The sequence below is a fragment of the Pseudomonas sp. KCJK8993 genome (assembly GCF_046230915.1).
In the GTDB taxonomy this organism is placed as follows: Bacteria; Pseudomonadota; Gammaproteobacteria; order Pseudomonadales; family Pseudomonadaceae; genus Aquipseudomonas; species Aquipseudomonas piscis.
In genome coordinates this window covers 1-46,079 of sequence record NZ_JBJJLO010000045.1, presented here as the reverse complement: position 1 = coordinate 46,079, position 46,079 = coordinate 1, and the positions used below count along the sequence as shown (strand labels likewise).

Below are 46,079 nucleotides of genomic sequence, written 5' to 3'. Positions count from 1 at the left end.
TGAGCCGGGGAAGGCGAGGGATTTGAGGCAGAGCGCGGGTTTACAGGGCTTTGGCTGGAGAAGTTTTTTTTTCAGGCGGGCAAAAAAAACCGTGAATCGGTCAAAAAATAACCAAATTTACTAGATGTTGTGTTTTCAAAGGCAATTTCCAGGTTTTTGACACAACTCAAAACGTGGTGCTTGGTCCTGTCGAAGTGCCTTGCGGATCTCCCGGGTAAGGGCAAGTCGCCATCAATTCGCGTCATTGGTAGCGACTTTCGAGCAGGTGTCATCGTTGTGGCGGACGGCGATATACCTTCCGGAAAAAGAGGTATGCGATTGCCGGGGTCGCACGTCGTGGAACGATCCCTGTGGTGGAGCCCCAGGGCGTGGTGGACATCTTTGCCGCAAGAGGGATTTCTTGCGGCCGGCGGTCATCGAGGCCTGGGCGGCGGGGCGGCTATCAGCCGTTGGAGCAACCGTTGCCCATTACGCGGTATTGGAGAATATGTCGCAGACCTTTGGAGTCTTCATATTCCATGCGTGCCGGTACAACTTCACATACTTCTGGAACTTCGCTCATGGAAATAACTTTGGCGATATCCAGGTCCGTGGAGTAAGTGTATTCCTCTACTGCTACTTGCTGGCTTGCGGCATCAGTCGGGATCTCGTCAGCCATCGCTGTAGCGCACAGACTGCTGAGGGCCAGAACTAATAAAGCTTTCATTTGCGTTTTACCTTTCTAAGGTCGTGTGGGGTCACGCAGCCTTTTTGGGGCTGCGTGTGGAACTTGAGTAGAAGTTTGATTAACTGCCTTCGTGGGGGCTGCAACTTGGTTAATCAGTTTGCCTGTTGGGCGAGGCAGATTTTAGGCGGGGGGCGGGGCGCCATATAGGCGTACTTTTGATAAACACTTTTGACAGTTTTTGTAACAATCGCCGAAACAGCCCTTTCCAAGGGCTCCATGAATATTTTTAGAGCGCCTCGATGTGCTTGTAAGGCCTGTTCTTGAAGGGTTTCGCTAGACCCCAGGGTATTTCGCAGGGGGTTGTTACTACCATCGTCGAATGGTTCTATAGGCGTCCCCCGGCTACAACGGGGCCATACAAAAACAACTATGTCACCGAGGTAAGAAAGATGAGTGCGGCTTCTGTGTATCCCGTTCGTCCCGAGGTTCTGGCCAAGACGCTGACTGACGAGGCGACCTACAAGGCCATGTACCAGCAGTCGGTCGTGAACCCGGACGGTTTCTGGCGCGAGCAGGGTAAGCGTCTCGACTGGATCAAGCCTTTTACCACGGTGAAGCAGACCTCCTTCGACGATCATCATGTCGATATCAAGTGGTTCGCCGATGGCACCCTGAACGTCTCCTACAACTGCCTTGACCGCCATCTTGCCGAGCGTGGCGATCAGGTAGCGATCATCTGGGAGGGCGACGACCCTTCCGAGAGCCGCAATATCACTTACCGCGAACTGCATGAAGAAGTCTGCAAGTTCGCCAACGCCTTGCGTGGCCAGGATGTGCACCGTGGCGACGTGGTGACTATCTATATGCCGATGATCCCCGAGGCGGTGGTGGCCATGCTGGCCTGTACCCGTATCGGCGCGATCCACTCGGTGGTATTCGGCGGCTTCTCGCCGGAGGCCCTGGCCGGTCGCATCATCGACTGCCGTTCGAAAGTGGTGATCACCGCCGACGAAGGCATCCGTGCCGGCAAGAAGATCCCGCTCAAGGCCAATGTCGACGACGCCCTGACCAACCCGGAAACCAACAGCATCCAGAAGGTCATCGTGTGCAAGCGCACCGGTGGCGACATCAAGTGGAACCAGCATCGCGACATCTGGTACGAGGACCTGATGAAGGTTGCCGGCAGTGTTTGCGCGCCGAAGGAAATGGGGGCCGAAGAGGCCTTGTTCATCCTCTATACCTCAGGCTCCACCGGCAAGCCCAAGGGTGTGCAGCACACCACCGGTGGTTACCTGCTGTATGCATCGCTGACCCATGAGCGGGTCTTCGACTACCGTCCGGGCGAAGTCTACTGGTGCACCGCTGACGTGGGCTGGGTCACTGGCCACACCTATATCGTCTACGGGCCGCTGGCCAACGGCGCTACCACCGTGTTGTTCGAAGGCGTACCCAACTATCCGGACGTGACCCGGGTGGCGAAGATCGTCGACAAGCACAAGGTCAACATCCTCTACACCGCTCCGACCGCGATCCGCGCCATGATGGCCTCGGGCACCGCGGCTTGCGAAGGCGCCGATGGCAGCAGCCTGCGCCTGCTGGGTTCGGTGGGCGAGCCGATCAACCCGGAAGCCTGGGACTGGTACTACAAGAATGTCGGCCAGTCCCGTTGCCCGATCGTCGACACCTGGTGGCAGACCGAGACCGGTGCGACCCTGATGAGCCCGCTGCCCGGCGCCCATGCGCTGAAGCCGGGTTCCGCGGCGCGGCCATTCTTCGGCGTGGTGCCGGCCCTGGTGGACAACCTGGGGAACATCATCGAAGGCGCCGCCGAGGGCAACCTGGTGATCCTCGATTCCTGGCCGGGCCAGGCGCGGACCCTGTACCGCGACCATGACCGGTTCGTCGATACCTACTTCAAGACCTTCCGTGGCATGTATTTCACTGGTGACGGTGCGCGTCGCGACGAGGACGGCTACTACTGGATCACCGGGCGCGTGGACGATGTGCTCAACGTCTCCGGGCACCGCATGGGCACCGCGGAGATCGAGAGCGCGATGGTCGCTCATCCGAAAGTCGCCGAAGCGGCGGTGGTGGGCGTGCCTCACGACATCAAGGGCCAGGGCATTTATGTCTATGTGACCCTCAATGGCGGTGAGGAGCCGAGCGAAGCCCTGCGCGCCGAGCTGAAGAACTGGGTGCGCAAGGAGATCGGCCCGATCGCCTCGCCGGATGTCATCCAGTGGGCGCCAGGCCTGCCCAAGACCCGCTCCGGCAAGATCATGCGGCGGATCCTGCGCAAGATTGCGACTGCGGAGTACGAGGGCCTGGGTGATATCTCCACCCTGGCCGACCCGAGCGTGGTGCAGCACCTGATCGACACCCACAAGACCATGAACGTCGCCTGAGACGCCTTCTGGTTCGATGAGCCCCGTCCGGCGATGCCGGGCGGGGCTTTTTCATGGCCCGGATAAACCCTCTGGAGGAGGGCGAAGCCTCTGTGCTGGCGCTTTTCGCGCAGTTGCCCGGTCGGCTCGGGGACGAATAAATATCGGTTTGCCCGGTAGACGTATCTGAATGTTACCGGATTGGACGAAGGTGTAACCCTGCGCCCAATTTCGGGGCGATGGGAAACGTCTGGCCCCGTTTCAGGACCTTTTATACCCATATTAAAAATAAGGTATTACGCTGCGCTTGCCGGAATAGAAGGCTTTGCGAATAATAGGCCCGCAATTTGCAACGTAGATCGGTTCACTGTCTTTTGCTCTTGCATAATCCTGAAGAGCTGTCAATATGCCGCCCCGGCGTTCTCGGTGCTTCTGTAATTTGTTGTCGCATTGAGGAAATATCGGCTTCCGGCCTGTCGTTAGAATGCCGGTCACTCGCTCGTCGTTACCTGTATGTGAGTCCCTTTCCGGGCTTTCCAGGACGCAGCGCCGCTATTGAGGGTTCACCCATTCGCATATTGGGCTGTTGCTCACTCTGCCGTTTTCGCCCTTTACCGATGGAGTTCTAAGAATGAAGAAACTCGTGCTTCTTGGCGCCCTGGCACTGTCCGTGCTGTCCCTGCCAACCGTCGCCGACGAAAAGCCCCTGAAAATTGGTATCGAAGCGGCTTACCCTCCATTCGCCTCCAAGGCTCCGGATGGCAGCATCGTCGGTTTCGACTACGACATCGGCAATGCCCTGTGCGAGCAGATGAAGGTCAAGTGCGTGTGGGTCGAGCAAGAGTTCGATGGCCTGATCCCGGCACTGAAGGTGCGCAAGATCGACGCGATCCTGTCTTCCATGTCGATCACCGACGATCGCCGCAAGTCCGTGGACTTTACCAACAAGTACTACAACACACCTGCGCGCCTGGTGATGAAGGCCGGGACCCAGGTCAGCGACGGCATGGCCGAGCTCAAGGGCAAGAATATCGGCGTGCAGCGCGGCTCGATCCACGAGCGCTTCGCTCGTGAGGTCCTGGCTCCCCTGGGCGCCCAGATCAAGCCATACGGCTCGCAGAACGAAATCTACCTGGATGTAGCGGCCGGTCGCCTCGACGGTACCGTGGCGGACGCTACCCTGTTGAATGACGGTTTCCTGAAGACCGATGCCGGCCAGGGCTTTGCCTTCGTCGGTCCGGCCTTCACCGACGTCAAGTACTTCGGCGACGGCGTAGGGATCGCCGTGCGCAAGGGCGACAAGGCCGATCTGGAGAAGATCAACGCCGCCATCGCCGCCATTCGCGAGAATGGCAAATACAAGGAAATCCAGGACAAGTACTTCGACTTCGATATCTACGGCAAGTAATCCGTCGAATCTGTCAGTCCGAGATGGCGCAAGCAGCAGAATCTCTGAAGTTTGCGCCATTTTTTCATCCCAATTTTCGAGGACCTGAATCATGTTGAAAGGCTACGGGGCTGTCATCCTCGATGGCGCTTGGCTGACGCTTCAGCTCGCCTTGTCGTCCATGGCCCTGGCCATCGTTCTAGGTCTGATCGGGGTCGCGCTGCGCCTCTCGCCAGTACGCTGGCTGGCCTGGCTGGGCGACCTGTACTCCACGGTGATCCGTGGCATTCCCGATCTGGTACTGATCCTGCTGATCTTCTACGGCGGCCAGGACCTGCTCAATCGCGTGGCACCGCTGCTGGGCTACGACGACTACATCGACCTCAACCCGCTGGCCGCCGGTATCGGTACCCTGGGTTTCATCTTCGGAGCCTACCTGTCGGAAACCTTCCGTGGCGCCTTCATGGCGATTCCGAGGGGGCAGGCGGAGGCCGGCATGGCCTACGGCATGAGCAGCGCGCAAGTGTTCTTCCGGGTGCTGGTGCCGCAGATGATCCGCCTGGCGATTCCCGGCTTCACCAACAACTGGCTGGTGCTGACCAAGGCCACCGCGCTGATTTCCGTGGTGGGCTTGCAAGACATGATGTTCAAGGCCAAGCAGGCGGCGGATGCCACCCGCGAGCCTTTCACCTTCTTCCTTGCGGTGGCGGCCATGTACCTGGTGATTACCAGTGTCTCGTTGCTGGCGCTGCGTCACCTTGAGAAGCGCTACTCGGTAGGCGTAAGGGCGGCTGATCTATGATCTTCGACTACAACGTCATCTATGATGCCTTGCCGCTGTATTTCAGCGGCCTGCTGACCACCTTGAAACTGCTGGCGCTGTCGCTGTTCTTCGGCTTGCTGGTGGCGCTGCCCCTGGGGCTGATGCGCGTATCCAAGCAGCCGCTGGTGAACATGACCGCCTGGCTCTACACCTACGTGATCCGTGGCACCCCGATGCTGGTGCAACTGTTCCTGATCTACTACGGCCTGGCCCAGTTCGAGGTCGTGCGTGAAAGCTTCCTCTGGCCCTGGCTGTCCAGCGCGACCTTCTGTGCCTGCCTGGCCTTCGCCATCAACACCAGCGCCTACACCGCCGAGATCATCGCTGGCAGCCTCAAGGCCACGCCCAATGGCGAGATCGAGGCGGCCAAGGCCATGGGCATGTCGCGCTACAAGATGTATCGCCGCATCCTCCTGCCGTCGGCCCTGCGCCGTGCGCTGCCGCAGTACAGCAACGAAGTGATCATGATGCTGCAGACCACCAGCCTGGCCTCCATCGTCACCCTGATCGACATCACTGGCGCGGCCCGTACCGTCAACGCGCAGTACTACCTGCCGTTCGAGGCCTACATCACCGCCGGCGTCTTCTACCTGTGCCTGACCTTCATCCTGGTGCGCCTGTTCAAGCTGGCCGAAGGCCGCTGGCTGCGCTACCTGGCGCCGCGGAAGCACTGATATGGAACGTATCGATCATCCATTGCCCTGGAGCCACCTGGGCAGCGAGCGCAGCATCTCGGTATTCCGTTTCGGCAGCGGGGAGCGCAAGGCCTATATCCAGGCCAGCCTGCACGCAGACGAACTGCCTGGCATGCGGACCGCCTGGGAACTGAAGAAACGCCTGGCCGAGCTGGAAGCCCAGGGCGCCCTCAAGGGGGTCATCGAGCTGGTGCCAGTGGCCAATCCCCTGGGGCTTGGGCAGTTGCTGCAAGGCAATCACCAGGGGCGTTTCGAAGCCGGCAGTGGCAAGAACTTCAATCGCGATTTTGTCGAGCTCAGCGTGCCGGTGGCCCAGCGCCTGCAAGGGCGCCTGGGTGACGATGCCCACGCCAACGTGCAACTGATCCGCCAGGCCATGAGTGAGGTGCTGGCCGAGTTGCCGCCCGCCGCCAGCCAGTTGCAGGGCATGCAGCGGGTGTTGCTGGCGCATGCCTGTAGCGCCGATGTGGTGCTGGATTTGCATTGCGATACCGAGGCGGCGCTGCACATGTATGCCTTGCCGCAGCATTGGCCGCAATGGCGTTCCCTGGCGGCTCACCTGGATGTGCGGGTCGGCCTGCTGGCGGAAGATTCTGGTGGCAGTTCGTTCGACGAAGCCTGTTCACTGCCCTGGTTGCGCTTGTCGCGGCAGTTCCCCGAGGCACAGATTCCCCTGGCCTGCCTGGCGACCACGCTTGAACTGGGTGGCCAGGCCGATACTGGCCGGCCCCAGGCCGAGGCGCATGCCGAAGGCATCCTGGCGTTCCTTGCCGAGCAGGGGCTGATTGCCGGGCAGTGGCCGGCGCCAGAGCGTGAAGCTTGCGAGGGCATGCCCTTCGAAGGCACTGAATTGTTGTATGCGCCGCATCCTGGCGTGGTGAGCTTCCTGCGTCCGGCCGGTAGTTGGGTGGAAGTGGGCGAGCCGCTTTTTGAAGTGATTGATCCTCTATCCGATCGGGTCAGCACGGTGTGTGCTGGCACCAGCGGCGTGCTGTTCGCCGTTGAGCGGCTGCGTTATGCCCAACCCGGTTTCTGGCTGGCCAAGGTGGCGGGGCGCGAAGCGCTGCGTCACGGGCGCTTGCTCAACGACTGACTGTTTTTGTGAGAACCGACCGCATGTACAAACTTGAAGTCCAAGACCTGCATAAGCGCTATGGCAGCCATGAAGTGCTCAAGGGCGTGTCCCTGAAGGCCGCGGCCGGCGATGTGATCAGCATCATCGGCTCCAGTGGCTCGGGCAAGAGTACCTTCCTGCGTTGCATCAACCTGCTGGAGCAGCCCCATGCCGGGAAGATCCTGCTGAACAATGAAGAGCTGAAGCTGGTGGCCAACAAGGACGGTGCCCTCAAGGCCGCCGATCCCAAGCAGTTGCAGCGCATGCGCTCGCGCCTGTCGATGGTGTTCCAGCACTTCAACCTGTGGTCGCACATGACCGCCATCGAAAACATCATGGAAGCCCCGGTGCATGTGCTGGGCGTGCCCAAGGCCGAAGCCCGCGAGAAGGCCGAGCACTACCTGGCCAAGGTCGGCGTGGCGCATCGCAAGGATGCCTACCCGGGGCATATGTCCGGCGGTGAGCAGCAGCGCGTGGCGATCGCCCGGGCCTTGGCCATGGAGCCTGAGGTGATGCTGTTCGACGAGCCGACCTCGGCCCTGGACCCGGAGCTGGTGGGCGACGTGCTGAAGGTCATGCAGTCCCTGGCCCAGGAAGGCCGGACCATGGTGGTGGTGACTCACGAGATGGGCTTTGCCCGCGAGGTGTCCAACCAGCTGGTGTTCCTGCACAAGGGCCTGGTGGAAGAAAGCGGCAATCCACGGGAAGTGCTGGTGAATCCGCAATCAGAACGTTTGCAACAATTCCTCTCCGGCAGCCTCAAGTAATCGCTGCCGTTATGCACCAAATTAGGTCATGCTGAGCGCCCTGCGCCAGATGGTCTAACTTGGTGCTGCCGCCTTTGGCTTCTCCTACTGTTTTTCGTTTCGGATCGCCCGCCATGACTGCCCATCGAATTGGTTTCCTGATTTGGCCCAGCACTAAAGCCTTGACGCTGGCGCTGGCCGAGGAGGCCTTGCGCGTCGCCCAGCGGGTCCATCCGGAAGTGGTCTATGAGTTGGCTTTCCTCCAGGCCGAGCCTGCCGTGGAAGGTACCTGGCAACTGCCGGGCGAGCCTTGGGCGGGCAAGCTGGAGGGGTGCCAGAAACTGTTCCTGCTGGCCGATGAACCTCCGGCGCCGGTGGGTTCGGCGCTGGGCGCCGCGCTCAAGCAACTGGTGCGCGCCGGTTGTGTGGTCGGCGGGTTGTCGGCCGGGGTCTATCCGTTGGCCCAGCTGGGGTTGCTGGATGGCTACCGGGCAGCGGTGCACTGGCGCTGGCAGGACGATTTCGCCGAGCGTTTTCCCAAGGTCATCGCCACCAGCCACCTGTTCGACTGGGATCGCGATCGGCTGACCGCCTGTGGCGGCATGTCGGTGCTGGACCTGCTGCTGGCGGTATTGGCCCGGGATCACGGTGCGGAGCTGGCTGGCGCGGTGTCCGAGGAACTGGTGGTCGAGCGCATCCGCGAAGGTGGCGAACGCCAGCGTATTCCGTTGCAGAACCGCCTGGGCTCCAGCCATCCGAAGCTGACCCAGGCGGTGTTGCTGATGGAAGCCAATATCGAGGAACCGTTGACCACCGACGAAATCGCCCAGCATGTCTGCGTGTCCCGGCGCCAGCTGGAGCGGATCTTCAAGCAGTACCTGAACCGCGTGCCGAGCCAGTACTACCTGGAACTGCGCCTGAACAAAGCGCGGCAGATGCTGATGCAGACCAGCAAATCGATCATCCAGATCGGCCTGTCCTGCGGCTTCTCCTCCGGCCCGCATTTCTCCAGCGCCTATCGCAACTTCTTTGGCGCCACCCCGCGGGAAGACCGTAACCAGCGGCGCAGCAGCAGCCCGTTCGAGCTCTCTTCCGTACCCGCCGAGCGCGGCTGACCCCATTCTTTTTTGTACTCGCAAGCAGCGGTTCGAAGCCTTGGGCGACCGCTGCCGAAGGCGGCGTGCGGCTTGGCATCGGCCGCCAAGGCCATTTGGGTCTTCGTTGCCGCTTTCATCGGCGCTGCGTGCCTGGTCGCAGCCTGCGGCAGCGGCTCAAGAGTGGGTGTGGGCGGGGCTGCCGGCCAGGCGGATAATTAGCCCGGCAAACCTGCCGTTCAGGCGCCCCGCAGTTTAAACTGCGCCTTTGCGACGCAATTTGTCGCATTGCCATAAACCCGCGAAAAACCGGGGTTGGCGCTATAAGAAGTTGTCGCTTGGCGACAAGGCCGGGCAGAAAACTGTCCTTACAATCCCTCCATCGCTCGCCAGTTCCAGGCGGGTGTTCCTCTTCAGGAGACTCCGATGTCCGTTGAGCAAGCCCCGGTGCAACGCGCCGATTTCGACCAGGTGATGGTTCCCAACTACGCACCTGCGGCTTTCATTCCTGTGCGCGGCGCGGGGTCTCGAGTCTGGGACCAGGCTGGCCGGGAACTGATCGACTTCGCCGGCGGCATCGCGGTCAACGTGCTGGGGCATGCCCATCCGGCCCTGGTGGGAGCCCTGACCGAGCAGGCGAACAAGCTGTGGCATGTTTCCAACGTCTTCACCAACGAGCCGGCCCTGCGCCTGGCCCACAAGCTGATCGACGCCACCTTCGCCGAGCGCGCATTCTTCTGTAACTCCGGTGCGGAAGCCAACGAGGCCGCCTTCAAGCTGGCCCGTCGCGTGGCCCATGATCGTTTCGGCGCCGAGAAGTACGAAATCATCGCGGCGCTCAACAGCTTCCACGGCCGCACCCTGTTCACCGTCAATGTCGGTGGCCAGGCCAAGTACTCCGATGGCTTCGGTCCGAAGATCACCGGCATCACCCATGTGCCGTACAACGACCTGGCCGCGCTGAAAGCCGCGATCTCCGACAAGACCTGCGCGGTGGTGCTGGAGCCGGTCCAGGGCGAGGGCGGGGTGTTGCCGGCCGAGCTGGCCTACCTGCAAGGTGCCCGCGAGTTGTGCGACCAGCACAACGCGCTGCTGGTGTTCGACGAGGTGCAGACCGGCATGGGGCGCTGCGGCGAGCTGTTCGCCTACCAGCACTACGGCGTGACGCCGGACATCCTCACCAGCGCCAAGAGCCTGGGCGGTGGCTTCCCGATCGCGGCGATGCTGACCACCGAAGAGCTGGCCAAGCACCTGGTGGTCGGCACCCACGGCACCACCTACGGCGGTAACCCGTTGGCTTGTGCCGTGGCCGGTGCGGTCATGGACGTGATCAACACCCCTGAAGTGCTCAATGGCGTCAAGGCCAAGCATGATCGCTTCAAGACCCGCCTGTCGCAGATCGGCGCCAAGTACGGCCTGTTCACGCAAATCCGCGGCCTGGGCCTGCTGCTCGGCTGCGTACTCAGCGATGCCTGGAAAGGCAAGGCCAAGGACGTGTTCAACGCGGCCGAGAAAGAAGGCTTGATGATCCTGCAGGCCGGTCCGGACGTGGTGCGTTTCGCCCCGAGCCTGGTGGTCGAGGATGCGGATATCGACCAGGGCCTGGACCGCTTCGAGCGCGCCGTGGCGAAACTGACCCAAGCCTGATCCAGGCGGTGGGACTTCTCGGCGCCGGTGCTTTTCCCGGCGTCGAGCACTAATTCCTGTGCCGGGCTATCCCGGCATTTTTTTCCCTGAGTCGGACGGTTTCCGACCCTGTTCTAGAGTAAGGAGTGACACCATGCTGGTGATGCGCCCCGCGCAAATGGCCGATCTGGGCGAGGTACAGCGTCTGGCTGCAGACAGCCCGATTGGTGTCACCTCCTTGCCGGATGATGTGGATCGCCTGCGCGACAAGATCGCCGCGAGCGAGGCTTCGTTCGCCGCGGAGGTGAGCTTCAACGGCGAAGAGAGCTACTTCTTCGTCCTCGAGGACACCGCGAGCGGCAAGCTGGTGGGCTGCTCGGCCATCGTTGCCTCGGCGGGCTACTCCGAGCCGTTCTACAGCTTTCGCAACGAAACCTTCGTCCATGCGTCCCGCGAGCTGAAGATCCACAACAAGATTCATGTCCTGTCCCAGTGCCACGACCTCACCGGCAACAGCCTGCTGACCAGTTTCTATGTGGTCCGCGACCTGGTGGGCACGCCCTGGGCCGAGCTCAATTCCCGTGGCCGCCTGCTGTTCGTGGCTGGCCATCCGGAGCGTTTCGCCGATTCGGTGGTGACCGAGATCGTCGGTTATAGCGACGAGAATGGCGATTCGCCGTTCTGGGACGCCATCGGCCGCAACTTCTTCGACCTCAACTATGCCGAGGCCGAACGCCTGTGCGGCCTCAAGAGCCGGACCTTCCTGGCCGAGCTGATGCCGCACTACCCGATCTACGTGCCGCTGTTGCCGGACGCCGCCCAGGAAGCCATGGGCCAGGTGCATCCGCGGGCGCAGATCACCTTCGACATCCTGATGCGCGAAGGTTTCGAGACCGATCACTACATCGATATTTTCGACGGCGGCCCGACCCTGCATGCGCGGGTTTCCGGGATCCGCTCGATCGCCCAGAGCCGCGTGGTGCCGGTGAAGATCGGCGAGGCGCTCAAGGGCGGCGGTCGCCAGTACCTGGTCGCCAATGGCCAGTTGCAGGACTACCGCGCGGTGCTGCTGGAGCTGGACTACGCCCCCGGCAAGCCGGTGACCCTGGATCTGCAAGCAGCCGAGGCCCTGGGTGTCGGCGAAGGTGCCAGCGTGCGCCTGGTGGCGGTTTAACGGCGGCCTCCAGACCCTGGAAGGCCTGTCTGCAAAGCAGCGAGTTTCGCGGATGCCGTCAAAGGCGTCCGTCTGAGGAGATAGCATGATCGTTCGTCCCGTACGCAGCAGCGATTTACCCGCGCTGATCGACCTGGCCCGCAGCACTGGCACCGGCCTCACCACCTTGCCGGCCAACGAAGAGCGCCTGACCCATCGGGTCGGCTGGGCGGAAAAGACCTTTCGCGGTGAAGCCGAGCGTGGCGATGCGGACTACCTGTTCGTGCTGGAAGACGACAACGGCCGCGTGGTGGGGATTTCCGCCATCGCCGGTGCGGTCGGCCTGCGTGAGCCCTGGTACAACTTCCGGGTCGGCCTGACCGTCAGCGCCTCCCAGGAGCTGAACATCTACCGCGAGATCCCGACGCTGTTCCTGGCCAACGACCTGACTGGCAACTCCGAACTGTGCTCGTTGTTCCTGCATGCCGACTATCGCAGCGGTCTCAACGGCCGCATGTTGGCCAAGGCGCGGATGCTGTTCATCGCCGAGTTCCCGCAGCTGTTCGGCAACAAGATCATCGCCGAGATGCGTGGCATGTCCGACGAGCAGGGGCGTTCGCCATTCTGGGAAAGCCTGGGCCGGCACTTCTTCAAGATGGAATTCAGCCAGGCGGACTACCTCACCGGTGTCGGTAACAAGGCCTTCATCGCCGAACTGATGCCCAAGTTCCCGCTCTACACCTGCTTTCTTTCCGAGGACGCGCGCAACGTCATCGCCAAGGTCCACACCGACACCGAGCCGGCCCTGGCCATGCTCAAGAGCGAGGGTTTCAGCTACCAGGGTTATGTCGACATCTTCGATGCCGGCCCGGCGGTGGAGTGCGAGACCAGCAAGATCCGCGCGGTGCGCGACAGCCAGGCGCTGGTATTGGCCATCGGCACCCCGGGCGACGATGCCACGCCATTCCTGATCCACAACCGCAAGCGTGAGGAGTGCCGTATCACCGCGGCGCCGGCGCGCTTCGCCTCGGGCACCCTGGTGGTCGATCCGCTGACCGCCAAGCGCCTGCAACTCAACGCCGGCGACCAGGTCCGCGCGGTTCCGCTGTCTGCTTCTCGGGAGTCGAAATAATGAGCACGCTGTACATCGCCGGCCAATGGCTGGCCGGCCAGGGTGAAGCCTTCACCTCGGTCAATCCGGTGACCCAGGAGGTCATCTGGTCCGGCAACGGTGCAACACCTGCGCAGGTGGACAGCGCAGTACAAGCTGCACGCCAGGCATTCCCGGCCTGGGCCAAGCGTTCCCTGGAGGAGCGCATCGGCGTGCTCGAAGCCTTCGCTGCCGGCCTCAAGGCCCGTGCCGACGAACTGGCCCGCTGCATTGGCGAGGAAACCGGCAAGCCGTTGTGGGAAGCGACCACGGAAGTGACCAGCATGGTCAACAAGATCGCCATCTCGGTGCAGAGCTACCGTGAACGCACCGGCGAGAAGAGCGGCCCGCTGGGCGACGCCACTGCCGTGCTGCGGCACAAGCCCCATGGCGTGGTGGCGGTGTTCGGCCCCTACAACTTCCCTGGTCACCTGCCCAATGGCCACATAGTGCCGGCGCTGCTGGCGGGTAACAGCGTGCTGTTCAAGCCCAGCGAGCTGACGCCCAAGGTCGCCGAGCTGACGGTCCAGTGCTGGATCGAGGCCGGCCTGCCGGCGGGCGTGCTCAACCTGTTGCAGGGCGCCCGGGAAACCGGAATCGCCTTGGCCGCCAACCCGGGGATCGATGGCCTGTTCTTCACCGGTTCCAGCCGTACCGGCAACCACCTGCACCAGCAGTTCGCCGGTCGCCCGGACAAGATCCTGGCCCTGGAGATGGGCGGGAACAACCCGCTGGTGGTGGACCAGGTCGCGGACCTGGATGCGGCGGTGTACACCATCATCCAGTCCGCCTTCATCTCGGCTGGCCAGCGCTGCACCTGTGCCCGTCGCCTGCTGGTGCCGACCGGCGCCTGGGGCGACTCTCTGCTGGCGCGCCTGGTGGCGGTCAGCTCGAGCATCGAGGTGGGTGCCTTCGACCAGCAACCGGCGCCGTTCATGGGCTCGGTGATCTCCCTGGGCGCCGCCCAGTCACTGCTGGATGCCCAGCGCCAGTTGTTGGCCAATGGCGCCGTGGCCTTGCTGGAGATGACCCAACCCCAGGCCCAGGCCGCACTGCTGACCCCGGGGATCCTGGATGTCACCGCGGTGGCCGAGCGACCTGACGAGGAGCTGTTCGGGCCGTTGTTGCAGGTGATCCGCTACGCTGATTTCGATGGCGCCATCGCCGAGGCCAACAACACCCAGTACGGCCTGGCGGCCGGCTTGCTGTCGGATTCCGAAGAGCGCTACCAGCAGTTCTGGCTGCAGAGCCGGGCCGGGATCGTCAACTGGAACAAGCAGTTGACCGGCGCCGCCAGCAGCGCGCCATTCGGTGGCGTGGGAGCCTCGGGCAACCATCGGGCCAGCGCCTATTACGCGGCGGACTACTGCGCGTATCCGGTCGCGTCCCTGGAGACTCCGAGCCTGGCCTTGCCGGGAGCGCTGACCCCGGGCGTGCGCCTGGATTGATGAGATGCCGTGGTGCGCCCCTGGTGCTCCACGGCAGCGGCTGCAAACAGCGGTGGGGCGTCGATGAGGCCGCTGCCGCAGGCTGCGAACGTCTTTTGAAACGGGCGTCGGCGGCCTCAAGACCTGTACTGATATCGATGCCTATAACAAGCAGATTCGTGGAGCCTCGCTGATGAAATCCTATGAAGTCAATTTTGACGGTCTAGTGGGGCCGACCCATAACTACGGCGGTTTGTCCTACGGCAACGTCGCCTCCCAGAGCAACAGCCAGCAGGGCTCCAATCCCAAGGAAGCGGCGCTGCAGGGCCTGGCGAAGATGAAGGCGCTGATGGACATGGGTTTCCAGCAGGGTGTGCTCGCCCCGCAGGAGCGTCCGGACGTGGCCGCGCTGCGCAGCCTGGGTTTTGCCGGGAGCGATGCGCAGGTCATCCAGCAGGCGGCCAAGCAGGCCATGCCGTTGCTGGTCGCCAGTTGCTCGGCTTCGAGCATGTGGGTGGCCAACGCCGCCACCGTGAGCCCGAGCGCCGACACCGCCGACGGCCGCGTGCACTTCACCGCCGCCAACCTCAACTGCAAGTACCACCGCAGCATCGAGCACCCGACCACCAGCCGGGTGCTGAGGGCGATGTTCGCCGACCAGAAGCGCTTCGCCCACCACGCCGCCCTGCCGGCAGTGGCGCAGTTCGGTGACGAAGGCGCGGCCAACCACACGCGCTTCTGCCGTGACTACGGCCAGGCTGGCGTCGAGTTCTTCGTCTTCGGTCGCAGTGCCTTCGACAATCGCTACCCGACGCCACAGAAGTACCCGGCGCGCCAGACCCTGGAAGCGTCCCAGGCCGTGGCCCGGCTGCATGGCCTGGACGAGGACGGAGTGGTCTACGCCCAGCAGAACCCGGCGGTGATCGACCAGGGCGTGTTCCATAACGACGTGATCGCCGTGGGCAACGGCGAGGTGCTGTTCTACCACGAGGACGCCTTCCTCGAGACCGGCAAGCTGCTGGTCGAACTGCAGGCCAAGCTGGGCAAGCGTGGCGGTAACTTCCAGGCGGTCTGCGTGCCGCGCTCCCAGGTGACGGTGGAGGACGCAGTGCGTTCCTACCTGTTCAACAGCCAGCTGTTGTCTCGTGCCGATGGCAGCATGCTGCTGATCGTGCCGGAAGAGTGCCGTAACAACGAGCGGGTCTGGCAATACCTGCAAAACCTCACCAGCTCCGGTGGCGTGATCCGTGAAGTGAAGGTCTTCGATCTCAAGCAAAGCATGCAGAACGGCGGTGGCCCGGCATGCCTGCGCTTGCGCGTGGCGCTCAACGAGTCCGAGCTGGCGGCGGTCAACCCTGGCGTGATCATGACCGCGCCGCTGTACGAGACCCTGACCCAGTGGGTCGGCAAGCATTACCGCGATCGTCTCACCGAAGCCGACCTGGCGGACCCGCAGTTGCTGGTCGAGTGTCGCACGGCATTGGATGAGCTGACGCAAATCCTTAGACTGGGCGCGGTTTATCCTTTCCAGATCAATTGACGGCCCGCACCCGGACGATCCGGGTGCGGTGCTTCACCCCAGACGAGAACCGACCCATGAGCGATACCCTGCAACTGATCCTTGAAGATGCCGAAGGCGCCCAACAGGAAACCTCCTGCACCCGTTTTGCGGTGCTGTGGCAAGGCAAGGAAGTGTGGATCCAGCAGGACGGCCGTGGCCAGTTGCTGATTGGCGTGGATGTGGAGGAGGGCGACGAGGAGTACGCCAGCCTGCTGTTGCGCCCTCTGGCGACCAACCTGGTCAGCCTGCAGTTGGAAATGGAGCCGGCCGACGCTGGCGACGACGATCACGTGCACGGCCCTGGCTGCGGCCACGCCCATTAAGGAACGCGTTTTATGCTCGCCCTCGGCAAACTGCTTGAACTGACCCTCGCCGGCCGTGAACCGGCAGAGAAGACTCAACTGACTGTCGACGGCGTGCGCATGCGCTGGCTAAGCGAGGGGGCGCTGGAAGTGCGCCCGCCCGAGGCGCGCGACAACGGCCTGGATCTGTTGTTGTCCGCCGGGATCCATGGCAACGAGACCGCTCCCATCGAGTTGCTCGACCGCCTGTTGCATGACATCGCCCGGGGCGACCTGAAACCCCGCACCCGTCTCCTGTTCCTGTTCGGCAACCCCGAGGCCATGCGCCGCGGCGAGCGTTTCGTCGAACAGGACGTCAATCGCCTGTTCAATGGCCGGCATGAGCAGAGCAGTGGGCATGAGGCCCTGCGCGCCTGTGAGCTGGAGCGCCTGGCGGCGAGCTTCTTCAGCCTGCCGGGGCGCGAGCGCTTGCACTACGACTTGCACACGGCCATTCGCGGTTCGAAGATCGAGCAGTTCGCCCTGTATCCGTGGAAGGACGGGCGCCAGCATTCACGCCGCCAGCTGGAGCGCCTGCGGGCCTGCGGCATGGAGGCGGTGCTGTTGCAGAACAAGCCTTCCATCGTGTTCAGCGCTTACACCTACGATCAACTGGGGGCCGAATCCTTCACCCTGGAGCTGGGCAAGGCCCGGCCGTTCGGGCAGAACCAGGGGGTCAACGTCGAGCGCCTGGAAACTCGCCTCAAGCAACTGATCGAGGGCAGCGAGCCACCTGCGGAGCAGGACAGCCTTGAAGGGTTGAAGTTGTTCAGTGTCTCTCGGGAAGTGATCAAGCACAGCGACAGCTTTCAACTGCACTTGCCGGCGGACGTGGAGAACTTTTCCGAGCTGGAGATGGGTTACCTGCTGGCCGAGGACATCGCCCAGACCCGCTGGGTCATCGAGGAGAAGGGGGCGCGGATCATTTTCCCCAATCCCAAGGTCAAGAATGGCCTGCGTGCCGGGATCCTGATCGTACCGGCCACGGCCGATGGCCTGGGCTGATACTGCTAGTCAGCAGGGTTGACCGCCATCGCGGGCAACCCTGTTGCAGCCCTTACACCGCGACTGCGCGTTGTTCGTTACGGCGCAGGGCGCGAGTCTTGTTCAGGGTGTCGGCGCAGGTGATGGCCGCCTCCCGCCCCTTGACCACGAAGTGTTCGAAGAAGAACTTCTGGTGTTCTTCCCCCGCATGGAAATGATGGGGGGTCAGCACCACCGAGAACACCGGCACTTCGGTTTCCAATTGCACCTGCATCAGCCCGTTGATCACCGCCTGGCCGACGAAGTCGTGACGGTAGATGCCACCGTCCACCACCAGGCCGGCAGCGACGATCCCGGTATAGCGACCGGACTTGGCCAGCAGCTTGGCTTGCAACGGGATTTCGAAGGCGCCGCCGACCTCGAAGCAGTCGATATCGCTTTCCTGATAGCCCTGGGCGAGCATTTCGTTGATGAAGCCCTGGCGGCTCTGGTCGACGATCTCCTTGTGCCAGCAGGCCTGGACGAAGGCGACGCGTTCGTTGGGGTGGTGTTTGCTTTTGCTATCGATAGCAGAGAGTTGCATCTGTTCTGACTCCTGTTTGTATGAAAAACAGGGCATGCATGAATCGAATGGGATTCAAGGGTGCGCGCAAGACCCGCGTGGTTCTCCCACGACGGTTCGGCAGCGGCCCTTCGGCGCTAATCCCGTTCTCTCTTCATCCGGACTATGACCGTCGGCCCCGGGATCACACCGGGTCTGCTGACCTTGTCATCACCTGCAGGCAAGCTGCCGATGGTGCCAAGCGCTCGCGGGCTATGCACATTGCGCGCAATTACCGCCGGTGGGGAATTGCACCCCGCCCTGAGAACGTTTGCCCGTGGCGTTGGCCCGGGCGGTGGATTTTTAACACAGTCTGCCCAGGAAAACATCGTACCTTTTGGTTCTTGTCGGATTTTTCGTGCTCAGGATCAGTTTTTTCTAAAGTTGTTGCTTGATTATTCGGGGGTGAGACGGCAGTAATTCATGTCCGAAAGGGAATTCCCTGTCTTAACCGGGCCTGAGGGTCCAGCAGCGAGGCCAGATGTGATGAGCGTGATCGATCTTCGTAGTGACACCGTGACCCAGCCGACTCCCGGCATGCTCGATGCCATGGCCAGCGCCCGCACCGGGGACGACGTGTACGGCGAGGATCCGACGGTCAACCAGTTGGAAGCCGAGCTGGCCCGGCGCCTGGGGTTCGCCGCGGCGCTGTTCGTGCCCTCCGGCACCATGAGCAACCTGTTGGCGTTGATGGCCCACTGCGACCGTGGCGACGAATACATCGTCGGGCAGCAGGCCCATACCTACAAATACGAGGGCGGCGGCGCGGCGGTGCTGGGCTCGATCCAGCCGCAGCCGCTGGAGGTCCAGGCCGATGGTTCGCTGGACCTGGGCCAGGTGGCGGCGGCGATCAAACCCGACGATTTCCATTTCGCCCGCACCCGCCTGCTGGCCCTGGAAAACACCATGCAAGGCAAGGTGCTGCCGCTGGCCTACCTGGCCCAGGCACGCGCCTTCAGTCGCGAGCACGGCCTGGCCCTGCACCTGGACGGGGCCAGGCTGTACAACGCGGCCGTGCAACTGGGCGTCGATGCACGGCTGATCAGCGAACACTTCGACTCGGTGTCGGTGTGCCTGTCCAAGGGCCTGGGGGCACCGGTGGGCTCGGTGTTGTGCGGTTCCAGCGAGCTGATCGGCAAGGCCCGGCGCCTGCGCAAGATGGTCGGTGGCGGCATGCGCCAGGCCGGTGGATTAGCGGCCGCTGGCCTGTACGCCCTGGATCATCAGGTGCAGCGCCTGGCGGACGACCATGCCAACGCCCGTTTGCTGGCCGAAGGTTTGCGCGAGGTGGGCTACAGCGTCGAGCCGGTACAAACCAACATGGTCTATGTGCAACTGGGCGAGCGAGCCGCAGCCCTCAAGGCCTTTGCCGGTGAGCGGGGCGTGCGTTTGAGCGCCGCGCCGCGGATGCGCCTGGTGACCCACCTGGACGTCGATCGCGGGCAAATCGACCAAGTGGTGGGCACCTTTGCCGAGTTTTCCCGTAAGTGACAGTGTTCTCCGTCCAATTGACTGTTTGTATCGTACAAACACGCTGTACCAAGTGATTAACGCCGATATAATGCGGCCCTTTGCCGTCGTTTCGTCTGTTGACGTTGCGCACAGGCCTTTGGCCGCAGTCTCCGTGGAAGAACCTAATGAAAAGCGCAGAAATCCGTGAAGCCTTCCTCCGCTTCTTCGAAGAGCAGGGCCACACCCGTGTAGCCTCCAGCTCCTTGATCCCAGGCAACGACCCAACCCTGCTGTTCACCAACGCGGGGATGAACCAGTTCAAGGACTGCTTCCTGGGCCAGGAAAAGCGCGCGTACACCCGCGCTGTCAGCAGCCAGAAGTGCGTCCGCGCCGGTGGCAAGCACAACGACCTGGAAAACGTCGGTTACACCGCCCGTCACCACACCTTCTTCGAGATGCTGGGCAACTTCAGCTTCGGCGACTATTTCAAGCGTGACGCCATCACCTTCGCCTGGACCTTCCTGACTTCCGAGAAGTGGCTGAACCTGCCGAAGGAAAAGCTCTGGGTCACCGTCTACGCCACCGACGACGAGGCCTACGACATCTGGACCAAGGAAGTCGGGGTGCCGGCCGAGCGCATGGTGCGCATCGGTGACAACAAGGGCGCACCCTACGCCTCCGACAACTTCTGGACCATGGGCGACACCGGTCCTTGCGGCCCTTGCACCGAGATCTTCTACGATCACGGCGCCGATATCTGGGGCGGCCCACCCGGCTCGCCGGAAGAAGACGGCGACCGCTACATCGAGATCTGGAACAACGTCTTCATGCAGTTCAACCGCACCGCCGACGGCGTGCTGCACCCGCTGCCAGCGCCGTCGGTGGATACCGGCATGGGCCTGGAGCGTGTCAGTGCCGTATTGCAGCACGTGCATTCGAACTACGAGATCGACCTGTTCCAGAACCTGCTGGCCGCCGCGGCCAAGGCGATCGGTTGCAGCAACGACGGCCAGGCCTCGCTGAAAGTGGTGGCCGACCACATCCGCTCCTGCGGTTTCCTGATTGCCGATGGCGTACTGCCGTCCAACGAAGGTCGCGGCTATGTGCTGCGCCGGATCATTCGCCGCGCTTGCCGCCACGGCAACAAGCTGGGCGCCAAGGGCAGCTTCTTCTACCAGATCGTCGCCGCGCTGGTGGCCGAGATGGGCGAAGCCTTCCCTGAGCTCAAGAGCCAGCAGGCGCATATCGAGCGCGTGCTCAAGGTTGAAGAAGAACAGTTCGCCAAGACCCTGGAGCAGGGCCTGCGCATCCTCGAGCAGGACCTGGCCGAACTCAAGGGCAGCGTGGTTCCGGGCGATGTGGTGTTCAAGCTCTATGACACCTACGGCTTCCCCATGGACCTGACCGGTGACATCGCCCGCGAGCGCAACCTGACCCTGGACGAGGAAGGTTTCGAGCGCGAGATGGAAGCCCAGCGCGTGCGCGCTCGTTCCGCCAGCTCTTTCGGCATGGACTACAACAGCCTGGTCAAGGTCGATGTGGCTACCGAGTTCACCGGTTATCAGGCCACCAGCGGTGCGGCCAAAGTGGTCGCTCTCTATAAGGATGGGCAATCGGTCGACGTGCTGGGCGAAGGCGAGGAGGGCGTGGTGATCCTCGACCAGACGCCGTTCTATGCCGAATCCGGCGGCCAGGTTGGCGACTGCGGGTTCCTGACGGCTGGCAATGCGCGTTTCGATGTACGCGACACCACCAAGACCGGTGGTGCCTTCCTGCATCACGGCGTGTTGGCCCAGGGTAGCCTGAGCGTTGGCGCCTCGGTTGAAGCGCAGGTCGACGCCGACGTGCGTCATGCCACTTCGCTGAACCACTCGGCTACCCACTTGCTGCACGCGGCCTTGCGTCAGGTGTTGGGCGAGCATGTGCAGCAGAAAGGCTCGCTGGTGGACAGCCAGCGCCTGCGCTTCGACTTCAGTCACTTCGAAGCGATCAAGCCAGAGCAGATCAAGGCGCTGGAAGACATCGTCAACGCCGAGATCCGCAAGAACACCGCGGTGGAAACCGAAGAAACCGATATCGACACCGCCAAGAAGAAGGGCGCCATGGCGCTGTTCGGCGAGAAGTATGGCGATAGCGTGCGTGTGCTGAGCATGGGCGGCGACTTCTCGGTCGAGTTGTGCGGTGGTATCCACGCCAACCGCACCGGCGACATCGGCCTGTTGAAGATCACCAGCGAAGGTGGCGTGGCCTCCGGCGTGCGGCGTATCGAGGCAGTCACCGGCGCTGCGGCCCTGGCCTACCTCAATGCCGGGGAAGAGCAGCTCAAGGAAGCGGCGGTCCTGGTCAAGGGCAGCCGTGACAACCTGATCGACAAGCTGTCGGCGGTGCTGGAGCGCAACCGTCTGCTGGAGAAACAACTCGAGCAGCTGCAAGCCAAGGCCGCCGCTGCGGCCGGTGATGACCTGTCGGCCCAGGCCCAGGACGTCAAGGGCGTGAAGGTGCTGGCTGCACGTCTCGATGGCCAGGACGGCAAGGCGCTGCTGGCGCTGGTGGATCAGTTGAAAAACAAACTCGGTCGCGCAGTGATCCTGCTCGGCAGTGTCCATGAGGAAAAGGTCGTGCTGGTTGCTGGCGTAACCAAGGACCTGACTGGCCAACTCAAAGCCGGTGATTTGATGAAGCAGGCCGCTGCGGCAGTGGGCGGTAAGGGCGGTGGTCGTCCAGACATGGCACAAGGTGGCGGCGTCGACGCTGCTGCGCTGGATGCCGCGCTGGCCCTGACCGTGCCCTTTGTCGAGCAAGGCATTTAAGGCGCCGACCGGACCCGCCGTCTAGTGGCGGGTCCTTGCGCTGCGCAGTTTGATTGTTTAACGGGCGCCCCTTGACGGGCTGAGGCGGCTTAGAAAATGGCTTTGATCGTACAGAAATTTGGCGGCACTTCGGTCGGCTCTATCGAGCGGATCGAGCAGGTTGCCGACAAGGTGAAGAAGTTCCGCGAAGCTGGCGACGACCTGGTGATCGTGTTGTCGGCTATGAGTGGCGAAACCAACCGCCTGATCGATCTGGCCAAGCAGATCAGTGGCGAAGCCCCACCGGTTCCCCGTGAGCTGGATGTGATCGTGTCCACCGGTGAGCAGGTGACTATCGCCTTGCTGGCCATGGCGCTGATCAAGCGTGGTATCCCGGCGGTGTCCTATACCGGCAACCAGGTACGCATCCTGACCGACAGCGCGCACACCAAGGCGCGGATCCTGCAGATCGATGACCAGAAGATCCGCACCGACCTCAAGGCCGGTCGTGTGGTCGTGGTGGCCGGTTTCCAGGGGGTCGACGAGCACGGCAATATCACTACCCTGGGGCGTGGCGGTTCCGACACTACCGGTGTGGCCCTGGCGGCGGCCTTGAAGGCCGACGAGTGCCAGATCTATACCGATGTGGATGGCGTCTACACCACCGATCCGCGCGTGGTGGCCAGGGCTCAGCGCCTGGACAAGATCACCTTCGAAGAAATGCTGGAAATGGCCAGCCTGGGTTCCAAGGTGTTGCAGATCCGTGCGGTCGAGTTCGCCGGCAAGTACAACGTTCCGCTGCGCGTGTTGCACAGCTTCCAGGAGGGTCCGGGCACCCTCATTACTATTGATGAAGAGGAATCCATGGAACAGCCGATCATTTCCGGCATCGCTTTTAACCGCGATGAAGCCAAGCTGACTATCCGTGGCGTGCCAGACAATCCTGGCGTGGCCTTCAAGATTCTTGGCCCTATCAGCGCAGCGAACATCGAAGTCGACATGATCGTGCAGAACGTTTCGCACGATAACACCACCGATTTCACCTTCACTGTGCACCGCAACGACTACCTGGCTGCCCAGAACGTGCTGGAAAATACCGCGCGTGAAATCGGTGCCCGGGAAGTGGTTGGCGATACCGATATCGCCAAGGTCTCCATCGTCGGTGTCGGCATGCGTTCCCATGCGGGCGTAGCCAGCCGGATGTTCGAGGCGCTGGCCAAGGAGAGCATCAATATCCAGATGATCTCCACTTCCGAGATCAAGGTTTCGGTCGTGATCGAAGAGAAATACCTGGAGCTGGCGGTACGTGCCCTGCACACCGCCTTCGAGCTCGACGCGCCAGCCCGACAGGGCGAGTGACGCGTGTTTGAAAGGGGCGCGGTCTGACCGCGCCCTTTGTGTTTTTGATCGGCGTGGAAGAAAGCTGTTCTTTCGTCCACGCTAGTCAATACTTAGGCGTGTAGGACTACTGCCGACCCGGTTGTAGGCCAACACCCTTTTTTTTGCAGACTGTAGTCCCTGAAATGTAATGCGTGAGGAGAAAGGTATGTTGATTCTGACTCGTCGGTGCGCAGAAAGCTTGATCATCGGTGATGGCGAAATCACCGTGACGGTGCTCGGCGTCAAAGGTAATCAAGTGCGTATTGGTGTCAACGCCCCCAAAGAAGTGGCGGTCCACCGTGAGGAAATCTACCTGCGGATCAAGAAAGAGAAGGACGAAGAACCAAGCCATTAATTTTTCTCGTTTTTTTTGTTTGCAAACGGGGAGAAAGGTGGTTAATATACGCCCCGTGTTGCGGAGAGCTGGCCGAGTGGCCGAAGGCGCTCCCCTGCTAAGGGAGTACACCTCAAAAGGGTGTCGGGGGTTCGAATCCCCCGTTCTCCGCCATTATTTGCTTAGTACGTTGTAATCTGGCTTTTTCTGTAACTTATTGAATTTACTAGAAAAAGTGCTTAACAAGATGATTCGACGGGCTATAATGCGGCGCAACAAATGCACTCGTAGCTCAGCTGGATAGAGTACTCGGCTACGAACCGAGCGGTCACAGGTTCGAATCCTGTCGAGTGCACCATTTAAGAGTTGCTTATAGCAATATGAGCAACTCGGCTCTAACCAGTTGTGATCTGGTCTAAAAACACAAATGCACTCGTAGCTCAGCTGGATAGAGTACTCGGCTACGAACCGAGCGGTCACAGGTTCGAATCCTGTCGAGTGCACCATTTAAGAGTTAGTTGTAGAAATATGAATAACTCGGCTCTAACCAGTTGTGGTCTGGTCTAAAAACACAAATGCACTCGTAGCTCAGCTGGATAGAGTACTCGGCTACGAACCGAGCGGTCACAGGTTCGAATCCTGTCGAGTGCACCATATATCAGAAGGCCCGTATCGCAAGATACGGGCTTTTTGTTTTTGCAGCTTTATCTTTTCTCTTGCCTGTGCGTTCGGAACGGCTTGTCTTCTCGGTAGTCGAATTTCCTGCGCGGCGGCATGTCGGCGGACTTTTTTCTCCATCCGTGTGTTTTCTTTTTCTGCCAAGGCGTCGCAGTCCCATAGATTCGGGCGCTGCTCAGGTTTATGTCGCAAGCGCTTGTTCTTGCCGCGATTTTTTAACGTTTAAAACCGCCAGGCGGTGTATGATTGCGCCCGTCAGCCCCGCCGGGGCTTGTGGAATATCTCCATGGACTTACCCAGTAGTTACTCAGTATCTCGTTTTCACAATCATGAACTGACTGATTGATCCTTCCGGCGTGCTCCTCTGCTGGGAGTGGAGTTCGCCTATGACCGAAGTAGAAGTAAAGAAAACGCAGGAAAGCCTGCAGGATCGCTTGGCTCAAGTCGTTGAGCTGCTGCAGCGCCAGCGGGTGGTCGAAGACCTGACGCACCGTCAGGAAGGCCATCACCATGACCGGGTAGAAAACCTGGTCCATCGGCAGAATCTCGTCGAGTTGCAGCGCAAGCTCGATGACCTGCACTCTGCCGACGTCGCTTACATTCTCGAAGCCTTGCCCCTGGAAGAGCGCCTAACCGTCTGGCAGTTGGTCAAGGCCGAGCGTGATGGCGACATCCTCCTCGAAGTATCCGACTCCGTACGTGAAACCCTGATCGCCGATATGGACGATCATGAACTCCTGGCTGCGGCCAAGGAGATGGACGCTGACGAACTTGCTGACCTGGCTCCCGAGCTGCCGCGAGACGTTGTCCATGAGCTGATGGAGGCCCTCGATGGCCAGCAGCGTGAGCGTGTCCGCTCCGCGCTGTCCTATGACGAGGAGCAAGTTGGTGCGCTGATGGACTTCGAGATGGTGACCATCCGTGAGGATGTCAGCCTTGAAGTGGTCCTGCGTTACCTGCGTCGCCTGAAGGAGTTGCCTGGCCATACCGACAAGCTGTTCGTGGTCGACTACGACGGCGTGCTCAAGGGGGTCCTGCCGATCAAGCGGCTGCTGGTCAATGATCCGGAAAAGCAGGTTGCGGAGGTCATGGCCAGCGATCCGGTGAGCTTTCACCCCGATGAAGACGCCTACGATGCAGCCCAGGCCTTCGAACGTTATGACTTGATTTCGGCCCCGGTGGTCGACAAGAACGACAAGCTGATCGGCCGTTTGACCATCGACGAAATGGTCGACCTGATTCGTGAGGAGAGCGAAAGCGAAGTCCTCAACATGGCCGGTCTGCGTGAAGAGGAAGATATCTTCGCCTCGGTCTGGAAATCCTTGCGCAACCGTTGGGCCTGGCTGGCTATCAACCTGATCACGGCATTCCTGGCCTCGCGGGTGATCGGTTTGTTCGAAGGCTCCATCGAGAAGCTGGTGGCACTGGCAGCATTGATGCCCATCGTGGCAGGTATCGGTGGCAACTCGGGGAACCAGACCATCACCATGATCGTCCGGGCGATGGCCCTGGACCAGGTCAGTACTGGTAACACCTCGCGCCTGATGCGCAAGGAGCTGGCGGTAGCCTTGATCAACGGCCTGATCTGGGGCGGGGTGATCGGTGCCGTGGCCTACATGCTGTACGGTAGTTGGTCGCTGGGAGTGGTCATGACAGCGGCAATGACCCTGAACTTATTGCTTGCGGCCCTGATGGGGGTGCTGATCCCGATGACCCTGGCGCGTCTGGGGCGAGATCCAGCCATGGGAGCCAGCGTGATGATCACTGCGATGACCGACAGCGGTGGTTTTTTCATCTTTCTCGGCCTGGCGACGATCTTCCTGCTCTGAATCCTTGGCTATCAATTTCCCGACGAAGCGCCCCGATGGCGCTTCGTTGCTTTCAGTCAGGCAAAAAAAAGCCAGCGGCTAGGCTGGCTCTAGCTTTCAGGGCAAAATCAGCTGGCGTCTGCGGCCATTTCTGCGTCATGTGCAATCAGCGAAACCAGGGCGTTTTGCTGGCGATGTGAAAGTTGGCGGAAACGTTGAAGCAGCTCGCGTTCATGCAAGGACAGTTCTGGGCTGTCCAGGCGCATGCTCAGCTCTTCACCCAAGGCACCTTCCTGAATAAGACTCTGCTCCAGGCGTGCGATGATTTCGGAGTTCATGCTGCGATGATGGTTGCGAGCCACCTCGGCAATGCGTTCACGCATCCCGTCGGGCAGACGTACGACGAACTTGTCAGCCGTACGGCTGGAATAAATTGCCTGTTTCAATGGGCGCATATATTTAACCGGTTAGTTCAGGGGAGCGGTTCTCGGAATTGGCCGCGGGCTGTTTTTTAGGACAAGCCTGATTGCCAAATGTTCAACCTGAATTGTTAAGAGGCCCGCATCATGCCTCAAAATTGCCAGATCATTGGCGTCAATTCTGTGACAAATATTGGACTGGATAAAGGCGTTATGCCAGCACCAATTATCAGAAATGCGGACTGGTTTGAAAAGATCGCTGATCCGCATTGTTGGCCGCAATCTCTCGCCCGGCGGGAGTGGCAGTGCACTAGCGAAGGTGCATGCGCTGCGTATGGGTCTGGTGATCCCTACCTATTGAAGGATAGTGGCAAATGGCCGATTTTCTAGTTGCCCCGAGCGGACCTCGCACTCATGTCGGGTAGACTCATTTACCTCATGGGCCCCTCGGGGGCCGGCAAGGACAGCCTGATCGATGCCGCCAGGCAACCACTGGCAGAGGTGGGCTGCGAAGTGGCGAGGCGGGTCATCACCCGTTCTACCGAGTCGGTGGGCGAGAGCGCCGAGGAAGTCAGCGCCGAGGAGTTCGAGCGCCGTGTGGCCTCGGGAGCATTCGCCTTGTCCTGGCGAGCGAATGGCCTGGGTTATGGCATTTCGCTGCAAATCGACCAGTGGTTGAATCAGGGGCGACATGTGTTGGTCAACGGCTCCCGAGGTTATCTGCCGCAGGCTCGGGTGCGCTATGGCGACCTGCTGCCCATTGTGCTTACCGTGGATACCCAGGTGTTGCGCCAGCGGTTGCTGCTGCGGGGACGGGAAGGTGCGGTGGAGATCGAGAACCGCTTGAGGCGCAACGAGTTGTTCGTCAATGAGGTATGGCTCGACGAGGGGCAGGTGGTGCGCCTGGACAACTCACAAGAATTGTCGTCCACCGTCCAGCATCTATTGGAGATATTGCGTCAGCATGGGATCAGCGCAGGACTGGGTCGAACTTGATCTTGCGCCCGGCAATCAGGGCCAACAGCAACAGGCTGGAGAACACGCCGCAGGCTGCCAGGCATATCCAGCTGAAGGCGCCTTCGGGTAAAGCCATGGCCGCCATGGCGCTGAGCATTACCAGGACAAGCAGGCTTTTGGCTGCGGTGGACATGAATATCTCCTGATCAGAATACCCAGCGCTCGCTCAGTAGCTCCGCCGGTGGTTGCGGGGCCTCTCCGGTAGCGGTCTGGGTCATGGTCCCGGGCAGGGCCTGGGTATTGAGGACGGCCAGTTGTGCGCTCAGGCCCTGGCTGTGATGGTTGACGCTAGGCCCACCGGTGACGCTGTCCTGCGGTAGAAAGTGAAAAGCCACCAGCACGGCAATGGCTGTCGCATTCAAGAGAAACAGGACGCTGTTCATGGGCATCATCTCCGCAGTGTTTATCCATGGATAAAGCAGGCTGCGTGCCAACAGTGTATATGTCATTAAATCCTTTAAAAACAACTGGTTGGCTTTTGTTTTTCGGATGTGTGAGTTGCATTTTGCAATGATGGCTTTTTGCATTGATGCAATTTGCACGATCCCCGCTATCCAGGCCTGTGGCTCCCTGTAAAAACCCCTACCGATGACATGACAAATACGGCGCCGGCCGTTAACATGCACGCCGTCCTTTGTGCCGTATCAGGCACTTACCTCCGGGTCTCAGTAGCTCAATTGGATAGAGCATCCCCCTCCTAAGGGGAAGGTTGGCAGTTCGAACCTGCCCTGGGACACCATATCTCCCTTCTTTATCGTTTCTCCGCCGGTTTCGGTCGATGTATCACGAGCCAGGCATCTTTTTATGTGCCATGCCGTGCATCAACACCATGGCGATCAGTTGCATGAGTCCCCAGAAGCGTTCGTCCGGCAGGTTCGGGCTGGCTTGAGTCAAGGTCGTGATTAGAAGTGTTGCGTGATACATGTACGTGTCCTCCATTTCTTGCGGGCATGAAAAAGCCCCAGGACACTCAGCGTGCCTGGGGCCGTTCGGCGCTTGATTTATCTATAGTGCAACTTAAACCTGCGGGTTCTATGTCTCACATGTGAGACTGCCAACAGTGAGGGTTCTCCCGGCCTTCACTCGGTTACCGGGCTGAATGCCGGCAAACCCTGCCACGCTACTTTGGCCCAGGCGCCGCCCTCTGGTGCGAGCAATTGCTTGAGGCTGTCCTCGTTGAAGGTGCTTCCCAGGGCGTCCGCCCTGAAAGCGGCCACCCATTGCCGGCGCCCCAGCATGAAGGCCTGGCCGAAGTCTTCCCAGCTGTCGAAGCAATCCTGGGCCCGCTGGGCATTGAGCAACATGATGCGCCAGCCGCTATCGGCCTCCAGCCAGCCCATCAGCGTTGCGCACCGGACGAAGAATGCGCTGCGCACGCAGGCGAAGGCGACGGCGGCTCGTGGATCGTCGCTGGCGTTCAGGCCATGCAGGTCGATACGAAACCACTGGCGTTCCAGGGTGGAGTTCAGGTGGTTGCGAACTTCATCGTCGCTGGCATTGCTGCGAAAGCCGATCTGGTGGAGCAGCGGAGCCCTGAGGGTGTCCCTGGCCTGATCGGCGAAGTAGGTGGTCTCGGGATCGAAGAACCCGGTCATGCCTGTGGCATCCACCATGGGTTGCGCCAGCGTCAGGGCCCAGCGCTTGCGTGGGGTGAAGACCACCAGGGAGGTGGGGCTGGAGCGGCGGCGTAGGTAACCCCAGACCACCCAGGCGCCGAATAGGAAGCCAATGACGGTCAGCATGCTTTGCCTCGCTGCCTGTTGGCTTGCCAGCTGCAGATGGACTCGGCCTGGGCCGGGGACATGTCTTTCCATGGCACGCCTTCGGTGCGATACAACGGGTCCTCCAGGCGGGGCTGCGGCCAAGGGCTTTTCTTGTAGACATGCCGGATGGCGTAGCGGACGGCCGGGGCATCGGGTTCGTTTTCCAGCAACAGGTCGCACTGGCGAGCCGCCACCAGCCACTGGACCATGGGCGATGGCGAGTCCAGTCGCGAGAACAGCTGTGGGTAACGCGATACCAGGCGTGTCTGGGCCTCGGGCTCACTGACTTCTGCGATGTGCAGCCAGCCGGTTTCGGTACGCACGACACCGATGGCGATGCAGTCGTCCGGCGTCTGTTGGTCGGTACCTAGGGTATTGAGGAACAGCAGCAGGTCATGGAAGTAGCGCTCGACGGGTGGGCGGTTCTGCTTGCCCTTGACCTGTTCCACGGTCAGCGCGCCGCTGCCCTGGACAATCAGGCTGACCGTGATGTGGGGCTGGCCCTGGGCATCGCGCAGGCTGAAGACCCGCATGGCCTGTTGTTCCACGGCCTCGGCGTAGCGCTCGCCATAGCCGCCGGTCAAGGCCCGGCGGTTGGCGAATTGCCCCAGGCAATGGCGCATCACATAGCTTTCAAACGCCATCTCGGCTCGCAGCAGCGGGCTGTCGCTGCGCATTTCCACCCAGGTGTGCTCGGCGCAGGTCACTGTGACCTGCAAGGCATCGGCCGAACTCTGGCGCCAGCCCTGGTCGACCCGGGCCGCCATTTGCGCATGTTCCTTCTCCCACAGCGCCAGGGCCTGGGGGCAGTTGATGCGGTCGAGCTTGCCCTCCAGGGCCGTGCCCTTGCGTGACACCAGGAACTCCACCAGCCGGGCCTCTTGGGCCAACAACTGGGGTTGCGCCGGGTCGATCCACACCAGGGGGGCCGCACTGGCGCAGGCGTCAGCCTCCTGGGCCTTGGCGGCACTGAAGTATCCGGCTACCCAGGCCGGTAGCCCGGTGCTACCCAATACCTGGGCGGCGTCATCCAGGTCGTGGATGCGTCGTGCCGGTTCGAAGTTGCCAGCCAGGTGCCGGTAGAAGTGGTTGAGCAGCCAGCTTTGCACGGCAGCTTCGTCTTCCCGGGCCTGGCTGCGTTGCTTGATGCCACGCTTGATTTCATCGGCATTGAGCAGGTTGCGTGCGGCATAGCTGGAGCTGCGTTTGTCGGCGGCTACTTCCATAGCTGCCACCAGCTCTTCTTGGCGGCAGGGGCGGCAGGCGCCTGCAGTTCGGCCATGATCGACTCGATCCGGGTGCGGCATTGCACGTCGTAGTCTTTGCTCGGATCGCAAAGGGCCAGGGTCCGGGTGCAGTACTCGAGGGCTTCTTCGGTGCGTCCACGGGCCTTGAAGTAGTCCACCGAACAGGACATCACCGACACTTCGTTCATTTCCAGCACGCAGGGCTCATAGCGCTGCCACAGGCTGTCGGCGTTGTCCGGATGGGTAGGGGCCAGGTAACGCGCCAGCTTGATCCGGTCGAACAGCGCCGAGGAGTCCAACTGCTGGTCGCTGATCTCCTGGGCGGCCTGCCAGTTGAGCAGGCGTTCCAGCCAGATGAGGATTTCACTGTCGCGGTCCAGCGAGTACAGGGCATAGGCCACCGGGACGATGTAGTCCTCCGGATTGTGACGGCCGTAGCCGTAGTCCATCGAGAAATGCCACAGCTGCTCCGCGGCTTCGGCGATGCCCGGGTAGTCGTCCATGGCGATACGGGCGCTGAGCACGCCGTTGAAGTGCTCGGCGAAGGCACTGGCGGCAATGCCCCGCTGGTGCAGGTCGATGGCATCGGCGTAGCGCTGTTGCTCGTTGTAGCAGCGGTAGTTGATCGCCAGGTTGTTGCAGAGCATCGAGTACAGGTGGGCGCAGGCGTCGAACGGGTGGCCACTGCCGGTGGCGAAGTAGCGCTCCATATGAGCCTGCCCTTGCTCGTAGGCGTCTTTCTGGGCATGGCGCAGCAGCGAGTAGGCTTCGTCGCGAGCCTCGCTTGGCAGTTTGTCGGCCTCTGGTTCCGCCAATTCCTCCAGGGTCAGGGCGTAGTTGTAGGCGTGAATGCCGCTGGCCAGTTGTGGCCGGTACTGCTTCAGCGCCTCGATGATGCCCAGCTTGCGCACTTGGGCGACGAACAGCGCATAGGCACTACGGTTGTCGTGCAGGCGACCGGCCTCGATGGCTTGTTGCAGCAGCTCGACCTCGGTGGCTGCGTCGATCAGATTGCGGTCGGCGTCGTGCACCGCGGCCAGGCGCTTGATCCAGGGTTGCTCGGGATTGCGCCGCAGGGCTTCGTCCCGGGCTTCGGCGAACAACCGGTCGAGCTGCTCGAGGTCGTCGACCGCGGCATACAGGGCGGCCAGCAGCGGCGTGCTCGCCGGTTCCTCGGGGGGGATTGGCGGCAATGCCTCGAGGAATATTTGCAACAGCTCGCTGGTGACACAGGCGCGCATGATGCAGATCGGCCACCAGGCGTTGCGGTCTTCCGGGTCCTTGAGGCGCTCGAGAACCAGGCGCGCCACTGGCGGCCACATTTCCGATTGGCGGTCGTAGATATCCAGGAACGCCCGGTGGCCAGCCTCCTCCGTGCGTCCGGCTTCCTGCAGCCAGGGCAGTTCATACTCGATGAAGTTGTTGCCACCGCCACTGTCCAGGCTCATCGCCGCGACATGACAGATCTTCAGGGCGCCGTTCAGGTCGCCCTGGGCATGCAGGGAGCGGGCCGCCAGGCGTGCGATGTGCACGTCCCACTCGCGACGCTGGGGTTGCGACAGGCCGGCCGTGAGCTGGGCGATCGGCTGCTCGAACAGGGCCAGGCGCAGCGGGATGATTTCGATCAGCGAGTTGCCCAGCCACAGCCAGTCACCTTCGTCGATGTCCTGTTCGGGGCTGGCGTTGCGGATGACGTTGATCGCGTCCAGTGCGGCGGCGCGGGCTTGCTCGTCACGCTCGTGGCGCGCCAGTGCCAGGGCGCGGCGCCGATGCCGGTCGGCGTCGTCCCAGGCCCGCAGGGTGGCGCGTTCGGGGTTGATCACGGCCAGGGCGTAGCGCACTTCGATGGTCTTGAGCGCGACGTCGATACTGCCCATTTCCAACTGGTCGAAGATCCGGTAGCGCCGGTAGTACTCGACATCGAAGTCCAGGGTCTGGGTGGCCATCTGGTTGAGTTTTTCCAGCACCTGCAGCAGAACCGGCTCGTCATCCAGGTAGTTGGCGACTTGCAGGCGCAAGATATCCAGGTTGATCTGCAGCTCGTCCCGTGCCGCTTCACTTGAGGCTTGCAGCAGGGCGTCGCCGTCGCGATCGATGACGGCCCGGGCGGCAACCGAGTCGCCGGCCTGCATCCACAGGGTGTGCAGGCGAGCGATGGAGCCCAGGGAGTCGGCGAATAGAGGCTGTGCTTGCAACTGGGCCAGCAGGGTATCGGTGTCCTGCTCTTGTTGTTGCGCTTCGAGGCGGTCCATGAACTGTTCCAGTTCAATACCGGTAATCACACTGCTGTCCTGCGCCATCGTTAACTCCATTGGATAATGCTGTATGCATCCATCGATGCATCGGCTGGCAGAGCGACGTGTCTATGTCGCTGACGCCCTCCTCGGGTGCCTACCGACTTTTCGGCGCCTGGCCTGCAAAATCCGGTTGCTTGCCGCTGCGGAGCGGTGTGTCGCAGGCCGAGTGGTGCGCAGGCGAGAGCGATCGATGCTTCGAGGCGCGCACGCTAGCAGGTGAAGTTGCAGAATCCAAGATTTCCCGGGCCTTCCAAGACCATTTTCCGAAGGTTTTTACCGGTGTGGGGCAAATCGCGACAAGGACAGGCCAAGCCGCAATAAATGCTGTCGAGCGTCTATAAGGGAATGCTCGAACCGGCCGATAACCTGCAATGGACAATTGTGTTCCCAAGCGGCGACCTGCATCACAGGCTAGCCGCAAAGTGCTTGATAGCCTTCAGCCAGCCGCTATTATCTGCGCGCCGAGGGGCTGTGAAGCCGGGTGGGCCCTGGCGTCTTTGGATTGATCTTCTTATTTGCCTGGAATCTTCGATGCTGGCGTACCACCAAAAGAGCTTTTTGATCGTCGATGATTTCTCGGACTACCGCAGTTCGGTGCGTTCGATGTTGCGTGAGCTGGGCGTCAAGGACGTGGACACTGCCGACTCTGGCGAGCAGGCCCTGCGCATGTGCGCGCAGAAGCGCTATGACTTCATCTTGCAGGACTACCACCTGGGTGACGGCAAGAAAAACGGCCAGCAAGTGCTCGAGGACCTGATGATGGAAAAGCTCATCAGCCATGAAAGCGTGTTCCTCATGGTGACCGCCGAAAGCAGCCAGGCCATGGTGCTCAGCGCCCTGGAGCACGAGCCCGATGCCTACCTGACCAAACCGTTCAATCGCTCCGGCCTGGCCCAGCGCCTGGAGCGCCTGCAGCAACGCAAGACCTTGCTCAAGCCGATCCTCCAGGCGTTGGACCGGGGCAAACCGGTGGAAGTGCTCAACGCCTGTGTCACCCTGTGCAAGCAGGATCCGCGTTATGCGCCGCTGTGCCTGCGCTACCGGGCCGATGCCCTGCGCGACATGAACCAGAACGAACCCCTGGAGCGCTTGTACAACAGCATCCTGGCCGATCGGCCACTGCCCTGGGCCTATGTCGGGTTGGGGCGCCTGCTGTTCAAGCGCGGCCAGGTCACCGAGGCCAAGGCGGTCTATGAGAAGGCCTTGAAGGCTTTCCCGATGATGCCGGGCCTGTATGACGGCCTGGCCGATGTGCTGGTGGCCGAAGGCGATACCAAGCGTGCCCAGAGCGTGCTGGAGGAAGCGGTGCGCTTGTCGCCGCTGGCTCCCCGGCGCCAGGCGCTGCTGGGCAAGCTGGCCATGGCCAACGAAGACTTCGACAGCGCCTCCAGGGCTTATCGCCAGGCGGTGAACCAGGGTGCGCAATCGCGCTTCAAGGACCCGGAAAGCAACCTGGGCCTGGCCCATGCGTTGATCAGCAAGGGCAGCGAGCGCGGGCTCGACACCCGTACCCGGCTGGAGATCAACCAGACGCTGAGCGCCGTAGCCAAGGAAAATCCGGCCGATCCCGGCTTGCAGATCCGCGCGCGGCTGATGAAGGCCACCAGCCTGTTGCTCAACGATGCCGAGACGGCCGACAAGCTCACCGAGCAGGCCTTGCAGCGGCTCGAAGGCATGGAGCAGTTCATGAGCCCCGAGGCGGCGCTGCTGGTGGCCAAGCAATTGCAGATGCTGGGGCAGGCCAGTGCCGGTGCCTCGATGCTCAAGAACTGCGCGGAAATCTACGGCGATGACCCGAAAGTCATGCAAGGCATCGCCAAGCTCACCGATGACCCGACTATCCTCAGTTCTTCCAATGCGGCAGCGGACATCAACCGCCAGGGCGTGCGCAGCTACAAGGCCGGCAACCTGGCCGAGGCCCGGGAACTGTTCCGCAAGGCCCTGGCCATGCAGCCCAAGAACATCAGTATTGCCCTGAACATGGCGCAGTCGCTGCTGCATGGTGCCGATGCCAACCCGGATGCGGCGCTCCTGGAGGAATGCCAGGCGTGCCTGAAGACGGTCGGCATGATGCCCGATACCGACGCGCGTTATCCGCGCTACCAGAAGCTGCGAAGCAAGGCGTTTGGCGAATGATCGAAAAGCAACAGGCGCTCGACTTTTCCACGGTGATCGCCTCCACCGTACATGACATGAAGAACTCCCTGGCCATGCTGATGCAGGCCCATGCCCAGTGGCTGGCCCGCCTGCCGGAAGGGCAGTTGCCTGCCGAGCAGGGGGTGATCGACTACGAGTTCGCGCACCTCAACGGCATGCTGGTGCAGCTGTTGGGGCTGTACAAGCTGGGAGTCAACCAGTTGCCGTTGCAGCCGGCCTACCACGAATTGGACGACTTCATCGAAGCGCAACTGGTGAGCCACCAGGAAGTGTTCAAGAGCCGTGGGATCTCCGCCACCTATGAAGTCGATCCGCTGAGCCCTCTGGGTTTCTTCGATCGTGAGCTGATCGCCTCGGTGCTGGCCAACTGCATCAACAACGCCATCCGCCATGCCCGCCATGCCCTGCTGATCAGTGTCAGCGACGAGGAAGGCCAGGTGGTGCTGTCGATCAATGACGATGGCGACGGTTATCCCCAGGCGATGATCGAACGCCAGGCCGATTATATGCAGGGCATCAACCAGAGCAGCGGCAGCACTGGGCTGGGTTTGTATTTCGCCGGGCGTATCGCTGAGCTGCACCAGCGCAATGGCGTCTGTGGGCATACTCGGATCAGCAACGGTGGCCCATTGGGTGGTGGCCTGTTCAAGATCTACCTGCCCTAAGCGGCGGTCGGCGCGGGGTCGGTCGGCTGCCGTGCCGCCAGTTCCAGGCATTGCAGGAGCGTGGCCAGGGCATTCCCGGGTTCCTGGCCCTGGCGGGTGATGCAGTGGAAGCGTGAACGGTAGCCCAGGCGCTGGGGGAGCAGGGCGCGCAGTTGCCCCTTGGCGATCCAGCCAGCGGCATAGTGGCTGGGCAGGTAGCCCAGGTAGGTGGTGGAGAAGATCAGGGTGGCGATGGCTTCCATGCTATAGGCGCTGACCACCTGGTTGAAATGCAGGTCGTGGGGCCGCTGGTGCTCGGCCATGTAGCCCCGACCGACATAGTCGGCGGCACAGATCCGCTCCAGGCTCAATTCCTCTTCGCGCAGGGCGAACAGCGGGTGCCCGGCGGCGCAATACAGGTGCTGTTCTTCGTCGAACAGATGCCGGTAGTTCAAGCCTGACAACTCATGGTGGAATGCGCCGATGGCCAGGTGCAGGCGATCGTCCAGCACGGCCTGCTCCAGTTCGTCGGGGCGCATCAGGTGCAGGTTCGGCCGTACCTGGGGCAGACGCTGGCGCAGATGCTTCAGGGCCAGGGGCAGGGGCGCGCCGGGCAGGCTGACCAGGCTGTCGACGCTGCCGATCTGCAAATGTTCGCGGGCGTTGGGACCCAGCCGGTTGGCATGCTGGCGAAAGCGCTCGATGTCGGCGAACAGTCCTTGCGCGGCCTCGAACAGTTCCAGGCCCTGGTCGGTCAGCTGGAAGCCGCTGCTGCCGCGCCGACACAGGGAATAACCCAGGCGTTCCTCAAGGTCACGAACCACTACGCTCAGTCGCGACAGGCTGGTGTTGAGACGGGCCTGGGCCGCCGTGAAGCCCCCGGCGTCGACGATGGCGCAGAACACCCGCAACATCCGCAGATCGATATCGCCAAGATTTCCCAGCATGAGGGGCCTCCGCAGGCCTGCTTCAGGTCACCGGCCGAGCCTACTGCATCGATCTGGCGAGTGCAGGCCCAGGCGCGCAGGAGGGTCGTGGATGCGCAGGAGTTGGCGGGAACGGGCATGTCCGGGAATTTGTTCTGCCGTGCTTGAAATCCCGAACGGGTGGTGCGTATTTTGTACGGGTCGCCGTTCGCGGCTCGTATAACAACAAGGATTGAGTCATGACAACCGATGGCCACAGTTCACTCGCCGAGCGATTGACGGGCATTGATGAAATCGAATGTGTTACTGCGGATTTGAATGGCGTACCGCGGGGCAAGGTAATGACCGCCGAGGGATTCCTCGAAGGGCGGCGCCTGCAGATGGCTCGCGGGGTGCTGCTGCAATGCATCATGGGCGGATACCCTCCAGCGCGTTTCTATGGCAGCGATGACGGCGACCTGGCCCTCACCGCCGACCCGCGGCAGATTCATCGGTTGCCCTGGAGCGAGACTCCGCGAGCGCTGGCCATCTGTGACGCCGACGAACTCAGCGGCGAGTCCTCGCGCCTGTCGACTCGCGGCCAGCTCAAGCAGGTAATTGCCCGTTATGCGGCCCTGGGGCTGGCGCCGGTGGTGGCCACCGAGCTGGAGTTCTTCGTGTTCGCGCCCAACGATGATCCCGGCCAGCCCTTCCGCCCTCCGGTCGGCAAGGACGGTCGCCGGGAAGACGGCTACTCGGCCTTCAGCATCAGTTCCAACAACGGCCTGCGACCTTTCTTCAAGGAAGTCTACGAGTGCATGGCGGCCCTGGGCCTGCCTCGCGATACCTTCATGCACGAGATGGGCGTCAGCCAATTCGAGATCAACCTGTTGCATGGCGACCCGCTGCTGCTGGCGGACCAGACCTTCCTGTTCAAGCACCTGCTCAAGGAAGTGGCGCTCAAGCATGGCCTGATCGTGGTCTGCATGGCCAAGCCGCTGGCCCATACCCCGGGCAGTTCCATGCACATCCATCAGAGCCTGGTGGAGATTGGTAGCGGGCGTAACGTTTTCAGTGACGAGTCCGGGCAACCCACGGCACTGTTCCACCACTTCATCGGTGGTCTGCAGGCCGGGATGGCGGATTTCACAGCACTGTTCGCGCCCAATGTGAACTCCTACCAGCGCCTGTGCCATCCCTACGCTTCGCCGAACAATGCCTGCTGGTCCCACGACAATCGCGCTGCGGGGCTGCGAATTCCCGCCAGTTCGCCGGCGGCGCGGCGGGTCGAGAACCGTTTGCCGGGGGCGGATGCCAACCCCTACCTGGCCATTGCCGCCAGCCTGGCAGCAGGTTTGCATGGTATCGAGAACGAGCTGGCGCCAACGGCTGCCATCCAGGGTGAGTTCGAAGTGCCGGATAACCTGTCCCTGCCTTGTACCTTGCATGCGGCGCTGGAGCGCCTCAAGCGCAGCCAGTTGGCCAGGGAACTGTTCGGCAGCGAGTTCATCGAAGGCTACATCGCTTCGAAGACCATGGAGTTGACCAGCTTCTTCGATGAAATCACTCCCTGGGAACGGCGTGTACTAGCGGCCCAGGCTTAACCAACCGTCGCTGGCCGGGCCCTCGTCCCGAGGGTCCGGAATCTCATTCAAGGAGCCGCCCGGAACGCCGATGCGCCAGATCTGGAAATCTTTTCGCGCGCTGTATTTCGCCTCGCTGATGATGTTGATCGGCTCGGGCCTGCTCAGTACCTACCTGGCCTTGCGCCTGGCGGCCGACCAGGTCGACGGCCTGTGGGTCGGGGCGCTCATGGCGGCCAACTACTTCGGCCTGGTCCTGGGGGGCAAGCTGGGGCACCGGCTGATCGCCAGGGTCGGGCATATTCGTGCCTATGCCACCTGTGCCGGCATCGTCGGCGCGGCGGTGCTCGGCCATGGGCTGGTGAACTGGCTGCCGGCCTGGCTGGTGCTGCGGATGATCGTCGGCCTGGGGATGATGTGCCAGTACATGGTCATCGAAAGCTGGCTCAACGAGCAGGCCGATGCCAAGCAGCGTGGCGTGGTCTTCAGCGGCTACATGATCGCCTCTTACCTGGGGCTGGTCCTTGGGCAGTTGATCCTGGTCCTGCATCCGGCCCTGGGGCCGGAACTGTTGATGCTGGTGGCGCTGTGCTTCGCGCTGTGCCTGGTACCGGTGGCGATGACCCGGCGTATCCACCCGGCGCCCCTGCGGCCGGCACCGATGGAGCCGCGCTTCTTCATCAAGCGGGTGCCACAGTCCCTGAGCACGGTGCTGGGGTCGGGGCTGATCGTCGGTTCGTTTTATGGCCTGGCACCGCTCTATGCCTCGCAACAGGGCCTGAGCACCGAGCAGGTGGGCCTGTTCATGGGGAGCTGCATCTTTGCCGGCCTGGTCGTGCAATGGCCCCTGGGCTGGCTGTCCGATCGCTTCGACCGGGCCCTGCTGATTCGCTGCTTCGCCCTGTTCCTGGCGGTGATGGCCTTGCCGCTGGCGATCTTGCCCACGGTGCCTCTGGAGGTGCTGTTCATCCTGGGGTTCTTCTGTTCGCTGATGCAGTTCTGCCTCTATCCGCTGGCCGTGGCGTTTTCCAACGACCACGTCGAGGGCGATCGGCGGGTGTCGCTGACGGCGATGTTGCTGGTTACCTACGGCGTGGGGGCGAGCATCGGGCCGTTGGCGGCCGGCGTGCTGATGAAGCTGTTCGGCAGCCAGATGCTCTACGCCTTCTTCTGCTTCTTTGCCGTGGTGCTGGTCTGGCGGATCCGACCGAAGGCCGTGACCAACCTGCACCAGGTCGACGATGCACCGCTGCATCACGTGGCGATGCCGGACAGCATGTCCAGTTCGCCTTTGGTGGCGGCCCTCGACCCGCGGGTGGACGAGCAGGTGGTGCAGGATCAGATGCAGGTCGCTCCTGCGACGGATACCATGCCGCCGGTGTCGCCTGAATCCGGGGTAGGCGAGGATGCCTCGGCTGGGGGAAGGCATGGCAAGGAACCCCTGGTCGACGCCAGGCCTTAGTGCTCGAGATGAAAAAACGGGCAGTTGCCGCAAGGCACTGCCCGTTTTTCATGGATCTTCGGCGATCACATATCGTCTTTGTCGAAGCGTCGTGCTTCACGCTGTAGTTGATAGACGAAACGCTCCACCTGGCGTTGCACCAGGCCGCTCATGTTGTGGAAGCGTACGCCGGCAAAAGTGGTATCGATCTTTTCTTCGTAGTGCAGGTAACGCAGTTCCACCGGCGCGGTCATGCTGCCGAAGGGCAGGGCGGCGATGAAACGCTCATAGACCTGGCCCAGCTGCAGGCGGGCGGAGACCTCACCGTCGAAGCGCAGTTTGCAACCGGTGGCGGAGATGTCCAGCAGCTTGCCGGTCAGGGGCGACTTGAGCTTTTCCCCGCCCAGCTCGATATCCACCAGTTGTGCCAGCTTCAGGGCGGCGCGAAAGGCATTACGGCGTTGGTGGTAGACCACTTCGTCCGGCAGGGTGGTGCGGTAGCAGCGGCCGCCAGCGGATTCGTCGAGGGTCGGCAAGCCATTGCTTTCCCAGGCGATGCGTACGCCTTCATGGAAGCCTTCGACGCGGAATGGTTCGCCGGCGAGCATGAAGCGTTCGCCGTCGCGGGGAATCATTTCGTCGAGCGCGAGCAGGTTGCTGTCACGGTCCACTTCCACGACATAGCTCTGGAAGCGCTGGCTGCGCTCATGGAAAGTGATGATCAGCGGATCGTGGCTTTCTTGCAGCAAACGCAGGTTGGAGGAAATCTCCAACGCAGTGGTGAGCACCTTGGGTGGCTGCGGAGCATCTTCCGCGTTTGATGCTGTGAACACGGTTCATCAATCTCCAGACAAAATACAACTACACGCAGGAGCTAGCATTTTGCCAGCATGTTTCGCGGCTTGGTAGCACGCGCTCATTTTTGCGGCCTAAGCCTGACTGAGTGGGCGTTGCTTCGCAAGCATAGAGGTAGAGCCGCGGGCGTCGTAGAGGGCTGGAGGTTCGCCACCATTGAGAATTTTCAGCTGGTTGGCGGTGGTGGCCTGCTGGATCTGGATCGAGCGGCCGTTGAGCTCGTTGGTGGCCTGGCACTCGGCCAGGAGTTGGATCAGCAAGTCGCCCTGCTCGAGCAATTGCGCGCCCACGCTGGAATGGCTGGCCAGTTGCGCAAGGCCTTCGCGACTGGCTGGCAGGCCAAGGCTGTCCAGGAGTTGGGTGCGAGTACGGCCATGCTGTTCCAGTAAGACGATCAGGGCCTGTTTCTGCGCCAGGATGTCCTCCAGCAGCGGCATGTCGCGGCCGTGCAGGGCTATGGATTCAGCCCGCAGCAGCTCCAGCAATTGTTGAGCTGGAGCAAGGTCATCGGTGATCAGTTGCAGCAGGTGGGTATCGTGCATGGCTGGCCTTGGGGATTAAGCGTCCAAAAGCCTGGCGCGAGCCTGTGGCTAGCGCTGGGCTTCGAAATTAAGCAGTTTGCTGGCTACGCGGTTGCTATCGACCTGGTAGCTGCCATCGGCGATGGCTTGTTTCAATGCTGCCACTCGGGTTTTGTCGGCAACAGGCTGGTCGCGCAGCTTGTCAGTGATTCGTTGCAACTGTTGAGCCTCATTGCTGAGGTGTACCGATTCCCCGCTTTTGCTGGACTCGGTCGCGCTGATCTGCGGCACGGGCTTGCCGGCATCACCGGTTTCCTTGCTGGCGCTGGTGCGCGTACTGCCTGTCAGCGGGGAGGAACTGTTCAAACGGCTGAAATCGATGACCATGATGAGTAAAACCTCTGGGTATTTGGACGCTTGCCATGTTCTCGGCCATGCCCTGGAAAACTTTAGGCTCAATTGTCGACAAGCCAAGGCAGGTATCTGCGACCCATTGTCGGTCACAGTTTAGGGAACGGGCAGGATGAGCGCCAGTGACCTACATGGCTACCTCCACCTGACCCGGCGCGGTGACGCGGGCCTTGATCACTCGTTGCGAATTCAGGTTCTTGACCCTGATCTGCTCGCTCATGCCGCCATTGGACAAGGCTTCGCCGGGCATTCGTACGTTCAAGGAGCCGCTGCGAGCGGTGATCACCACCTGGTCGCCTTTGCGCACTACCTCGGCTTGCTCCAGGTGAACCAGGGTGACGATCTGGTCGGCGACCATTGGTCGGACAAGTTTCTGACCAATGGCCTGGTCCACCGAAGTCAGGTAGCCCTGGACGTTCTGGCTGATATCCCTTTCGCGTAGCACCACATCTCCCGGTTCTATGATGGATGCTCGCCTGAGAGGGCGGGCGCTGGTCACCACTTCGCGGAACAGCTTGACCTGCGCCGGCACGAAAACCGACCACGGTGAACTGCCTTCGCAACGGACCTTGACCGTCACACGCCCCAGGGGCTGGGCTGGACTTTCCAGGCTGGCTGTCAATTCCTTGTCGCAGGCAGGCATGTGCATCCGTGGATCCAGCTGCTTGACCTCGATTTCATAGCGTCCTTCGGTTTGACTGGTTGCCAGGTAGTCTTCTACCGTGAATTCAAGAAACCCTTGAGTGACGCCGATAAGTAGATCAGGCAGGGTGACCGAATCAGCAACGGCAGGGCCGCCAGGGTTTAAAATGCACAGCATCGCAAGGGCGCAGAGCACTCTGCGGCCAAGTGATGTGAGGCGTCGAAAAAATGTCGTTTTGGCGTTCATAACAGTTGAAAAGCAAGCGCCGTGCCGTTTAGCAATGAGCGTGCGTCGGATCTTAAAGCTTTGGGGAGTCTGGGCATGGCTGGTGTAATGGATTCGGTAAACCAGCGCACGCAATTGGTTGGGCAGAATCGCCTGGAGTTGCTGCTGTTCCGTCTGGACGGCGAGCAACTCTACGGGATCAACGTATTCAAGGTTCGTGAGGTGCTGCAATGCCCGAAGCTGACCTTGATGCCCAAATCCAGTCCTGTGGTGTGCGGTGTCGCGAATATTCGAGGGGCGACCATTCCAATTCTGGATTTGGCAATGGCCACTGGGTCTGGCGGGTTGCAGGATCAGAGCAGTCCGTTCGTCATCATCACTGAGTACAACACCAAGACTCAGGGATTCCTGGTGCGCTCGGTGGAACGCATCGTCAACATGAACTGGGAAGAGATCCATCCGCCGCCCAAGGGTACCGGGCGTGATCACTACCTCACGGCAGTGACCCGGGTGGATAACCAGCTGGTCGAAATCATCGACGTGGAAAAGATACTGGCGGAAGTCGCGCCAACCTCTGAGTCGATCTCGGCAGGCGTGGTGGATATCGAGACCCAGCACAAGGCCATTTCCCTGCGGGTGCTGACCGTCGACGATTCGTCGGTGGCGCGCAAGCAGGTCACTCGCTGCCTGCAGACAGTGGGCGTGGAAGTGGTGGCTTTGAACGACGGTCGGCAGGCGCTGGACTACCTGCGCAAGCTGGTCGATGAAGGCAAGAAGCCGGAAGAGGAATTCCTCATGATGATTTCCGACATCGAGATGCCTGAAATGGACGGCTACACCCTCACGGCCGAGATACGTAACGATCCACGCATGCAAAAGCTGCATATCATCCTGCATACTTCGTTGTCAGGTGTGTTCAATCAGGCGATGGTGAAGAAGGTCGGTGCCGATGACTTCCTCGCCAAGTTCCGCCCTGATGACCTGGCTTCCCGGGTAGTCGACCGGATCAAAGCAGCAGACCACAGCTGAGGGCAGCGGCCCTTGGTGGACCTAGATTTAAGAGGCGGCAGCATTGTCTACGGGTAATTTGGATTTTGAACAGTTCCGGGTCTTCCTGGAAAAAGCCTGTGGTATTTTGCTCGGGGAAAACAAGCAATATCTGGTCTCGAGCCGTCTCAACAAACTGATGGAGCAGCAAGGTATAAAAACCTTGGGCGAGCTGGTTCAGCGTATCCAGACCCAGCCACGTGGCGGTTTGCGCGAGATGGTAGTGGATGCCATGACGACCAACGAGACCTTGTGGTTCCGCGACACCTATCCATTCGAGGTGTTGAAGAACAAGGTGCTTCCCGAGGCGATCAGGGCCAATCCCAACCAGCGCTTGCGGATCTGGTCCGCGGCTTGTTCTTCGGGGCAGGAGCCTTACTCGTTGTCGATGTCCATCGACGAGTTCGAGCGCAGCAACATGGGCCAGTTGAAGATGGGTGCGCAGATCGTCGCCACTGATCTGTCCGGGACCATGCTCAATAATTGCAAGACCGGCGAATACGATAGCCTGGCCATTGGTCGTGGGCTGTCGGCCGATCGCTTGCAGCGTTACTTCGACCCCAAGGGGCCGGGGCGCTGGGTGGTCAAGGCGCCGATCAAGAACCGCGTTGAGTTTCGCTCGTTCAACCTGCTGGACAGCTATGCCAGCCTGGGCAAGTTCGACATCGTGTTCTGTCGCAACGTCCTGATCTACTTCTCGGCGGAAGTGAAGAGGGACATCCTGATGCGTATCCACAGTACCCTGAAACCGGGCGGTTACCTGTTCCTGGGGGCGTCCGAGGCGCTAAACGGTTTGCCGGATCATTACCAGATGGTCCAGTGCAACCCGGGGATCATCTACCAGGCCAAATAACCTGGGCTGATCACTACGACAAAGGAGGCCTTCGGGCCTCCTTTTTCATGTCCGTCATTTCATGTCGCGACGGCAGGACGATTGCCGCTTTGCCGGCGCTTCGCGGAAAGCCATTGCCGCTTTTCTGGCATTTGTTACCTTGCCTTTACTGTGAAGACCTTGATTTACGGGGTTTTTATTGGTTGGCACGAGGATTGCTTTATTCGTGTCAACGAAAAATCAGGTCACCCAAAGGTTTCCCGACATGAGCATCAGCTTCGATAAAGCGCTCGGTATCCATGAACAGGCCCTCGGCTTTCGCGCCAAACGGGCCGAAGTACTGGCCAACAACATCACCAACGCCGATACCCCGAACTACAAGGCTCGGGACCTGGACTTTTCCGTCGTGCTCGCCGAGCAGAACGAAAAGGTCAACAGGGGGACGTTCGGCCTGAATCTGACCAATAACCGACACATCGAAGCGCAAGGTGTGAGCGCTGGCGACGAATCGTTGCAATATCGCACTCCGATGCAGCCTTCGATCGACCAGAACACCGTGGACGCCCAGCTCGAGCAATCGAACTATGCGCAGAACGCGGTGGAATTCCAGGCCAGCTTCACGCTGCTCAATAGCAAATTCAAAGGGCTGGTCGCGGCCCTGCGCGGAGAGTAATCCATGTCCCTTGCCAGTGTTTTCAATATTGCCGGTAGTGGCATGAGCGCCCAGACCACTCGTCTGAACACCGTTGCCAGTAACCTTGCAAACGCCGAGAGCGTGTCGTCGAGCATCGACCAGACTTACCGTGCTCGCCATCCGGTATTTGCCACCATGTTCCAGAACGCACAGGGCGGTGATCGTGGCTCGTTGTTCCAGAACCAGGATGCCGCCGGCCAGGGTGTACAGGTGCTGGGCGTGGTCGAAGACCAGAGCAACCTCGAAGCGCGCTACGAGCCCAATCATCCAGCCGCCGATGCCAAGGGTTATGTCTACTACCCCAACGTCAACGTGGTGGAGGAGATGGCCGACATGATTTCCGCCAGTCGTTCGTTCCAGACCAACGCTGAAATGATGAATACCGCCAAAACCATGATGCAGAAGGTCCTGACCCTCGGTCAGTGATAAGGGGCGAATCCGATGAGCGTTACTGATACCACTGCGGCCCCATCCCTCAAGGATGTGCTGGCTAATTCGTCGAAAAAGACCACGACCACCAGCGCTGATGGCCTTGCGGCGGCGACCAACAGCGCCACGGGCAAGCAGTCCCTGGGCAAGGATGCATTCCTCAAGCTGCTGGTGACCCAGCTGAATAACCAGAACCCGCTGGATCCCCAGGACAACAGTGCGTTCGTGGCCCAGTTGGCCCAGTTCTCGACCCTGGAAGGGATCACCACGCTCAATACGTCGGTGAACGCCATCACGGGTAACTACAAATCGTCCCAGGCCCTGCAGGCTTCGTCCCTGGTTGGACGCTCGGTGATCGTCCAGAGCGGCACCACCCAGGTCGATACCAGCAAGAGCATGACGGGATCGGTGACCGTTCCGACCAGCGTGAGCTCGGTCACCGTGGCCATCACCGACAAGGACGGCAACACCGTCAAGACCATCGACATGGGCAGCCAGAAGGCTGGCAACGCCAGCTTCGTCTGGGACGGCACCAAGGCCGACGGCACCAAGGCTGCGCCCGGCAACTACACCTTCAAGGCCAGTACCACCATCGATGGCAAGGGTACTTCCCTGATCACTTACCTGCCGGCCACGGTCAACAGTGTCACCATCAGCCAGACCGGCGGTGAGCTGATGCTGAACTTGGCAGGCATGAGCAGTCCGATCGGCCTGTCCAAAGTACAAACTATTGGTATCTAGAGCCGACTAACCGG

At 61.3% G+C, this 46,079-nt stretch carries 43 protein-coding genes, 5 tRNA genes and 1 riboswitch; of the genes, 34 read left to right on the top strand and 14 right to left on the bottom strand.

Annotated features, from left to right (window positions below):
- Positions 1–442: 442 nt before the first annotated feature.
- Positions 443–706 carry a DUF2790 domain-containing protein gene (locus ACK6AU_RS16275; protein ID WP_083456990.1) on the bottom strand — a complete coding sequence of 88 codons (264 nt, stop codon included), beginning with the start codon at positions 704–706 and terminating at the stop codon, positions 443–445.
- 410 nt (positions 707–1,116) lie between these two features.
- On the opposite strand from ACK6AU_RS16275, the gene acs reads away from it, so the two are divergent.
- The 14 genes from acs (at position 1,117) to astE (ending at position 17,173) form a co-directional block, all read left to right on the top strand.
- The gene (acs, locus tag ACK6AU_RS16270) at positions 1,117–3,072 is read left to right on the top strand and encodes an acetate--CoA ligase (protein WP_185701476.1); all 1,956 of its coding nucleotides are present in this window, start codon (positions 1,117–1,119) and stop codon (positions 3,070–3,072) included.
- Between the two features lie 610 nt (positions 3,073–3,682).
- The gene (locus ACK6AU_RS16265) at positions 3,683–4,459 is read left to right on the top strand and encodes an ABC transporter substrate-binding protein (RefSeq protein WP_185701477.1); all 777 of its coding nucleotides are present in this window, start codon (positions 3,683–3,685) and stop codon (positions 4,457–4,459) included.
- A gap of 91 nt (positions 4,460–4,550) precedes the next feature.
- A complete protein-coding gene (locus tag ACK6AU_RS16260) occupies positions 4,551–5,240 on the top strand; it encodes an ABC transporter permease (protein ID WP_185701478.1) in 690 nt (229 codons plus the stop codon).
- Positions 5,237–5,935, top strand: a complete 699-nt coding sequence (locus tag ACK6AU_RS16255; RefSeq protein WP_185701479.1) for an ABC transporter permease — start codon at positions 5,237–5,239, stop codon at positions 5,933–5,935. The genes ACK6AU_RS16260 and ACK6AU_RS16255 overlap by 4 nt, the downstream gene beginning before the upstream one ends.
- A gap of 1 nt (position 5,936) precedes the next feature.
- A complete protein-coding gene (locus tag ACK6AU_RS16250) occupies positions 5,937–7,049 on the top strand; it encodes a succinylglutamate desuccinylase/aspartoacylase family protein (RefSeq protein ID WP_409300039.1) in 1,113 nt (370 codons plus the stop codon).
- A 23-nt stretch (positions 7,050–7,072) separates the two neighbouring features.
- Positions 7,073–7,837, top strand: a complete 765-nt coding sequence (locus ACK6AU_RS16245) for an ABC transporter ATP-binding protein (protein ID WP_185701481.1) — start codon at positions 7,073–7,075, stop codon at positions 7,835–7,837.
- Positions 7,838–7,950: 113 nt separating this feature from the next.
- Complete coding sequence (argR, locus tag ACK6AU_RS16240) at positions 7,951–8,931, top strand: transcriptional regulator ArgR (protein ID WP_185701482.1); 981 nt, start codon at positions 7,951–7,953, stop codon at positions 8,929–8,931.
- A 405-nt stretch (positions 8,932–9,336) separates the two neighbouring features.
- Positions 9,337–10,557, top strand: coding sequence for an aspartate aminotransferase family protein (locus ACK6AU_RS16235; protein ID WP_185701483.1), 1,221 nt, complete (start codon positions 9,337–9,339; stop codon positions 10,555–10,557).
- A gap of 133 nt (positions 10,558–10,690) precedes the next feature.
- Positions 10,691–11,710, top strand: a complete 1,020-nt coding sequence (gene aruF, locus ACK6AU_RS16230) for an arginine/ornithine succinyltransferase subunit alpha (protein WP_022640326.1) — start codon at positions 10,691–10,693, stop codon at positions 11,708–11,710.
- A gap of 85 nt (positions 11,711–11,795) precedes the next feature.
- Entirely contained in the window at positions 11,796–12,821 is a 1,026-nt protein-coding gene (astA, locus tag ACK6AU_RS16225; protein WP_409300035.1) for an arginine N-succinyltransferase, read from the top strand.
- Entirely contained in the window at positions 12,818–14,287 is a 1,470-nt protein-coding gene (gene astD, locus ACK6AU_RS16220; RefSeq protein WP_185701490.1) for a succinylglutamate-semialdehyde dehydrogenase, read from the top strand. The genes astA and astD overlap by 4 nt, the downstream gene beginning before the upstream one ends.
- A 172-nt stretch (positions 14,288–14,459) precedes the next feature.
- Positions 14,460–15,806 (top strand): N-succinylarginine dihydrolase, encoded by a 1,347-nt coding sequence (astB, locus tag ACK6AU_RS16215; protein WP_409300033.1) that lies wholly within the window; start codon positions 14,460–14,462, stop codon positions 15,804–15,806.
- Positions 15,807–15,862: 56 nt separating this feature from the next.
- A complete protein-coding gene (locus tag ACK6AU_RS16210; protein WP_022640322.1) occupies positions 15,863–16,150 on the top strand; it encodes a hypothetical protein in 288 nt (95 codons plus the stop codon).
- A 12-nt stretch (positions 16,151–16,162) separates the two neighbouring features.
- Positions 16,163–17,173 (top strand): succinylglutamate desuccinylase, encoded by a 1,011-nt coding sequence (astE, locus tag ACK6AU_RS16205; RefSeq protein WP_409300031.1) that lies wholly within the window; start codon positions 16,163–16,165, stop codon positions 17,171–17,173.
- Between the two features lie 52 nt (positions 17,174–17,225).
- Here the strand turns inward: astE and ACK6AU_RS16200 are convergent, their stop codons facing one another.
- Entirely contained in the window at positions 17,226–17,735 is a 510-nt protein-coding gene (locus tag ACK6AU_RS16200) for a 6,7-dimethyl-8-ribityllumazine synthase (protein WP_409300029.1), read from the bottom strand.
- A gap of 120 nt (positions 17,736–17,855) precedes the next feature.
- A riboswitch (FMN riboswitch) is annotated at positions 17,856–18,026 on the bottom strand.
- Positions 18,027–18,239: 213 nt separating this feature from the next.
- Here ACK6AU_RS16200 and ltaE point away from each other — a divergent pair.
- From ltaE to mgtE, 9 genes are all read left to right on the top strand, one after another.
- Positions 18,240–19,244: a low-specificity L-threonine aldolase gene (ltaE, locus tag ACK6AU_RS16195; protein ID WP_185701488.1), complete on the top strand. Its 1,005-nt coding sequence runs from the start codon at positions 18,240–18,242 to the stop codon at positions 19,242–19,244.
- A 146-nt stretch (positions 19,245–19,390) separates the two neighbouring features.
- Positions 19,391–22,015 (top strand): alanine--tRNA ligase, encoded by a 2,625-nt coding sequence (alaS, locus tag ACK6AU_RS16190; RefSeq protein ID WP_409300026.1) that lies wholly within the window; start codon positions 19,391–19,393, stop codon positions 22,013–22,015.
- 96 nt (positions 22,016–22,111) lie between these two features.
- Entirely contained in the window at positions 22,112–23,353 is a 1,242-nt protein-coding gene (locus ACK6AU_RS16185; protein ID WP_053137032.1) for an aspartate kinase, read from the top strand.
- A gap of 187 nt (positions 23,354–23,540) precedes the next feature.
- Positions 23,541–23,729: a carbon storage regulator CsrA gene (csrA, locus tag ACK6AU_RS16180; protein WP_002554426.1), complete on the top strand. Its 189-nt coding sequence runs from the start codon at positions 23,541–23,543 to the stop codon at positions 23,727–23,729.
- A 62-nt stretch (positions 23,730–23,791) separates the two neighbouring features.
- Positions 23,792–23,882, top strand: a tRNA-Ser gene (locus ACK6AU_RS16175).
- A 107-nt stretch (positions 23,883–23,989) separates the two neighbouring features.
- A tRNA-Arg gene (locus ACK6AU_RS16170) sits at positions 23,990–24,066 on the top strand.
- Between the two features lie 71 nt (positions 24,067–24,137).
- A tRNA-Arg gene (locus tag ACK6AU_RS16165) sits at positions 24,138–24,214 on the top strand.
- Positions 24,215–24,285: 71 nt separating this feature from the next.
- Positions 24,286–24,362: transfer RNA gene (locus ACK6AU_RS16160), tRNA-Arg, on the top strand.
- 410 nt (positions 24,363–24,772) lie between these two features.
- Complete coding sequence (gene mgtE, locus ACK6AU_RS16155; RefSeq protein WP_022640315.1) at positions 24,773–26,215, top strand: magnesium transporter; 1,443 nt, start codon at positions 24,773–24,775, stop codon at positions 26,213–26,215.
- A 107-nt stretch (positions 26,216–26,322) separates the two neighbouring features.
- Here mgtE and ACK6AU_RS16150 read toward each other — a convergent pair whose 3' ends face one another.
- Positions 26,323–26,649: an Arc family DNA-binding protein gene (locus tag ACK6AU_RS16150; protein ID WP_003178899.1), complete on the bottom strand. Its 327-nt coding sequence runs from the start codon at positions 26,647–26,649 to the stop codon at positions 26,323–26,325.
- Between the two features lie 378 nt (positions 26,650–27,027).
- On the opposite strand from ACK6AU_RS16150, the gene phnN reads away from it, so the two are divergent.
- Positions 27,028–27,609: a phosphonate metabolism protein/1,5-bisphosphokinase (PRPP-forming) PhnN gene (gene phnN, locus ACK6AU_RS16145; RefSeq protein ID WP_185699663.1), complete on the top strand. Its 582-nt coding sequence runs from the start codon at positions 27,028–27,030 to the stop codon at positions 27,607–27,609.
- Here the strand turns inward: phnN and ACK6AU_RS16140 are convergent.
- Both ACK6AU_RS16140 and ACK6AU_RS16135 read right to left on the bottom strand, forming a co-directional pair.
- Complete coding sequence (locus ACK6AU_RS16140; RefSeq protein ID WP_185699664.1) at positions 27,584–27,763, bottom strand: PA3371 family protein; 180 nt, start codon at positions 27,761–27,763, stop codon at positions 27,584–27,586. The two genes, phnN and ACK6AU_RS16140, sit on opposite strands and share 26 nt — an antisense overlap.
- 13 nt (positions 27,764–27,776) lie before the next feature.
- Positions 27,777–28,013: a hypothetical protein gene (locus ACK6AU_RS16135; protein ID WP_185699665.1), complete on the bottom strand. Its 237-nt coding sequence runs from the start codon at positions 28,011–28,013 to the stop codon at positions 27,777–27,779.
- Positions 28,014–28,292: 279 nt separating this feature from the next.
- On the opposite strand from ACK6AU_RS16135, the gene ACK6AU_RS16130 reads away from it, so the two are divergent.
- Positions 28,293–28,369, top strand: a tRNA-Arg gene (locus ACK6AU_RS16130).
- Positions 28,370–28,413: 44 nt separating this feature from the next.
- Here the strand turns inward: ACK6AU_RS16130 and ACK6AU_RS16125 are convergent.
- From ACK6AU_RS16125 to ACK6AU_RS16110, 4 genes are all read right to left on the bottom strand, one after another.
- Positions 28,414–28,554: a hypothetical protein gene (locus ACK6AU_RS16125; protein WP_185699666.1), complete on the bottom strand. Its 141-nt coding sequence runs from the start codon at positions 28,552–28,554 to the stop codon at positions 28,414–28,416.
- 155 nt (positions 28,555–28,709) lie between these two features.
- Positions 28,710–29,372: a DUF1266 domain-containing protein gene (locus ACK6AU_RS16120; protein WP_409300022.1), complete on the bottom strand. Its 663-nt coding sequence runs from the start codon at positions 29,370–29,372 to the stop codon at positions 28,710–28,712.
- Positions 29,366–30,619, bottom strand: coding sequence for a hypothetical protein (locus ACK6AU_RS16115; RefSeq protein WP_409300020.1), 1,254 nt, complete (start codon positions 30,617–30,619; stop codon positions 29,366–29,368). Before ACK6AU_RS16115 ends, ACK6AU_RS16120 begins: the two co-directional genes overlap by 7 nt.
- Positions 30,610–32,940, bottom strand: coding sequence for a hypothetical protein (locus tag ACK6AU_RS16110; protein ID WP_409300018.1), 2,331 nt, complete (start codon positions 32,938–32,940; stop codon positions 30,610–30,612). Before ACK6AU_RS16110 ends, ACK6AU_RS16115 begins: the two co-directional genes overlap by 10 nt.
- Before the next feature lie 528 nt (positions 32,941–33,468).
- On the opposite strand from ACK6AU_RS16110, the gene ACK6AU_RS16105 reads away from it, so the two are divergent.
- Together ACK6AU_RS16105 and ACK6AU_RS16100 are read left to right on the top strand one after the other, a co-directional pair.
- On the top strand, positions 33,469–35,073 hold the full coding sequence (locus ACK6AU_RS16105) for a tetratricopeptide repeat-containing response regulator (protein WP_185699670.1): 1,605 nt from the start codon (positions 33,469–33,471) through the stop codon (positions 35,071–35,073).
- Positions 35,070–35,759 carry a sensor histidine kinase KdpD gene (locus ACK6AU_RS16100; RefSeq protein ID WP_185699671.1) on the top strand — a complete coding sequence of 230 codons (690 nt, stop codon included), beginning with the start codon at positions 35,070–35,072 and terminating at the stop codon, positions 35,757–35,759. Before ACK6AU_RS16105 ends, ACK6AU_RS16100 begins: the two co-directional genes overlap by 4 nt.
- On the opposite strand, the gene ACK6AU_RS16095 is transcribed toward ACK6AU_RS16100, so the two are convergent.
- A complete protein-coding gene (locus ACK6AU_RS16095) occupies positions 35,756–36,685 on the bottom strand; it encodes a LysR family transcriptional regulator (protein ID WP_409300016.1) in 930 nt (309 codons plus the stop codon). The genes ACK6AU_RS16100 and ACK6AU_RS16095 overlap by 4 nt on opposite strands.
- 320 nt (positions 36,686–37,005) lie before the next feature.
- On the opposite strand from ACK6AU_RS16095, the gene ACK6AU_RS16090 reads away from it, so the two are divergent.
- Complete coding sequence (locus tag ACK6AU_RS16090; protein ID WP_185699673.1) at positions 37,006–38,247, top strand: glutamine synthetase family protein; 1,242 nt, start codon at positions 37,006–37,008, stop codon at positions 38,245–38,247.
- Positions 38,248–38,317: 70 nt separating this feature from the next.
- On the top strand, positions 38,318–39,688 hold the full coding sequence (locus tag ACK6AU_RS16085) for an MFS transporter (RefSeq protein ID WP_409300013.1): 1,371 nt from the start codon (positions 38,318–38,320) through the stop codon (positions 39,686–39,688).
- 65 nt (positions 39,689–39,753) lie between these two features.
- On the opposite strand, the gene ACK6AU_RS16080 is transcribed toward ACK6AU_RS16085, so the two are convergent.
- The 4 genes from ACK6AU_RS16080 to flgA form a co-directional block, all read right to left on the bottom strand.
- Positions 39,754–40,500: a flagellar brake protein gene (locus ACK6AU_RS16080; RefSeq protein WP_185699675.1), complete on the bottom strand. Its 747-nt coding sequence runs from the start codon at positions 40,498–40,500 to the stop codon at positions 39,754–39,756.
- A 96-nt stretch (positions 40,501–40,596) separates the two neighbouring features.
- Complete coding sequence (locus tag ACK6AU_RS16075; RefSeq protein WP_409300011.1) at positions 40,597–41,064, bottom strand: flagella synthesis protein FlgN; 468 nt, start codon at positions 41,062–41,064, stop codon at positions 40,597–40,599.
- Between the two features lie 48 nt (positions 41,065–41,112).
- Complete coding sequence (flgM, locus tag ACK6AU_RS16070; protein WP_185699677.1) at positions 41,113–41,430, bottom strand: flagellar biosynthesis anti-sigma factor FlgM; 318 nt, start codon at positions 41,428–41,430, stop codon at positions 41,113–41,115.
- A gap of 151 nt (positions 41,431–41,581) precedes the next feature.
- Positions 41,582–42,343, bottom strand: a complete 762-nt coding sequence (gene flgA / locus ACK6AU_RS16065) for a flagellar basal body P-ring formation chaperone FlgA (RefSeq protein WP_185699678.1) — start codon at positions 42,341–42,343, stop codon at positions 41,582–41,584.
- 75 nt (positions 42,344–42,418) lie between these two features.
- Here flgA and ACK6AU_RS16060 point away from each other — a divergent pair, with 75 nt between their 5' ends.
- The 5 genes from ACK6AU_RS16060 to flgD all read left to right on the top strand — a co-directional run bounded on the left by ACK6AU_RS16060 (position 42,419) and on the right by flgD (position 46,065).
- Entirely contained in the window at positions 42,419–43,351 is a 933-nt protein-coding gene (locus ACK6AU_RS16060) for a chemotaxis protein CheV (RefSeq protein ID WP_185699679.1), read from the top strand.
- Positions 43,352–43,394: 43 nt separating this feature from the next.
- Positions 43,395–44,222: a protein-glutamate O-methyltransferase CheR gene (gene cheR, locus ACK6AU_RS16055; RefSeq protein WP_409300008.1), complete on the top strand. Its 828-nt coding sequence runs from the start codon at positions 43,395–43,397 to the stop codon at positions 44,220–44,222.
- 244 nt (positions 44,223–44,466) lie between these two features.
- Positions 44,467–44,874: a flagellar basal body rod protein FlgB gene (gene flgB / locus ACK6AU_RS16050; RefSeq protein ID WP_409300006.1), complete on the top strand. Its 408-nt coding sequence runs from the start codon at positions 44,467–44,469 to the stop codon at positions 44,872–44,874.
- Between the two features lie 3 nt (positions 44,875–44,877).
- Positions 44,878–45,321 (top strand): flagellar basal body rod protein FlgC, encoded by a 444-nt coding sequence (gene flgC, locus ACK6AU_RS16045; protein WP_409300004.1) that lies wholly within the window; start codon positions 44,878–44,880, stop codon positions 45,319–45,321.
- A gap of 15 nt (positions 45,322–45,336) precedes the next feature.
- Positions 45,337–46,065 carry a flagellar hook assembly protein FlgD gene (gene flgD / locus ACK6AU_RS16040; RefSeq protein ID WP_185699682.1) on the top strand — a complete coding sequence of 243 codons (729 nt, stop codon included), beginning with the start codon at positions 45,337–45,339 and terminating at the stop codon, positions 46,063–46,065.
- Positions 46,066–46,079 lie beyond the last annotated feature (14 nt).

Excerpts from the sequence above, each read along its gene's own strand:
- ACK6AU_RS16275 (WP_083456990.1), bottom strand. The coding sequence starts at position 706 with ATGAAAGCTTTATTAGTTCTGGCCCTCAGCAGTCTGTGCGCTACAGCG.
- acs (WP_185701476.1), top strand. The coding sequence starts at position 1,117 with ATGAGTGCGGCTTCTGTGTATCCCGTTCGTCCCGAGGTTCTGGCCAAG.
- ACK6AU_RS16265 (WP_185701477.1), top strand. The coding sequence starts at position 3,683 with ATGAAGAAACTCGTGCTTCTTGGCGCCCTGGCACTGTCCGTGCTGTCC.
- ACK6AU_RS16260 (WP_185701478.1), top strand. The coding sequence starts at position 4,551 with ATGTTGAAAGGCTACGGGGCTGTCATCCTCGATGGCGCTTGGCTGACG.
- ACK6AU_RS16255 (WP_185701479.1), top strand. The coding sequence starts at position 5,237 with ATGATCTTCGACTACAACGTCATCTATGATGCCTTGCCGCTGTATTTC.
- ACK6AU_RS16250 (WP_409300039.1), top strand. The coding sequence starts at position 5,937 with ATGGAACGTATCGATCATCCATTGCCCTGGAGCCACCTGGGCAGCGAG.
- ACK6AU_RS16245 (WP_185701481.1), top strand. The coding sequence starts at position 7,073 with ATGTACAAACTTGAAGTCCAAGACCTGCATAAGCGCTATGGCAGCCAT.
- argR (WP_185701482.1), top strand. The coding sequence starts at position 7,951 with ATGACTGCCCATCGAATTGGTTTCCTGATTTGGCCCAGCACTAAAGCC.
- ACK6AU_RS16235 (WP_185701483.1), top strand. The coding sequence starts at position 9,337 with ATGTCCGTTGAGCAAGCCCCGGTGCAACGCGCCGATTTCGACCAGGTG.
- aruF (WP_022640326.1), top strand. The coding sequence starts at position 10,691 with ATGCTGGTGATGCGCCCCGCGCAAATGGCCGATCTGGGCGAGGTACAG.
- astA (WP_409300035.1), top strand. The coding sequence starts at position 11,796 with ATGATCGTTCGTCCCGTACGCAGCAGCGATTTACCCGCGCTGATCGAC.
- astB (WP_409300033.1), top strand. The coding sequence starts at position 14,460 with ATGAAATCCTATGAAGTCAATTTTGACGGTCTAGTGGGGCCGACCCAT.
- ACK6AU_RS16210 (WP_022640322.1), top strand. The coding sequence starts at position 15,863 with ATGAGCGATACCCTGCAACTGATCCTTGAAGATGCCGAAGGCGCCCAA.
- astE (WP_409300031.1), top strand. The coding sequence starts at position 16,163 with ATGCTCGCCCTCGGCAAACTGCTTGAACTGACCCTCGCCGGCCGTGAA.
- ACK6AU_RS16200 (WP_409300029.1), bottom strand. The coding sequence starts at position 17,735 with ATGCAACTCTCTGCTATCGATAGCAAAAGCAAACACCACCCCAACGAA.
- ltaE (WP_185701488.1), top strand. The coding sequence starts at position 18,240 with ATGAGCGTGATCGATCTTCGTAGTGACACCGTGACCCAGCCGACTCCC.
- alaS (WP_409300026.1), top strand. The coding sequence starts at position 19,391 with ATGAAAAGCGCAGAAATCCGTGAAGCCTTCCTCCGCTTCTTCGAAGAG.
- ACK6AU_RS16185 (WP_053137032.1), top strand. The coding sequence starts at position 22,112 with ATGGCTTTGATCGTACAGAAATTTGGCGGCACTTCGGTCGGCTCTATC.
- csrA (WP_002554426.1), top strand. The coding sequence starts at position 23,541 with ATGTTGATTCTGACTCGTCGGTGCGCAGAAAGCTTGATCATCGGTGAT.
- mgtE (WP_022640315.1), top strand. The coding sequence starts at position 24,773 with ATGACCGAAGTAGAAGTAAAGAAAACGCAGGAAAGCCTGCAGGATCGC.
- ACK6AU_RS16150 (WP_003178899.1), bottom strand. The coding sequence starts at position 26,649 with ATGCGCCCATTGAAACAGGCAATTTATTCCAGCCGTACGGCTGACAAG.
- phnN (WP_185699663.1), top strand. The coding sequence starts at position 27,028 with ATGTCGGGTAGACTCATTTACCTCATGGGCCCCTCGGGGGCCGGCAAG.
- ACK6AU_RS16140 (WP_185699664.1), bottom strand. The coding sequence starts at position 27,763 with ATGTCCACCGCAGCCAAAAGCCTGCTTGTCCTGGTAATGCTCAGCGCC.
- ACK6AU_RS16135 (WP_185699665.1), bottom strand. The coding sequence starts at position 28,013 with ATGAACAGCGTCCTGTTTCTCTTGAATGCGACAGCCATTGCCGTGCTG.
- ACK6AU_RS16125 (WP_185699666.1), bottom strand. The coding sequence starts at position 28,554 with ATGTATCACGCAACACTTCTAATCACGACCTTGACTCAAGCCAGCCCG.
- ACK6AU_RS16120 (WP_409300022.1), bottom strand. The coding sequence starts at position 29,372 with ATGCTGACCGTCATTGGCTTCCTATTCGGCGCCTGGGTGGTCTGGGGT.
- ACK6AU_RS16115 (WP_409300020.1), bottom strand. The coding sequence starts at position 30,619 with ATGGAAGTAGCCGCCGACAAACGCAGCTCCAGCTATGCCGCACGCAAC.
- ACK6AU_RS16110 (WP_409300018.1), bottom strand. The coding sequence starts at position 32,940 with ATGGCGCAGGACAGCAGTGTGATTACCGGTATTGAACTGGAACAGTTC.
- ACK6AU_RS16105 (WP_185699670.1), top strand. The coding sequence starts at position 33,469 with ATGCTGGCGTACCACCAAAAGAGCTTTTTGATCGTCGATGATTTCTCG.
- ACK6AU_RS16100 (WP_185699671.1), top strand. The coding sequence starts at position 35,070 with ATGATCGAAAAGCAACAGGCGCTCGACTTTTCCACGGTGATCGCCTCC.
- ACK6AU_RS16095 (WP_409300016.1), bottom strand. The coding sequence starts at position 36,685 with ATGCTGGGAAATCTTGGCGATATCGATCTGCGGATGTTGCGGGTGTTC.
- ACK6AU_RS16090 (WP_185699673.1), top strand. The coding sequence starts at position 37,006 with ATGACCGCCGAGGGATTCCTCGAAGGGCGGCGCCTGCAGATGGCTCGC.
- ACK6AU_RS16085 (WP_409300013.1), top strand. The coding sequence starts at position 38,318 with ATGCGCCAGATCTGGAAATCTTTTCGCGCGCTGTATTTCGCCTCGCTG.
- ACK6AU_RS16075 (WP_409300011.1), bottom strand. The coding sequence starts at position 41,064 with ATGCACGATACCCACCTGCTGCAACTGATCACCGATGACCTTGCTCCA.
- flgM (WP_185699677.1), bottom strand. The coding sequence starts at position 41,430 with ATGGTCATCGATTTCAGCCGTTTGAACAGTTCCTCCCCGCTGACAGGC.
- flgA (WP_185699678.1), bottom strand. The coding sequence starts at position 42,343 with ATGAACGCCAAAACGACATTTTTTCGACGCCTCACATCACTTGGCCGC.
- ACK6AU_RS16060 (WP_185699679.1), top strand. The coding sequence starts at position 42,419 with ATGGCTGGTGTAATGGATTCGGTAAACCAGCGCACGCAATTGGTTGGG.
- flgB (WP_409300006.1), top strand. The coding sequence starts at position 44,467 with ATGAGCATCAGCTTCGATAAAGCGCTCGGTATCCATGAACAGGCCCTC.
- flgC (WP_409300004.1), top strand. The coding sequence starts at position 44,878 with ATGTCCCTTGCCAGTGTTTTCAATATTGCCGGTAGTGGCATGAGCGCC.
- flgD (WP_185699682.1), top strand. The coding sequence starts at position 45,337 with ATGAGCGTTACTGATACCACTGCGGCCCCATCCCTCAAGGATGTGCTG.